This window comes from Alphaproteobacteria bacterium (genome assembly GCA_019635875.1).
Classification (GTDB): domain Bacteria; phylum Pseudomonadota; class Alphaproteobacteria; order Reyranellales; family Reyranellaceae; genus JAFAZJ01.
In genome coordinates this window covers 105,648-161,494 of record JAHBYP010000005.1, presented here as the reverse complement: position 1 = coordinate 161,494, position 55,847 = coordinate 105,648, and the positions used below count along the sequence as shown (strand labels likewise).

Here is a 55,847-nt window from a genome sequence, read left to right as displayed (position 1 = left end):
CGCGGGCCCGATCCCGCCGTCGGGCTGCTGCTTCCGCACCCGCTGCCCGCATGCGGTGGAGTGTTGCGCCGCCGAGGTGCCAGCCCTGCGTCCCATCGCGCCCGGCTGTGCGGTAGCCTGCCACTTCCCGCTGACCAAAGTTGGCTAAAGCTGTCATCCCGAGCGTAGCGAGGGATGACAGAGTCCTTGGGAGCTGATCGTCATGTCCGCCACCACCGACTCGCTGCCCACCGCGACGCGCGTCGCCGATCCCGGCATCCGCGCGCTGTACCGGCAGGAGAATCGCTGGCAGGCCTGGCTCGACGTCGAGGCGGCTCTGGCGCGCGCGCAGGCCGAGCTCGGCATCGTGCCCAAGGACGCGGCCGAAACCATCGCCGCCAAGGCGAAGTTCGAGCTGATGGACCGTGCGCGCATCGACGAGGGCTTCCGCCGCACCGGCCACACCCTGGTGCCGCTGGTGTGGGAGCTGGGCCGCGTGGTCGGCGAGCCGCATGGCGGCTGGGTGCATTGGGGCGCCACGACGCAGAACATCACCCAGACCGGCGACCTGCTGGTGCTGCGCCAGGCGCACGCGATCTTCCTGAAGCAGCTCGGCGAGATCCTGGCCGCCATGGCCGATCTCGCGGAGCGCACCGCCGACATGCCGATGGCCGGCCGCACGCATGGCCAGCACGCCGTGCCGGCGACCTTCGGCTACAAGGTCGCGGTCTGGATCGACGAGCTGCTGCGCCATGTCGAGCGCCTGCAGCAGGCCGCACCGCGCCTGTTCGTCGCCATGCTCGGCGGCGGCGCCGGCACCTTCGCCTCGCTGGGCCGGATGGGGCCGCCGGTGCAGCAAGGCATCGGCCGCCAGCTCGGCTTCGGCTCGATGACCGTGCCCTCGCGCGCGCTGGGCGACCACCTCGCCGAGAACGTCTGCATCCTAGGCCTGCTGGCGGCGACGTCAGGCAAGATCGGGCGCGAGATCTACACGCTGATGAAGACCGAGTTCGGCGAGGTCGAGGAGCCGGTGCCGCCGGGCACGGTGGGCAGCTCGACCATGCCGCAGAAGCGCAATCCCAAGCTCTGCCAGGACGTGATCGCCGCTGCGGCCGAGATCCGCGCCATGGTGCCGCTGGCGCTCGAGGCGATGACCACCGAGCACGAGGCCGATCGCACCACCAGCCTGATGATGGACAGCGCCGAGGCGCGCGCCTGCATCGCCACGGGGGACATGCTGGGCCGGCTGGGCGAGATCATGCGCGGGTTGCGCGTCGATCCCAGGCGCATGCGATCGAACCTCGATCTCGGCGGCGGGCTGATCATGGCCGAGGCGGTGATGCTCGAGCTGGGCGGCGCGATCGGCCGACAGCACGCCCATGACGTGGTCTACGATGCAGCGCAAGCGTCTTTCGTCGAGGGCAGGTCGTTCTCCGACCTGCTCGCTGCCGACCAGCGGCTGACCGCGCACATGGATCGCGCGGCGATCGACAGGCTGCTCGATCCGACGGCCTATACCGGCCTGTGCGCCGACATGGCGCGAGAGGCTGCGGTGCGCGCACGGGACGCGGCGGCAAAGCTGAAGTAGGGGAGGACACGCATGGAACTCAAGGGCACGGTCGCCGTCGTCACCGGCGGCAATGGCGGGCTGGGGCAGCGCATCTGCCACGCGCTCGCCGCGCAGGGCTGTCACATCGCCGTGGTCTATGCGCAGAGCAGGGACCAGGCGGAAGGCGTGGCGCGCGACCTGGAGCGCCACCAGGTCAGCGCCGCGACGTTCCAGTGCGACGTGACGAAGCGCGAGCAGGTGCAGGCGCTGGTCGACGGCGTGGTCAAGCGCTTCGGCCGGCTCGACATCCTGATCAACGACGCCGCCTACAACAAGTCGATCAAGTTCCAGGATCTCGACGGCCTGACCTACGAGGAATGGAACAAGATCCTCGACATCAACCTCACCGGCCCGATGCTGCTGACCAAGGCCGTGGCGCCGGTCATGAAGCGCCAGGGCAGTGGCCGCATCGTCAACATCTCCTCGGTGGCCGGGCTGGGCCCGACCGGCTCGTCGATCGCCTATGCCGTGTCGAAGGCCGGGCTGATCCATCTCACCAAGTGCATGGCGGTGGCGCTGGCGCCGGAAGTGCTGGTGAACTGCGTCGCGCCCGGCCTGCTGGAGGGCACGCGCGCCACGGCGAATCTGCGGCCCGAGGTGATCGAGACCGGCCGCAAGGCCTCGCTGCTGGGCAAGGCCGCCGACAAGGACGATTGCGCCGACCAGGTCGTCACCATGTGCCGCACCAACACCATGACCGGCCAGACCCTGGTGATCGATTCGGGCCGCACCTTCCATTGATCGCACCCGCCGCTCAGGCGGCATCGTCCGGATCGTCGGGGACCAGCAACAGCGGGGTGCGCAACGTCGACATCAGGCGGCCGAGCGCGCTCACGTCGGCCAGCAGCGGGCTTTGCAGGCTGACCAGGAGCAGCCGCGCGCCGCCAATCCGCGCGGCGATGGGGGCGTCCGACACCACGGCGTGCGAGACGCGGGTGCCCATGGCGGCGGCGAGCGAGGCGGCGAAGCGCGCCAGTGAATCGCGCGGACCCGGCAGACGGTCGATCGTGACCAGACCGCCGTGGTGCCGCGCGGGGTGCTCGGGCACCAGCATGACGCCGCCCTGCCGAGGGGCGAATTGCCTGGCCGTCGCGACGAGCTCGGCGAGCGACAGTCCCAGGCGGTCGAGCCTGAACACCAGTATGTCTCCCGTCGAACTCTCGTCCGCCGGCGGCCGGCGAGGCACTTGGCCGCGCAAGGTCTCGAACGTCCAGGAAAGGCTGGATCGCTCGGCGGCGGCGGCGACGAGTTGCCGGCACAGGCGCGCCTCGCGCCGCAGCGCTGCGTCGAGCTGCGCTTCGCTGACGTCCAGCTCGCCGCCCGAGAAGCCGATCACGGTCGGGAACGGCAGCGTGCAGGCGGCGATCGAGGCCTCGTGCATGACGAAGCAGGTCGTCAGCTCGGTGTCCATGGCGGCGGCGAGGTCGAGCGACACCTGGAGCTCGGCTTCGACGTCCTGGCGCGTGCTGACGTGCAGGACAAGCCTTCGCCTGGCGTGCGATCGCTCAGGTGGCGTCGGCATCGGATTCGACTCCCGCCCGGCCGATGCCGAACCTGCGGCGCGACGCGGCGAATGCCCGCAGCCGGGCCTCGACGCGGCCGTTCACGCTGTCCGCCGGGAAGTGGCCCGCGTCGTCGCGAGCGCCGGCGGCGAGCCCGGTCAGGATCTCGATGCCCTGGTCGATGGTCGCGACCGGCGTCACCGAGAAGCGGCCCTGGGAACAGGCCTCGACGACATCCTCGCGCAGCATCAGGTGCTTGACGTTGGCCAGCGGGATCAGGACTCCCTGCGCGCCGCTCAGCCCGCGCTGCACGCAGATGTCGAAGAAGCCCTCGATCTTCTCGTTGACGCCGCCGATCGCCTGGACCTCGCCGAACTGGTTGACCGAGCCGGTGACGGCGAAGGACTGGCGGATCGGCACCTCGGCGAGCGCCGAGAGCAGCGCGTACAGCTCGGCCGACGAGGCGCTGTCGCCGTCGATGCCGCCGTAGGATTGCTCGAAGACGAGACTCGCGTGCAGCGACACCGGCACGTCGGGCGCGTAGCGCGCGGCGAGGAATCCCGAGAGGATCAGAACGCCTTTCGAATGCAGCGGGCCGCCGAGCGCGACCTCGCGCTCGATGTCGATGAGCTTGCCCGATCCGAGCCTTGTGCGCGCCGTGATGCGGGTGGGACGGCCGAAGCTCTGCGCGCCGATCTGGCTGACCGAAAGCCCGTTGATCTGGCCGACCGCCGCACCATCGGTGGCGACTAGGACGATGTCGCGGGTGATCGATTCGCGCACGCGCAGGCCGATGCGCTCCGACCGTCGCCGGCGCTCGGCGACGGCGCGCGCGACATCGTCGGCGCCGATGCGCTCGTGCCCGGCCTCGCCGGCCCAATGGTCGGCTTCGCGCAGGATGTCGGCGACCACGCCGATGCGAAGCGACAGCTTTTCCGCATCCTCGGCCAGGCGCGACGCTTCATCGACCATGCGTGCAAGGCCGGCGTCGTCGATTGGCCGCAGCTTCTCGCGACCGGTCAGCGCCTCGATCGCCCGCGCATAGAGCCGGGTGTTGTCCGCGGTGCGATCGAACTCGTCGTCGAAGTCGACCTCGACCTTGAACAGCTCGATGAAGTCGGGATCGGCCGCCATCAGCGTGTAGTAGAGCCAGCGATCGCCGATCAGGACGATCTTCGCGTCGAGCGGGATCGGATCGGGATCGAGCGAGATCGTCGACACCAGGCTGACCTGCTCGGCCATGGACTTGACGGTGATCAGCCCGCTCTTGAGCGAGCGCTTCAGCGCCGCCCAGCTGAGGGGCTGGGACAGAATCTCGCGCGCGTCGAGGATCAGGTAGCCGCCATTGGCGCGGTGCAGCGCCCCGGGACGGATCAGGGTGAAATCGGTGAGCAGCGCACCCATTTGCGAGATGTGCTCGATGCGCCCGATCACGTTGTGGTAGGTCGGGTCCGGCTCGAGGACGACTGGAGAGCCGGCGCCGCCATCGCCGTCGCCGACCATGACGTTGACGCGGTACCGTTTGAGCCTGGGGTTGCCAGGCGTACCGAAGTTGCGCGCCTGGGCCGGGGCGTTCGGGGTGGCCTCTCCCGTCTCCAGGAAGATCTCGAGATTGGCGACGAGGTCATTGGCCGCGGCGTCGAGGAACGCCTGGATCGTGGGGATGTGGCCCAGCGCCTCGGCGACCTCGCGCATCTCGACGGCGACCGTCGCGCCGGCCATTTCCCTGTTGAGCTGGCGGACCTGGTCGCGATGCGCCTTCTCGCTGGCGGGCATGCGCATGAGAATGCCCTTGAGCTGCTCCTGCAGCGCCTTGATGTCGGTCTGGATCCGCTCGCGCTCGGCGTCGGGCAGCGCGTTGAACTCCTCGGGCTTGATGGCCTCGCCTCCGCGGACCGGCGCGAAGGCGAAGCCGACCGGAGTCTTCATCACGGTGACGGACTTGGCGCGACCGGCCTCGTTCAGCGCCGAGAACGCCTGCTCCTGGGCTTCCTCGAACTCCTGGTCGATGGCGCCGCGACGCGCCTTGTATTCGTCGGAGTCGAACAGTGCCGGGATGGCGATCGAGAGATCGGCGATGAGGGTGTCCATCTCTGCCCGGAACCGCACTGCGGTTCCGGGTGGCAGGCGAAGCGCCTGCGGCTTCTCCGGCACCTCGAAATTGTTGACGTACACCCAGTCGTCGGGCCGCTTCTCGGCCTGTGCGCGCCGGGTGAGGAAGGCGCGGATCGATGCCAATCGCCCGGTGCCCTGCAGCCCCATGGCGTAGAGGTTGAAGCCGCGTTTGCGGATCGCGCTGCCGAAGCCGATCGCGTCGGTCGCCCGCGATTGCCCGATCAGCTCGTCGCCGACCGGTGTTCCGCGCAAGTCTTCGCGCAGTGTCGTCGGATCGGTGACGCGCCGCAGCAGGGGCGCCGGCAGCGGTCTCGCCGCATCCTTGGGGCCGAAGGTCATGCGGGACGCCACGCGTGATGGTGTATCGTCATGCGCATGAGCATAGTCTCCCGCCGTCGCCTGTGCCACGCGCCCGGTTCGCGGACGGAGGCGGGAGCAACGCGGGGCCGACATGTCGCCTTCCGAGACGGCGCACGGAGCGCGAGAGCAATGGGCGAGCCGTACCGGCTTCATGCTGGCGACCATCGGCGGCGCGGTCGGCCTGGGCAATATCTGGCGGTTCTCCTACGTCGCCGGCGAGAATGGCGGCGCGGCGTTCCTGCTCGTCTATGTCGTCTTCGTGGCACTGATCGGCGTGCCGCTGGTCATCGCCGAGCTGTCGATCGGACGCCACGCCCGTGCCGATGCGGTCGCCGCCTTCGGCTCGGCGCAAGGGTCGGAGCGCTGGCGCCTCGTCGGCTGGCTCGGTGTACTCGCCGCGACGCTCATGCTCAGCTACTACGCCGTGATCGCGGGCTGGGCGCTGAAGTACTTCGCCGGCGCCGCGACCGGCGGGCTGTGGCGCGTGACGGGGGCCGAGTTCGGCGGCTATTTCCGCAGAGTCATCTCCGATCTCGGTCAGCCGGTGGCCTGGCAGGCGGCGACGCTGCTGATCGCGATGTTCATCGTGGTCGGCGGCGTCCAGGCCGGCATCGAACGCGTGAACCGGCTGCTGGTACCGTTCCTGGCGATCATCATCGTCGTGCTCGCCGGCTACGCGCTCAGCCTGCCTGGCTCGGCCGCCGGCGTGCGGTTCCTGTTCGCCCCGGACTGGACGGCGCTTGGCGAGCCGAAGGTCTATGCCGCCGCGCTCGGCCAGGCGTTCTTCTCCCTCGGGCTCGGCGTGGCGTTCTTCGTCACCTATGGCAGCTACATGCCGCGGACGTTTCCGTTGTCGGCTTCCGCCGGGGTCATCGCGGTCGGTGATACGCTGTTCGCGATCGTCGCCGGTCTGGCGATCTTTCCTGCCGTGTTTGCCCTGCAGGGCAATGCCGCCGCGGGGCCAGAGCTCGCCTTCATCACGCTGCCGCGGGTATTCGTCGAGATGCCGGCGGGAACCATCGTCGGCATCGTCTTCTTCGGCCTGCTCGCCATGGCCGCGGTCACCTCGATGGTGGCGCTGCTCGAGATTCCGGTGGCGTCCCTCGTGCATCGCCTTGGCTGGCCGCGCTGGCGGGCAACGGCGGTGATGGGTGCGTTTGTGTTCGTCATCGGCCTGCCGTCGGCCATGAGCTACGGCACGCTGGCCGAACTGCGCATCGGTTCGCGCGCCATCCTCGACGCGATCGACCAGGGCGTATCGGTCTTTCTGCTGCCGGCGGTGGGCATCGGTACGGCGCTGTTCGCCGGCTGGCGGCTGGACAAGGCGCTGGTCCTCGCCCAGGCGGATCTTGGCGCCAGCCGGCTCGGCATCGTCTGGCTGTGGCTGGTCCGGCTGGTCGTGCCCGTCATGACGCTTGCCATCCTGCTGCAGTCGGTGGGCGCGCTGTGAAGCCTGGTCGGATCCGCACCTACTCCGGCACGCCGACCGATTGCTGGGCCGAGAGATAGCGCTCGAGAACCTCGTCGGACGTGAACAGGCGCAGCGCGCGCATCTCGCCGATCGTCGTCTTCTGCACGGCGTCGCGCCGGCGCGTGACTTCGCGCGCTTCGTCGAGCCGTCCGGCCGACGCCAGGTTCGCGGCCAGCAGGCGATGCGACGTGCCGTGGCGGGGATTGTGCTGCACCGATTTGCGTGCCCAGTTCGCGCCTTCCTCGAAGCGCCCGAGCGCAAAGCAGGACGCCGCCAAGCCCTGCAACCACATGTAGAGCAGAGTGTCGAACGGGCTGAGGCCGAGCGCGCGGGTGAGCTCGGCGATGGCCGCTTCGAAACTGCCGGTCATGCTGTCGATGATCCCCAACGTACCCCATGCGAAGGCCGAACTCGGGTTCAGGCGCACGGCCTCGCGGGCATGCAGGTGCGCTTGATCGGCGTCGCGCAGCACGCCGATCAGGGCGTAGCCGTAGGCTGACTGGGCGAAGGCGTCGGCACCATCCAGCTCGACGGCGCGGCGTGCCATGCTGACCGCCTCGACGGCGATTTCCATCCCCGCGCCGGCCGGCGCCGCAAAAACCAGGCTGAGGGCGAGAGCCGCGTGCACCGGCGCTCGCGTCGGATCGAGGCTGATCGAGCGGCGCAGCAGATCGATGGCCTTGGGAATGTCATCGCGCGTGCCGGCCCATAGATGCGGGAGGGCGCGCAAGTACAGATCGTACGCCGACAGACTGGCCGGCGGCTTGCGCCGCGCCCGCTCGATCTCCGCGCCGCGGACCGCCGGGTCGACCACGGCGGCGACGGTGCGGCTGATGTCGTCCTGCAGGTCGAAGACGTCGGCCATGTCGCGATCGTAGCGATCAGACCAGACCTGCACGCCGCTTGCCGCGTCGGTCAGCTCGGCCGACACGCGGATGCGATTACCCGCCTTGCGCATGCTGCCGCCCAGCACGTAACGGACGCCGAGCTGCTCGGCGATCCGTCGCAGATCCAGGCCTTTGCCCTTGAAGGCAAAGCTCGATCCCCGTGAGATCACCGTGAGCTCGTGGAAGCGCGACAGAGCCGCGATGATGTCCTCGGTGATGCCGTCGGCGAAGTACTCCTGGTCGGCGTCTCCACTCATGTTCACGAACGGCAGAACGGCGAGCGACGGCGCTTCGCGCACACCCGGGACGGGCGCCGCCGCCCGCGGATTGTGCCAGTCGTCCGCATCCCACTCGACCCGGAAGGCGCTGACGGGCCGCGCGATGTTCTTCAGCGCCAGATCGCCGAGGCTGCGGAACGTCGCCTTCAGCCGCCCCGCGACCGTGTTGTGCACGTCGCCCGACACGACGATGCCCCCGGCCGGCGCCTCGCCCTCGAGCCGGGCCGCGATGTTCACGCCGTCGCCGTACAGATCGTCGCCGTCGACGATCAGGTCACCGAGATGCACGCCGATGCGAAAGACGATCGCGTGGTCCGTCGGTCGGTCGCGATTGGCCTCGAGCGTCGCCTGCTGGATCGCGATGGCGGCACCGACCGCCTCGACGGCGCTGGCGAATTCTGCCAGCACGCCATCGCCCGTCAGCTTGACCAGGCGGCCACTGTAGTGCGCCAGGGCCGGCTCCAGGATGTCGCCACGATGCATCCGAAGGCGCGCCAGCGTCCCGTCCTCGTCCCGGCCCATCAGGCGGGAGTAGGCGACAACGTCGGCGGCCAGGATCGCCGCCAGTCTTCGCTGTTCACGGCCCAGGGGAAGCGTCCCACCTTGCTGTATCGGATCGTATGAGGCGTGACTGGCCCGGGCAATCCCTTCGCTCGCGTCGACCGAGCCTTTACCGCGCCCCTCGCGCCTTCAGCTCGTCGCTCGGGCGGATGTCGGGCGCGCGGCCGTAGACAGCGACGGCGAAGATCAGCACCACCGCCATGAAGCCGAACAGGCTGCGGTAGGCGAGCTCGCTACGCGTGCCGTCGGCCAGCGGCGCAAAGCCGCCGAGGATGACCCCCGACAGCGTCTGCATGCAGGCGACGCCCAGCATGACGCAGGTGTTCATGGTCGCCATGCCGCGGCCGATCAGGCGGTCGGGGAAGAGGGCGCGGCCATGCGTCATCACCATGGTGCTGGACGCGCTGACGAAGCCCATGGCGATGATGCCGCCGGCGATCAGCCAGGCGGGCGGGCCCTGCAACAGCGCGAACACGGCAAGGATGGCGGCGATCACCAGCGTGCCCGATATGGCGATCCATTTGCGCGTGTCGAAGACGCGGTCGAGCGGCGAGAAGGTCATCATGCCGAGCTGGTAGGCGATCACCGCGATCAGCAGCACGTTGCCGGACTCGATGATCGAATAGCCGTGCACCTCGCGCAGGAACGGCCCGCCCCACAGGCCCTGGACGGTGAAGGTGCAGGCGTAGTTGCAGAAGTTCAGCACCAGGATGAAGGGCAGGTTGCGGCTGCGCAGCACCTCCAGCAGGCCGCGCAGCATCTCGACGCCGGACTCCGTCCTGCGCGCGAGGAAGGGATGGCCCGGCGGCGCGTCGCGCACCACCAGCCAGACCGCGATCAGCGCCAGCGCGCTGAAGCCCACCATGACGCCGAACACGCCGCGCCAGCCGATCTGCTCGGTGCCCCAGGCCAGCGGCGTGGTGGCGATCAGATTGCCGATCAGGCCGATCGACAGCACCATGCCTGACAGGGTCGAGAACCAGTCGGGCGGAAACCAGCGTGCGATGACGATCATGCTGCCGATCAGCATGCAGCCGAAGCCGGCGCCCATCAGCGTGCGACCGGTCAGCAGCACCGGCCAGCTTGTCGCCGCCGTGAAGATCGCGGCGCCGAGCACCGCGAGCATCAGGAGCGCGCTGATCGTGCGCCGCGGGCCGTAGCGGTCGAACAGGAAGCCGGCCGGGATCTGCATCGCCGAGAAGCCGAAGAAGAACGCGCCGGTCAGCGCACCCAGCGCCTCCGGCCCGATCCGCAGATCGCGCATCAGGTCGAGCCCGATGGTGACGTTGGCAGCGCGGAAGAAGTGGCTGGCCACGTAGGCGGTCGCAAGCGTCGCGACGATCAGCAGGCCTTGACGCCGCAGGGCGGCCGTCATGCGGGTACGCGTGTCATGCGGCGCCGAGCATAGGCACGACGGCGCCGATGGCAAGCAACGACAGCCGCGCCGGAGCGTTCGCCGTCAGGAGGTTTCGTCATGCAAACACAGCTGCTCCACGAGGACGAGGGCCAGAGGACCTTCGCGCTGATCTTCGAGACCGGCGACGAGCTCTTGAAGAACGTGCAGGATTTCGCGCGGCGCGAATCCGTGACGGCGGCGCAGTTCTCGGCGATCGGCGCCTTCAGCGACGTCGTGCTGGCCTATTTCGACTGGAAAACGAAGCAGTACCAGCGCCGCAAGGTGGCCGAGCAGGTCGAGGTCGCCTCGCTCACCGGCGATGTCGCGCTTGGCCCCGACGGCAAGCCGGCAATCCACATCCACGCCGTGCTCGGCCGGCACGACCTCAGTGCGCTCGCCGGCCATCTCGTCGAGGCGCATGTGCGGCCCACGCTCGAGCTGGTGGTGACCGAGCAGCCGGCGCATCTGTGCAAGCGCCACGATCCCGAAAGCGGCCTGACGCTGATCCGCGTGCCGCCGGCGGAGCGCCGCTGACCCTTCTGTCGGATCTCTTCTGGGAGCGCCGGCGTCCCCCGGCATCTTCATGAGTTGTCACCGGCGAGATGGTTTGGTGACTGTCTTCGGGCCGCGTCGCTCCAGCGACGCTCATGATGCGTCGCTGGAGCGACGCGGCCCGAACGCCTTGAATGACGCTGCCTGGTCGGGGCGCGCCACTGGAGTGGCGCGCCCCCAGCCTCTTGAGGGCCATACACGATCGCCCTGCTCACAAGGGGAGGGCTATGTGTTGTTGCCGGCGAACCAAGATCGAGCCAGCACACGCTGACCTCGGACATGTTTCTTGTTGGCCGGCGGGACGTCGGCGCTCCCGGTGACAGTCAAGCGAGATCAGGGAAATCCTCTTCCCAGAACTCGTGCGCGCCGCGTTGCCTGGCCGCGACGCGCCCGGCTTCGGTGGTGCGCAGCTCGACGCGGCGGATCTTGCCCGAGATGGTCTTCGGCAGATCGGCGAACTCGATGCGCCGGATGCGCTTGAACGGCGAGAGGTTGGCGCGGGCGTGGCGGAAGAGGGCGAGCGCCGTGTCGCGGTCCGGCTGGTGGCCGGCGGCGAGCACGATGACGGCCTTGGGCACTGCCAGCCGGCGCGGGTCGGGCGAGGGCACGATCGCCGCCTCGACCACGGCGGGATGCTCGATCATCACGCTCTCGAGCTCGAACGGGCTGATGCGGTAGTCCGAGGATTTGAAGACGTCGTCGGCGCGTCCGACATAGGTGAGGTAGCCGTCTTCGTCGCGCACCGCGACGTCGCCGGTGCGATAGACCTCGCCGTCGAGGCCGGCGATGCGGCCATCGTCGGTCTGGTAGCCCTGCATCAGGCCCAGCGGCCGACCGCTGAGCGGCAGGCTGATCTCGGCTTCCTGCTGCTCGTTGCCATCGGGATCGCACAGCCTGATGGTGTAGCCGGGGAGCGGGCGGCCCATCGAGCCGGGCTTCACGCGCTGGCCCGGGCTGTTGCCGATCTGCGCCGAGGTCTCGGTCTGGCCGTAGCCGTCGCGGATGGTCAGACCCCAGGCCTGCTGCACGCGCTCGATGACTTCGGGGTTCAGCGGCTCGCCGGCGCCGATCAGTTCGGTGAGGCTGGTCTTCCACGCCGCGAGGTCTTCCTGTACCAGCACGCGCCACACCGTGGGCGGCGCGCAGAAGGTGGTGACCTTGCAGCGCACCATCGTGTCGAGCAGTGGCCTGGCGGCGAAGCGCGGCTGGTTGAACAGGAACACCGTGGCGCCGGCGTTCCACGGTGCGAAGAAGCAGCTCCAGGCGTGCTTGGCCCAACCCGGCGAGGAGATGTTGAGATGGATATCGCCCGGACGCAGGCCGAGCCAGTACATGGTCGAGAGATGGCCGACCGGATAGCTCTGGTGGCTGTGCAGCACCAGCTTGGGCTTGCTGGTCGTGCCTGAGGTGAAATAGAGCAACAGCGGATCGGTGGCCTTGGTCTCGCCATCGGGCGTGAACTCCGCGGACGCGTTGTCCGCCGCGTCATACGACTCCCAACCTGCGGCCGCGCCGCCAACGACGATGCGCGAGTATTCGCCAGGCAGCGCGTCGAACTTGGCCGTGTTCTCGGCGCTGGTGATGACATGGCGCACGCGGCCGCGCGCGAAGCGGTCGGCGAGATCGTTGTGGGTCAGCAGCGTAGTGGCGGGAATGATCACGGCGCCCAGCTTCATCGCCGCCAGCATGCACTCCCACAGCGGCGCGATGTTGCCCAGCATCAGCAGGACGCGATCGCCGCGCTTGACGCCCCTTGAGCGCAGGAAGTTCGCAACGCGGTTGGAGCGTTGCGACAGCTCGGCGAAGGACAGCTTCGTCTCCGAGCCGGCCTCGTCGACGATCCACAGCGCCGGCTGCTCATTGCTGCGCGCCATCGCGTCGAAATGATCGAGCGCCCAATTGAAGCGGTCGAGACGCGGCCAGCGGAAACCGCGACGGGCCGCGTCGTAGTCCGTCCGGTGCTCGAGCAGAAAGTCCCGCGCTGCGAGAAAGGCCGCCTGCGACATCACTCATCCCTCCGTTGGGTCGCAGAATAACACTCCTCTGTCATCCTGAGCGAAGCGAAGGATCCAGTGCTTCGCTGCGCTCAGGACGACAGCGGTGTTATGCTCCGGCCCGAGTTCGGGAGAGAACGCCATGGCCCTGATCAATTTCTGCACCTGCGCGATGATGCCGGAGACCGGCTCCGGTTCGGGTGCGGCGACGAAGCCCAGGCGGCGCGAGGTCGTGGTCAACGGCAGGCGGGTCAGGACCATCGACGTGCACGCCCATTGCTGCGTGCCCAAGGCGATGGCGGTGATCAATCATCCCCTCGAAGCGCCCGGCCTGCTGATGGACGACACCGGCACGCGCATCGCGGCGATGGACGCGCAGGGCATCGATGTCGAGGTGCTGAGCATCAACCCGTTCTGGTACCGCGCCGGCAGGGACGAGGCGGCCGAGCTGATCCGCATCCAGAACGAGACCCTGGTCGAGTTCTGCGCCGCCAACCCCGACCGCTTCCATGCCTTCGCCACGGCGGCTCTGCAGTACCCGGATCTCGCCGCCGAGCAGGTCGAGCACGCGGTCAAGACGCTGGGCTTTCGCGGCGTCGGCGTGGCCGGCAGCGTCGCCGGGGAGGAGCTGGCCAATCCGCGCTTCCATCCGTTCTGGAAGAAGTGCGAGGAGCTCGGCGTGCTGGTCTTCATGCATCCGCTGGGCACGCGCGAGCTGGAGCCCAGCGGCCGTCTTGCCGGCAGTGGGCTGCTCACCAACACCATCGGCAATCCGCTGGAAACCACGATCGCGCTGTCGCACCTGATCTTCGAGGGCACGCTCGATCGCTTTCCCGGCCTGAAGATCTGCGCCGCGCACGGCGGCGGCTTCCTGCCGTCCTACGCCAACCGCTCCGACGCAGTGATCCGCACCTTCCCCAACCGCGTCGGGAAGCTGCCGAAGAAGCCGCCGACGGCCTACCTCAAGGACGGCCAGCTGTTCTTCGACACGATCGTCTTCACGCCGGAGGCGCTGCGCCATCTGATCGCCGAGACCGGGCCCGGGCAGATCATGATCGGCACCGACTATCCCTTCCCGTGGACCAGTACCGAGATCGATCTCGTGCTTTCGACGCCCGATCTGAACGACGAGCAACGCGTCGCCATCCTCGGCGGCACGGCGGCCAGGCTGCTGGGCATCGCCTGACATGACCGACTGCACCGCGCTGCCCGTTATCGACTTCGCCGGTGCCGACGAGGACAGCCTGGCGCGCCAGCTCGACGCCGCCTTCTGCGACATCGGCTTCTGCTATTTCCGCGGCATCGGCGTCGATCCGTTGCTGGTCGATGGCGTCTTCGAAGCGTCGAGGCGCTTCCACGCCCAGCCGCGCGCCGACAAGGACGCCATCGCCATGAACCGCTTCCATCGCGGCTACATGGCGCCCAGGACATCGGTGATCCAGACCTCGACCGTGGCCAGGGTGACGCGGCCCAACGATTCCGAATCGTTCATGCTGATGCACGAGGTGGCGCCGGACGATCCGCGGTATGGCCGGCCGCTCGACGGGCCCAATCTGTGGCCCGACCTGCCGGGTTTCCGCGAGCCGGTCGAGGCCTATGAGCGCGCCATGCATGCATTCTGCCTGCTGCTGCTGCGACCGCTCGCCCTGGCGCTGGGCCTGCCGCGCGACTGGTTCGCGCCGCATTTCGTTCAGCCCACGACCTTCCTGCGTCTGCTGCACTATCCGCCCCATGCCGCGGATGCGCCCGACGACGCCTATGGCTCGGCGCCGCACACCGACTACGGCTTCATCACCATCCTCTGCCAGGACGCGCAGGGCGGGCTGGAGGTACGCCGGCGCGATGGCACCTGGCTTGCGGCCAGCCCGATCCCCGGAACCTGGGTCGTCAACGTCGCCGACATGCTGGCGCGCTGGACCAACGGCCGCTGGCTGTCGACGCCGCATCGCGTGAAGAACCTCTCCGGCGGCGACCGCTATTCCTGCCCGTACTTCTTCGACATGGCGATGGACAGCGTCGTCGAGGTGTTGCCGACCTGCGCCGCGCGGCAGACACCACCGGCGCCGGTGCGCTACGGCGACTACCTGATCGAACGCCTCGACAAGAACTACGCCTATCGCCAGCAGCCGCAGCCGGCCGGGTGAGGGACTGAATCAGGGCTGTCATCCCGAGCGCAGCGAGGGACCAAGGGCCGGCCTGCATCCCACGCTGCGCTCGCGATGACAGATGCGACCGATCGATCGGATCACGCTTCAGCGCAGCCCGTATGTCGCCAGCTCCTCAGCGACGTCCGCCTTGATCGCGCGTGCGGCGGCGAAGTCGGCGGCGGCACCGGTGGCGTCGCCCTTGCGCTGCCGGGCAATGCCGCGGCCATGCAGCGCGGCGGCGAGGCGCGGCAGGAAGCGCAGCGCGGTGTCGAAATCGGTGATCGCCGCGTCGAGGCGGCCGGCCAGCAGATGCACGCGGGCGCGGCTGTTGTAGCCGAAGGCGATGTGCGGGCTGCGCGCCACCATCTCGTTGCAGTCGACCATCGCCTGCTCGAGACGGTCCAGCCGCGCCTGCGCGTTGCAGCGGCCGTTCCAGGCCGGCGAGAAATTGGCGTCGATGGCGATCGCGGTGCCGTAATCCTCGATTGCGCGCTCGACTCGTCCGGCTGTGGCATGGGCATCGCCGCGCCAGGTCAGTGACAAAGGATCGCCCGGCTTCAGCCGCAGCGCGGCGTCGTAGTCCTCGATCGCGCGCGCATGATCGCCCTTTGCGGCATGGGCATGGGCGCGCTTGTGATGCGCTTCGACCAGCCTCTGCTTGCTCACGTCGCCTCGGCCGATGACCGCCGAGCAGGCGGCGATGACGACATCAGCGGCCTCGCGGCCGGCGCAGCTTCGCCAGTCGTCGTCGCCGGCCTGCGCCAGTGCGGCCAGCGGCGCGCCCAGCAGCGCCAGCGCGGCGGCGAAGAGCTTCGGCATGGTGGCCTCCTGCGATCCGTTCACAGTGCCCACCGAACTGTTACCATGGAGCGGCAGGGCAGCAACGGTGATCCGATGAAAGTCTTCGTATTCGACCTGCTCGCCTATGACGAGAACCTCGACCACATCAAGACCGGCGCCGAGCTGCCCTATCCGCTGAGCCGGCGGCACTTCAAGGCCGATGTCGCGGTCAAGACCTACGCCGAGCATCTGCAGGCGTGGGAGGAGATGGACCGGCTGGGCTATGACGGTGTCGGCTTTAACGAGCATCATTGCTCGCCCTACGGGCTGATGAACTCGCCCAACCTGATGGCGGCCGCCGCGGCGCAGCGCACCACCAGGCTCAAGCTCCTGATCTACGGCAACCTGCTGCCGCTGCACGAGCCGCTGCGGCTGGCGGAGGAGCTGGCGATGCTGGACTGCATGTCCAACGGCCGCCTGATCTCGGGCTTCGCGCGCGGCATCCCCCGCGAGTACCAGGTGCACAACGTGCCTCTCAGTGAGTCGCGCGAGCGCTTCGAGGAGGCCTTCGACATCGTCACCCGCGCCTGGAGCGAGGACGTCTTCACCTACGAGGGCAAGTACTGGTCTTACAGGGACGTGGCGATCTGGCCGCGGCCGATCCAGCGGCCGAGACCGCCGATCATGATTCCGATCGTCGGCAGCAAGGAATCGATCGAGTTCGCGGCGAAGCACGACATCGGCATCACGCCCGGCCTGGCCGGCGGGGGCTTGCGCGACGACATCATCCGGCACTACGCCAGGAGCCTCGCCGCGTCAGGCCATCGCATCTCGCCCAACCATCTGTCGCTGGCGCTCAACGCCTATGTCGCGGACTCCAAGGCGCAGGCGGTGAGGGAGGTCGGGCCCTACCACCTCTATTTCAACCGCACGCTGTTCAGCCACGGCAGCTTCACCGAGACGGCGGCGCAGCGCGAGGCCGGCTATGTCAGCCAGACCTCGACCGACTACGTGCGGCCCGAGAACCAGCGCGCCGCAGCCCTGCTGCGCGAGGATTTCCGTGGGCTCACGCAGGAAGCCTTCGCGCGCCAGGCCGAGAACCTGCCCTACGGCACGCCGAAGGAAGTCGCCGAACGCATCATCGCCGCCGCCGACACTGCCGGCGCCAACATGGTGCAGATCGGGCTCAACCGCGGCGCCATGCCCCACGAGATGTTCATCGAGCAGATCCGCCGCTTCGCGCGCGACGTGCTGCCGATCCTGCAGGCGCACGAGGTCGCGCGCGTGCCGGCGGCGGAACAGTTGACGGCCTGAGTTTCTTTTTTTCCACCATGCCTAGTTTGAGAGAATTGGCCCGGGCGATATGTTTGGTGTCCACGGGCCCTGTCATTACTAACACACTGTGATATGATCACGTTGATTGTTCATTTCTCCGGGCGGACGTAGCCACTGGAGCGATGCATGGAACCCTACGAACTCCAGTTCAAACCACCCTTGATCGACTCCGAGGGCAAGGTCGAGTTTCCGCTCCATCCGAAGACCGGCGTTCCCACGCCGGAAGGGATTGCGATCCGCACAGATGGTCAAGCCCTGGGGAATCATCTCAGTTGGGGCAAAAGGGCGGTTGAGTGGGCGACCCGGCACATCTTTTTCGCCAGCAACAGGCGCCTAGACAGTCTGATGACGTCAGGCGGATCGTATTATTGCGTGGCGGCAGTGAGGGCTACGTGGATGGGTACCCACGGCGAAATGCTGGAGAGAATGAGGAAGAAGGCTAGAGTTGCAATGGCGGTGGGTTGCGGCAACTGCGATGAGCAATCGACGGTTGCGTTCCTCTGGCTGTACGATTGGTGGATCAATAAGACCGATACCGAAGGTACGTCGACCTTGGCTTGGATGCAGATCGCGAACGGAGACCATCTGTTCGTGTTGATGGGATACGAGCCCGGAAAGGCTGCAGTGGACAAGGAATGGGGGCCGCGCGCCGTCGTGGTGGATCCGTGGAACGAAAAGTCTTATGCCGCTTCCTCCATTCGTAATGTCCGGTGGAACTCGTCAGGCGAGGTGTACTCCCCCCTTTTTCAGGTGACCAAGAATGCTCCCAAAGTCCGGTAGACTGGCTTGACGCACGTGCCGGCGGCGGAGGAGGAAACGGCCTGACTTTCCCTCACCCCGCGTGTGCGGGAAGGAGCATCAGAGCTCCTCCCAGAACTGCAGCATCGGCTGGGTGAACGCATCCGGCAGGTCCTCGGGGAGGAACAGACGGCCCTCCGGCACCTCGACGACGCGGCGCGCGCCGGGAATGGTGTCCTTCAGCCAGTAGGCCCATGTCCTGTCGAAGAAGATGTCCTTCAGGCCCCAAATGATCAGAGTCGGTACCTGCAGCCGCTTGAGCTGCCGGTGCACCGCGACCGTGTGCTTGCAGTCGAAGCCCAGCCAGTAGCGGTTGAAGGCGTCCAGGCGCTGCGGCGTCGACAGCAGCGGCTGCAGATAGCAGCGGATCGCCTCGTCGGTGAGCTGGTGCGGATCGTGGTAGCTGCGAAACAGCGGCGCCGACTGGCCCGCGAGGTAACGCGCGCGGGCGCCTGCGGGATCGTCGAGGAAGGACTGGAAGATCGGCGCCAGCGCGTTCTGGCGCGCCAGCTCCATGATCGGCAGCACCTGGTGCGGCGGCCAGCCGTCGTGCACGTCGCAATTGCTGAGCGTCAGCGAGGTCAGGCGATGCGGATGATGCGCGGCGAAGATCTGCGCGATGGCGCCGCCGCTGTCGTTGCTCACTAGGTCGACCGTCTCGACGCCCAGCGCGTCGAGCACCTCCGCCAGCATCCGCGCCTGAGCGGTGAAGTCGACCGCCTGCGTCGGCGCGATCTCGCTGTAGCCCAGGCCCATCAGGTCGATGGCGACGCAGCGGCGACGTTCCTGCACGCGCGCGATGACGTGGCGCCAGTGATAGCCGTTGAGTGGTACGCCATGCACGAACAGCGTCACCGGCCCCTGGCCGCGCTCGATATAGGCGATGCGGCCCGATCTCACTTCGGCGAATTTGCGGCCGGCGTGGAAGCTTGCGATGTCCATGGTGATGATCCTCTGGCTTCCCGTCATCCCAAGCGCTGCGAGGGATCCACGGCTGGGCCTGGATCCCTCGCCGCGCTCGGGATGACAGGGTGGCTGTGACTGAGCGCGAAGACGTCTGTGACCATGCCGGTGGCGGTGCGCTGGCCGACGCCGATGTGCAGGGTGCGGTTGAGATCGGCGAGGCGTGCCGCGCCGGTCTCGAAGAGGATGGCGGTGCGGAAGTAGTAGGCGTCGGGCGACACGTCCTCGCCGCCGCGGATGCGCGCGGCGACGGCGTCGGCGGCGACGAACAGGCCGTTGGCGCGCAGGTAGATCAGCTCGTCCGACGTGGTGAGCAGCGCGAATCGGATGTCGAGCTCGGCGGCGCCGTCGCGGCGGGTCAGCACCCAGTCGCCACCGCCCGGCAGCACGCTGCCGTTGAGCGACGGGCCTTCGAAGGTGCCATGCGCGGCATGCAGCAGGCGCCGCGCGCCGAGAGGGCCCTCGGCGATGACGCGCGGCGCATCGAAGCGCACGGCGATGCGCAGCCTGAAATCGAGGGCGGGAACGCGGACCAAGCGACCTCCACGAGAGCGGAGGTCAGGCTAGGGCACGACGCTCCCGTCGCGCTGTCATGATCGTGCGGACTTCCCCACGCCGCAGCGAAGTCGGCGTGCAGCCGAAGAAGCGGCGGAAGCGCTGGGTGAAATGGCTGTGGCTCGAGAAGCCGGCGTCGAGCGCGATGCTGGTCAGATCGTCGCCGCCGTCGAGAAGCGCATCGAGCGCCCAGGCCAGGCGCTCGTGCTGCACATAGTCGTGCAGCGAGGTGCCGACCATGGCGCGAAAGACGTGGCAGAGATGGAACGGCGAGAGGTGCGCGATCTGAGCCAGGCCGTTGACGCTCCATTTTCGTGCCGGCGCCACCGCCACCGCCTCCTTGACGCGCTCGATCGCGCGCAGGCGGCTGATCTGGGTGGCGTGGCGCGCTGGTGCTACTCGGGGCTCCAGCGCACCGAGCGCGAGGTCGAGCAGCTCGAGCCCCGCGGTCTCGATCTCGAAGGCGTCGGCCTCGCCGTTCTTGAGCCGCCGCAGCAGCAGGTTGCGACGCATCATCGCCGCGGCCGGCAGCAGCCCGCTCGAGGCCGGGCGATCGGCGAGGCGGTCGGGTGCCAGCGCCTCGCCGAAGCGCAACACCAGCGCGCGGTCGCCGATGCCGCCGGGAAAGCCCAGCCGATAGGGCGTCTCGGCGGCGACGAAGACGGCATGGCTCGGCGTGCCGATCGCCTCGCGGTCCGGCGCATCGAGCTTGGAGAAGACGCCGGCATAGGGCAGCACCACGACGTTGCGGCTCTGCCATTCGATGCCGCTCACCGCATCTGATGTCGGACGCGTGTCGATCAGGCCGATCTGCAGCGTCTCGGCCTCGAACAGGGTGGTGCGGGTGATGTTCACGGTGGACCAGAATCCCTTATCCTTGGCCTCGGCTCGCCACCAAGAGTACCGAGCCGCCTGAGCACTACTCAGTTCACAATTTGGCGTACGCGGCAACCGCGACAATCAAACGCTACCGACAATCCGAGGCTCCTCTCTTCGACTCCTGATCTCCATCTCGACGAGAAGAAGTTGCGGGCGGTGGTCGAGACCGCGACTCCGGTTGCCAGTTCAGAAGCCGATTGCCGGCTTGGCGATCATCAGCCAGATGATCGCCATCACGGCGGCGAAGGCGGGGAAGCCGCTCCAGAACCAGGCGCGGAACAGGCGGTGGTAGGAGAGCGGCAGGGCGCCGCCGCGCCAAGCCGCCTCGCGCGCGAGGTCGCGCATGCGCATCTGCATCCACACAACCGGCAGCCAGAAGGCGCCGGTCACGACATAGAGGATCAGCGACAGCACGATCCAGCCTTCGTCGAACGGAATGCCGAGCTGGTCCATCAGCAGCAAGCCGGTGACCGGCTGCACGACGACGGCGCTGGCGGTGAACACGAAGTCGGCGATCACCACCATGCGCGCCACCGCCGCCACCGTACGCGGCTCGCCGGTGCGGTGCGCCAGCAGCATGAAGAAGGCGATGCCGGCGCCGGTGCCCAGCAGCACCGCGGCGCCGACGATGTGCAGGTACTTGAGCGCGAGGTAGAGCGTCATCGGTCCTCGACGATCGCCAGCGCGGCGAGATGCAGGGCGACGATGGGGATGATCTTCAGCAGCGCGCCCATCGGGTCGGCCCACAGGCGCGGCAGCAGCCAGGTGCCGAGCGCGGCGTAGCCCAGGGTGACGGCGAGCGCGGCGCAGAGGCCCAGGCGCGCGCTGCGGCGGAAGGCGATGGCGATGCCCACCGCCATGTCGGCGAGCGCGCCGCCGGCGACGGCGAGCATCGCCGGCGTGGGCGCCAGGCCCGCCGCCTCCATCATCGCCAGCCCGGCGCGCCAGCCCGGACCGAGGCAGATCACGCCGGTGGCGAACCAGAAGACGGCCAGCGCGGCGATCAGCACCGGCTTGACGAAGAACAGCCGCGCGAACCAGCGCTCCTGCACCGAGGCCGGCCGCGCGGCGAAGAACGCCGAGGGGCCGCGCAGTGCGAGGCCCGCTGATGCTTCGACCAGCGCGGCACGGCGCAGCTCGCGGCCGGCCGTCGTGCGCATCGCCGGCCGCCAGCCGAGCAGCGCGGCGGCGTCGCCCAGCCTGAACAGCAGCGCGCCGAGTCCCGCACCCAATGGCAGCACGCGGGCCGGCGGCCAGCGCATCCAGCGGCGGAAGCCCGCGACCAGCTCCTCGAAGCGCCAGGTCTCGGGCCCGGCCAGGTCGAGCGTGACGCGCGCGACCGTGCCCGGATCGATGAAGCGCTCAATGACGGACAGCAGATCGTCGAGCAGCACCGGCTGCAACGGCGGCATGCCCTTCACCACCGGCACGACCGGCAGGGCGGCGAGCCCGCGCAGCAAGGCGCTGCCGCCATAGGCGGCGTCGCCGATCACGACCGACGGGCGCAGGATCACCCAGTCGAGGCCGCGCTGGCGCAGGTCGAGATCGGCCTCGTGCTTGGTGCGCGCGAACTCCGTGTCGTCCGCGCGCCCGACGCCGATGGCGGAGACCTGGATCACGCGGCGCACACCGGCGGCCTCGCAGGCGTCGAACAGCGCGGCGGGGGCGTCGCGCTGCACGTGCGAGACGCGCTCGCCCGGCGCGTCCTGCAGCAGGCCGGCGCAGTTGATCACCGCGTCGACGCCCTGGAGATGGGCGCTCCAGGCGGCGGCGTCGGTCATCGCGGCGAGATCCATCGCGACGTGCTCGATCGGCGCCGGCGGCTTGCGACGCGACACGCCACGCACCGCGATGCCCGCCGCGAGCAGCCGCTGCGCCAGCGCCGAGCCGATGAAGCCCGTGACGCCCAGGATCAGGACACGCGATGCCATGCCGGCAGTGTAGCCCCGCGTGCTGGGCGATCGCATACGGCGAACTCCATGCCTTCCCCCGGAGGGGGAAGGTGCCCGAAGGGCGGAAGGGGGATGTCGAAGACGGACACCTGATGTGTTGAGGCATCCCCCATCCGGCGCTGCGCGCCACCTTCCCCCTCCGGGGGAAGGAAAAGCCGATCGCGCTGCAATGCGCGGGCAGAGGAGGATCTGCTCTACTCCAGCTTCACGTTGGCCGAACGGATCACCGCGCGCCAGCGGGCTTCCTCCTCCTTGAAGAACGCGGCGGTGTCGGCGCTGGAGCGGCCGACCGGCTCGGCGCCCTGCAGCAGGAACCTGTCGCGCAGTTCAGGTGCGGCGAGCGCGGCGGCGACCGCTTTGTTGGTGGCCTGGATGATCCCGTCCGGCGTGCCCGGTGGTGCCACGAGCGCGAACCAGGCGGTGGCGACGAGGTCAGGCAGCCCGATCTCGACGGCGCTGGGCACGTCGGTCGCTACCGGGCTGCGCGTGCGACTGGTGACGGCAAGGAACTTCAGCTGCTTGCTCTGCCGGAAGCGCAGCGCGCCGGCGATGTTGCCGAGATAGATGTCGACGCGGCCGGCGACGAGGTCGACCAACGCGGGTCCCTCGCCGCGGTAGGGTACGTGCTGCATGGTGAAGCCGGCCATGGTGGCCAGCATCTCGGCCGAGAGGTGCGAGGTCGAGCCGTTGCCCTGCGAAGCGTATTGCAGCTTGCCCGGGTTGGCCTTGCCATAGGCGATCAGCTCGGCGGCGGTGTCGGCCTGAAGCCCGATCTTGGCGGAGATCACGTTGGGAACCTGGGCCAGCACGGTGATCGGCACGAACTTCGCCCAGTCGTAGGGCAGCGCCTTGTAGAGGTTGTGGTTGATGGTGAGCGGTCCGGGCGCGCTGCAGAACAGCGTGTAGCCGTCGGGATCGGCGCGGAAGACGATGTCGGCGCCGACATTGCCGCCGGCGCCCGCCTTGTTGTCGATCACCACCGGCTGGTTCCACGAAGCCGACAGCTTCTCGGCGACGATGCGGCAGAGCGTGTCGTTGGAGCCGCCGGGCGGGAAGGGCACGACGATGCGCACCTGCTTCTGTGGCCAGGCCCCCTGTGCGAAGGCGGGCGCAGGCGCGAGCAGAAGAGCCGCGAGCAGAACGCGCACCAGTGTCCTCATTGGTGCGTTACCTCCCTGTCTTCGTTGGGCGCACACTACTCTACTGTCATTCCGAGCGCAGCGAGGAATGACAAGATCGAGGGAGAACGGCCATGCGGTTCCAGAACAAGGTGGCGCTGATCACGGCGGCGGCCAACGGCATCGGCCGCGCCACGGCGAGCATCATGGTGCGCGAGGGCGCCACCGTGGTCGCCGTCGACAACAACCAGGCCAGGCTCGACGAGGCGGTGCCGGCGCTGACGCAGGATGCCGGCCGCAACGGCAGGGTCGACGGCCGGTTGGTCGACGCGCTCAGCCAGGAGCAGGTCGACGCGCTCATTGCCGATGTCGAGCGCGCGCATGGCCGCATCGACATCCTGGTCAACGCGGTGGGCGGCAGCACGGTGATCGAGCGGCCGACCGCGACCACCGAGCAGCTCACGCTTGCCGAGTGGCAGAGGCTGATCGCCTTCAACCTCGACGGCACGTTCCTGGTGACGCACGCGGTGATCCCGGTGATGAAGCGCCAGCGCGGCGGCAAGATCGTCAACCTCGCCTCGATCGCCGGCCGGGGCCTGAGCTTCAACAGCTCCAGCGCCTACGCGGCGGCCAAGGGCGGCATCATCGCCTTCACCCGCAAGCTGGCCCACGAACTGGGCCCCGACGGCATCAACGTCAACGCCATCGCGCCTTCGGTCACGCTCACCGAGCGCATCCGCCCGCACTGGGAGAAGCGCTCGCAGGCCGCCCAGGCCGAGGAGATCGAGCGTACGCCCCTGCGCCGCGTCGCCGAGGCGGTCGACCAGGCCAACGTGATCTGCTTCCTCGCCTCGTGCGACGCCGACTTCGTCACCGGCATCACAATCGACGTGACGGGTGGCGTATAGGACCCCTCGCGCGTGCGGACGGTCCGTGTTACATTCTCGCTATGAGTGTGTAGCTCATTCGATCATTGGGGGGTCGGGGGAGCAGTGGGGTGATTCAACGCAGCGAAGAGCAGCGGTTTCGCGCTGTCATAGAGACTGCCGTCGACGGAGTGATCCTGATCGACGCCGCCGGCCTGATCCTGGTGTTCAACCCGGCCTGCGAGCGGCTGTTCGGCTATCGCGCCGACGAGGTGATCGGCCGCAACGTGAAGCTCTTGATGCCGGCGCCCTATCGTGACGAGCACGACGCCTACATCGCCAACTACAAGCGTACCGGCATTGCCAAGATCATCGGCATCGGCCGCGAGGTGGTGGGCCGGCGCAAGGACGGCACGACCTTCCCCATGGGCCTGTCGGTCGGCGAGACCGGCGACGAGCGCGGCCCGTCGGGCTTCGTCGGCATCATCCGCGACCTCAGCGAGATGGAGCGCACGCAGCGAGCGGCGCTGGCCAGCGCCGCGCGGCTCAAGGCGGTGATCGACACCGCCGTCGACGGCGTCATCCTGATCGACGGGAAGGGCACGGTGCTGATGCTCAATCCCGCCTGCGAGCGGCTGTTCGGCTACGACGCCCAGGAGGTGATCGGCCGCAACGTGAAGGTCCTGATGCCCGAGCCCTATCGCTCGGAGCACGACGCCTATTTGCGCAACTACCGCGAGACCGGCCAGGCGCAGATCATCGGCATCGGCCGCGAGGTGGTGGGAAGGCGCAAGGACGGCACGACCTTCCCGATGGATCTGTCGGTCGGTGAGGTGAAGGAGGAGGGCGGCGGCTCGTCCTTCGTCGGCATCATCCACGACCTGAGCGACCGCAAGCGCACCGAGGAGCAGCTCGTCCAGGCGCAGAAGATGGAGACCGTCGGCCAGCTCTCCGGCGGCCTGGCGCACGACTTCAACAACCTGCTGACCGTGATCGTCGGCAACGCCGACACGCTGTCGGAGGCGCTCAAGGCGCGACCCGATCTGCGCGAGCTCGCCGAGATGATCGCCGGCGCCGCCGAGCGCGGCGCGGAGCTCACCAACCGACTGCTGGCCTTCAGCCGCCGCCAGGTGCTGCAGCCGGTGGCCTTCGAGCCCAACGCGCTGGTCGGGAGCATGGCGCGCCTGATCCGCCGCACCCTGCGCGAGGACATCGAGGTGACGACGGCGCTGGCACCGGCGCTGCCGCAGGCCTTCGCCGATCGCGCGCAGCTCGAATCGGCGATGCTCAACCTCGCGATCAACGCCCAGGACGCGATGCCCGACGGCGGCCAGCTCACCATCACCACGGCGCTGGCCGAGCTCGACGAGGCCTACCTGCAGGACCATCCCGAGGTGCGGGCCGACACCTACGTGGTGATCGCCGTCACCGACAACGGCCAGGGCATGTCGCCCGAGGTGCGCGACCACGCCTTTGAGCCGTTCTTCACCACCAAGGAGGTCGGCAAGGGCAGCGGCCTGGGGCTCAGCATGGTCTACGGCTTCGTCAAGCAGTCCAACGGCCATGTCAGCATCTACAGCGAGGTCGGGCTGGGCACGACGATCCGGCTCTATTTGCCGATGGATCCTGCCGCGCGCGCCGTCACCGCCGCCCAGCCGCCGGCGACCGAAGCCGTCGAGCGCGGCCGCGAGCGGGTGCTGGTCGTCGAGGACGACCCGCATGTGCGCGCCTATGCGATCTCCTGCCTGCAGAGCCTGGGCTACCACGTCACTTCGGCCGAGAGCGGGCGCGAGGCGGAGCGCCTGCTGATGCAGGGCGCGGCCATCGACCTGGTGTTCAGCGATGTGGTGATGCCCGGCGGCATGAGCGGCTGGGACCTCGCCCAGCGCGCCCGTGCGCTGCGGCCCGGCATGAAGGTGCTGCTGACCTCGGGCCATCCGCTGGAGACGCTGCACACCCACAGCCGCGCCGTGTCCAGCGAGTCGATCCTCAACAAGCCCTACCGCAAGGCCGAGCTCGCCCGCCGCATCCGCGCCGTGCTCGAAGCGCCGTGAGCAACGGCTCGCCCTTATCCATCAATGTCATCCCGAGCGCAGCGAGGGATCCAGGATGTCGCCTGAATCCCTCGCTGCGCTCGGGATGACAGATGTGCCCACGGACCCTCACGCCGCCTGTCTCCGACACAGGCACGAGGCGCGCACCGGCACCTCGGCGCGGGCCAGCGCCAGGTCGAGCCGCGCCTTGATCAGCGGCGCCTCGACGGCATCGCCGCGGCGCGTCAGGCATTCGTGCAGGCCGTGCAGGCTCCAGACGTTGTCGGGATGCTGGCAGGCGCGGCTGAGCGTGCCGTCGAAGCCGAGGTCGGAGCGATAGACCGCCTCGGCCTCGGCGAGATGACCCTGCTCGAGCAGCAGCGCGCCCAGCGCGTGGCGCGCCGGCTGCATCCAGCCCCACGGCTCGTCGTAGGGCAGCGCGTCGTCGAGCTCGACCGAGCGGCGCAGATGCGCGAAGGCCAGATCGAAATTGCCGCGACGATACTCCAGCTCGCCGATCAGCATCTCGTCGGCGATCGCCAGCAGGTCGATCACCCGGTTGTTGTGCACGCGCCGGGTCTCGGGCACGCGTGCGCAGGCGGCGCGGAAGGCGGTGCGCATCTTCTCGGCCTCGGCGATCTCGCCCAGCACCGAATGGGCGATGCCCTTGGCGTAGAGCATCATCGCCGTGGTCGAGCAGTACAGCGCCGGGTCCTTCGGCATCTCCTGGGCGATGATCTCGCGCCACTTGCCGAAGCGGATCAGCACGTGCTGCTTCATCGACAGGTAGCCCTCGATGAAATCGGCCATCGGCGGCGAAGGGATGCGCAGCAGATCCTCGGGCGTGGTGTCGATCAGCTCCTGCGCCGCTTCGATCGCCGGCGTGTACTGGCCGAGGAACATCGCGCCGTAGATCACGAAGTGATGGTCGTGCGTGCGATAGAGCGAATAGACGTTCATCGCGCCGTCGCGCGCCAGGTACTTGCGGTCGACCGCGACGGCCTTCTGGTTGTAGACCACGACGTCGCGGTAGTTGCCGCACAGCACGTCGATATGCGTGGGCATGTGCACGAGGTGGCCGGCATCGGGCACGAGTTCGCGCAGCCGATCGCCGGCCCGCAGCGCGCGCTGCGGGAAGGGCGACATCTCCATCAGGTGGACGTAGAGGTGCAGCAGGCCGGGATGGTTCCAAGACAGGGGCGCGTCGCGGAACAGGCCCTCGAGAAGCTCGACCGCCTCGGCCGTGCCGGCATCCTTGGCGACGCCGCCCGTCGTGAGATCCCACATCTGCCACGGCGTCTCGTTCATGATCGACTCGGCGAACACCGAGGCGACGTCGAGATCGCCGCGGAAGGTTGCGTAGACCTTGCGCATCTCCACGGTGAAAGCCTTGTCCCAGGCCGACTGATCCTCGATCGCCTCGCGCTGCGGATAGCGCTGCGGCAGCGCCCTGATCAGTGCCTGCTCGACCGGCGTCGCACCCGGCGCCGCCGTCAGCGCGCGCTGCATGGCGTCGTAGGCCGTGGCCAGCGCCTGCGCCTTGCCCTGGGGATCGTAGAGGTGCCAGGGCAGGTTGTAGTTGGGGCCGGCGGCATAGGCGACGCCCCAATGCGCCATGGCGCAATCCGGATCGTGCTGCAGCGCCAGGCCGAAGCACTTGATCGCCTCGGCATGGTTGAAGCCGAACAGCCAGTTCAGTCCGCGATCGAACCACACCTGCGCCTGCGGCGATCGCGTCGTGACAGGCCGGGAGTAGGTGCCGAGATCGTAGTAGTCGTCCATGTCGTTCTCCCCGAGTCCTTTGCAAGCCTAGTGCAAGTCCATCCACGTAACTCCACTGTCATTCCGAGCGCAGCGAGGAATTCAGTGGAGAAGCCTGGCAAAGTGACTTGATCTGCGCGGATGCGTTCCAGCAGCTTCGATGGTCTCTCATCCTCCGTGGCCTTTACTGGGAGCGCCGGCGTCCTACGCGGTGCTCACGACGACAGTCCGGCGTTTGTCACAGTCAAAGAAGTGCCCGCCAATTGTGGGGTATTTCACTCCGTGGTAAAATCGTACGAACGTCCGAAGAACGGACGAAAGCGGAGGAAATCATGCTTTCTGTGTCCGATAATGAGCTTCTGACGCGCGTTGGACCAGGCACGCCGATGGGCAACCTGATGCGCGAATACTGGATTCCGGCCTGCCTGTCGTCGGAGCTGAAGTCCGACGGCGAGCCGATGCGCCTGTTGCTGCTCGGTGAGCAGCTCATCGCCTTCCGCGACACCGATGGCCGCGTCGGCATCATGGAGCATCGTTGCCCGCATCGCTGCGCATCGCTGTTCTTCGGACGCAACGAAGAAGGCGGGCTGCGCTGCGTCTACCACGGCTGGAAGTTCGACGTCGAAGGCAACTGCCTGGACATGCCCAACGTGCCGCCGGCGCAGGACTTCAAGGACCGCATCAAGGCCAAGGCCTACAAGGTCGTGGAGAAGAACGGCATCGTCTGGACATACATGGGCAAGCGCCAGTCGGCGCCGCCGCCGATGTACAGCATCGAGATCCTGGCGCTCTCCGACGAGGAGCGCTTCACCCGCGTGCACCAGCGCGAGTGCAACTGGTTCCAGTCGCTCGAAGGTGACATCGACACCTCGCATTTCGGCTTCCTGCATATCGGCGGGCTGAAGATGGAGGACGTCGATCCCAAGACCATCCACAAATGGGGCGTCGGCGATCGCGCGCCCGACTACAAGTCGACCGAGACCGAGTGGGGCACGATGTACGCCGCCTACCGTCCGGCCGAGCCCGGCTCCTACTATTACCGCTTCGCCCACTTCCTCTTCCCGTTCATCACCTTCACGCCCAACGGCTCGTTCGAGGACCAGATCGCCTGCACCTTCAACGTGCCGATGGATGACACGCACACGATGACCTACAATCTGGCCTGGAAGAAGAAGACCAGGCCGCTGGAGACGCTCGCCAACGGCGACTGGATCCCGGGCCTCGCGCCGGATGCGAAGTACCTGCCCAACACCACCGACTGGTACGGGCGCCATCGCCTGGAGGCGCGGCGCGACAACGACTATTTCATTGATCGCGAGATGCAGAAGCACGTGAACTACACGGGCATCCAGGGCATCGGCCGGCAGGACCAGGCGGCGGTGGAGTGCATGGGCGAGATCGTCGATCGCTCGCTCGAGCATCTGGCGCCCTCGGACCGCATGATCATGATCACGCGGCGCCGGCTGATCGCCGCGGCCGAGGCGCTGCGCGACAAGGGTGAGGCTCCGGCCACCGTCGACAATCCCGACCTCTGTCGCCGCGCGCGCGGCGGTGCTTTCGTGGCGCCGGCCAGCAAGGACTGGCTCGCCGCCTACGCCGATCACCTGCAGACCGCGGACAGCCCGCTCGGCCTGCTCAACCGCCTGCCGATGGCCGCAGAGTAGAGCACGTCTACCTTCCCCCGGAGGGGGAAGGTGTCCGAAGGGCGAATGGGGGATGTCGAAGACGAACACAGGAGTCGTTGAGGCATCCCCCATCCGTCGCTCCGCGCCACCTTCCCCCTCCGGGGGAAGGTAAGGGAATCGAATGACCGTCGCCGTCCAGCTGCCCACCTCAACCCCCGTGCTGCCGCGCGGCCTGTGGCGTTGGGGACGGCCGCTGGGCATGACGGCGCTGGTGCTGATTCTCGGCTTCCTGTCGCTCTATCCGATGGCGATGCTGCTCTACGGCAGCCTGCATTCGGCGCCGCCGGGCGTCGCCGGTGAGTTCAATCTCGACGGCTACATCGGGCTGCTGACGGCGCGCAACGCGCAGATCCTGCTCGACACCGTCCTGCTGTCCTTCGTCAAGACGATCCTCGCCGTGGCGCTCGCCATCCTGCTGGCGTGGATCGTGGCGCGCACAGACACGCCGGCGCGCGGCACGCTCGAGATCCTGATCACCCTGCCGTTCTTCATCCCGCCGATCCTGACGGCGACGGCGTGGGCGATGCTGGGCAACGCCCAGGTCGGCACCATCAACCTCGCCTGGCGCTGGCTGAGCGGCTCCGACAGCACGCTGGTCGACGTCTATTCCTGGGGCGGCGTCGTCTGGCACATGATGCAGTATTCGACGCCCTTCATGTTCCTGTTCATCGTCGACGCCTTCCGCGCCATGGATCCGGCGCTCGAGGAATCGAGCCGCATGTCGGGCGCGAGCCGCTGGCAGACCTTCTGGCGCATCACCTTCGGCCTGATGCTGCCGGTGACGACCAGCGCCTTCATCCTGAGCTTCATCCGCGGCATCGAGTCCTTCGAATCGCCGGTGTTCTTCGGCACCCCCGCCGGCATCACCGTGATCACGACGGAGATCTATGACGCCATCACCCAACGCGCGCAGCCTGACTACCAGTCGGCCACGGCGCTTTCCTTCGCCGCGCTCGGGCTGATGTTCCTGCTGCTGCTGGGGCAGAGCCGGCTGCTCGGCGGGCGCAGCTTCGCCACCGTCACCGGCAAGGGCTATGCGCCCAACGTCACGCGGCTGGGCTGGATGCGCTGGGTGACCTTCGGCATCTGCGTGCTGTTCTTCCTGCTGACCGTGGCGCTGCCGGTCGGCCAGCTGATCCTCAGCTCGTTCTTCCGGTTCTTCGGCTTCTACCAGGCCGACATGCTCACCTTCGACCACTACCGCAGCGTCTGGGGCAACGAGACCTTCTGGCGCGCCATGGGCAACACCCTGCTGCTGGGCTTCCTCGGCGCCACCGCGACCATGACCCTGGGCGGCATCGTCGCCTATGTCACCACGCGCACGAAGTGGCGCGGCAGAAGGCTGATCGACGCGCTGGCCTGGCTGCCGTGGATGATGCCGGGCATGGTGCTGGGCATCGGCTTCCTGTGGGGCTTCGCCACGCTGCCGCACGGCATCCCGATCTACGGCACCCTGCTGGCGCTGCTGCTGGCCTATGTCGCGCTGGGCACGCCGATCGCCGTCCGGGTGACCTCGGCGGCCTACCAGCAGATCGCCACCGACATCGAGGAATGCTCGCGCGTGCACGGCGCGAACTGGTGGCAGACGCTCGGGCGCATCCTCGTGGCGCTCGCCTGGCCGGCCTTCGCCGTCGGCTGGGTGCTGATCTTCTTCGGCATCATGCGCGAGCTTTCCGCCTCGATCCTGCTCTACGCGCCGGGCACCGAGGTGCTCTCGGTGGTGATGCTGAAGATGTGGGTCGGCGGCAAGCCGGAGGAGGTCAGCGTCATCGGCCTGGTGATGCTGGTGATGGTCGTGGTGTTCCGCTGGGTTCAGCTCAAGGTGATCAAGAAGCGCATCAGTACGCTCTAGCTGTCGTCCCGAGCGCAGCGAGGGATGGCAACGCAACACAGGGAGGTTGGGGCCATGTTGAGAAGACACGTTCTGGCAGGACTGGCCGCCGGCGCGGCGCTCTCGCGCACCGCGCAGGCGCAGGCCGACGACTGGAAGAAGGTCGAGGATGCGGGACGCAAGGAAGGCAAGCTGGTGCTCTACACCGCTTCCGTGGGCAACCCGTTCCTCAAGCAGACCACCGATTCCTTCACGAAGAAGTACGGCATCGCCATCGAGAAGCTGGAAGCGCGCGCCAGCGAAGTGCGCGAGCGCGTGCGGGTCGAGCAGTCCGCCGGCCGCTTCCTCGGCGACATCCATCACAACGGCAGCACGACGACCTGGCTGATGCAGCGCGACGGCAACTTCCAGCCGCGCGGCGACATCCCCAACACGAAGAACATCGTCGCGCCCTTCGTCGCCGACGAGATCAAGATCCCGTGCGAGGTCATCAGTTACGCGCTGATGGTCAACCGCAACATGGTGAAGCCGGCCGACGAGCCGAAGAGCTGGAAGGACATCCTCGACCCCAAATGGGCCGGCAAGATCCTCAGCGACGACTACCGCGCGCTGGGCGGCGGCGCGGTCTTCTTCGTGGTGATGCAGAACACCTTCGGCCGGGAGTTCCACGAGAAGCTGGCGGCGCAGAAGCCGGTCTTCTCGCGCGACCTCCAGAACTCGGAGCGCCGGGTGGCGCGCGGCGAATACCCGCTCTACCTGCCGTTCTCGCTGCAGAACCTCAACAACCTCAAGGGCCTGCCGATCAAGCCCATCGTGCCGGCGGAGGGCCGTCCCTGGGTGCGCTTCGATCTTACCATCCTGAAGAACGCGCCGCGCCCCAACGCCGCGCGGCTGTTCATGAACCACTACCTCGAGCCCGAGCAGCAGCTGGTCTACGCCAATGCCGGCTACGCCCCGGTGATCGGCGGCGTGGTCGAGAAGACCCTGCCGGAGATCCGCACGCTGCTGGCGACCCCGGCGATGGGTACCACCGATCCGCCGAAGCAGGACGCGATGCTGGCGCTGGCCAAGGAGATCTACAAGTAACGTGCCCGGCGTCGCCCTCCATCACGTCTCCCGGCACTTCGCGGAAGTGAAGGCCGTCGACAACATCGAACTCGCCGTCGATCACGGTGAGTTCGTCACCCTGCTCGGGCCCTCGGGCTGCGGCAAGACCACGACCCTGCGCATGATCGCCGGGCTGGAGCGCAACGACACCGGGACCATCGTCATCGGCGATCGCATCGTCAGCGACGCCGCGGCGGGGCTCTTCGTGCCGCCGGACCAGCGCAAGCTCGGCATGGTGTTCCAGTCCTACGCCATCTGGCCGCACATGACGGTGTTCGACAACGTCGCCTATCCGCTGAGCGTGCGCCGCGTGCCCAAGGACGAGATCAGGCAGCGCGTGGCCAAGTCGCTGGCGCTGGTCGAGATGGAGCGCTTCGCCGACCGGCCGGCGCCGGCCCTGTCGGGCGGCCAGCAGCAGCGCGTGGCCATCGCGCGCGCGCTGATCTTCGAGCCCGAGGTGCTGCTGCTCGACGAGCCGCTCAGCAACCTCGACGCCCGCCTGCGCACGCAGATGGGTGAGGAGTTCCGCGCGCTGCAGCGGCGCCTGAAGATCACCACGATCTACGTCACCCACGACCAGGAGGAGGCGATGGCGCTTTCCGACCGCGTCGTGGTGATGCAGCGCGGCCTGGTGCTGCAAAGCGGCGCGCCGGAAGCGGTCTACCGCCGGCCGGCCAGCGCCGAGGTCGCGGCGTTCTTCGGCACGCCCAACCTGATCGAGGCCACGGTGCGCGCCAGCCGGCCCAACGGCGAGGGCCACGTGCTGTCGATCGAGGCGCCACTGGGCGCGGGCGAATGCCGCGCATCCGGCTCGTTCCACGCCGGCGACAAGGTGCTGGTCATGGTGCGGCCGGAAGACGTGGCATTGGCCCAGCCGGGCACGGCGGTGCGCGAGGGGCAGTTCGCCTGGTCGGGCCGGGTGATCGACGGCGTCTTCCGCGGACCGCGCCGTTCGCTCACCGTGGAGACGGCCGACAAGCGCTTCCACGTCGAATGCCCGGCGACGCGGGCGATGGCGGTGGGCGAACCGGTGACCCTGCTGGTCGACGCCGACAATGCCTGGGCGTTGCCCGCCACTTCGTCGTCCTGAGCGCAGCGAAGGACCTTGCGGTGGGGGCAACCTTCACAGCACTTTGACCTGGCCGCGATACCGCGAGGTCCTTCGCTGCGCTCAGGACGACGGGGATATGATGGCAAAGCTACGCGCGGCGGATGCGCAGAAGCGGGCGGAAAGCGGCTTCGGGCCGGACTTCCTCGAGGCCTTCGCGCGCGGCCTGCGGGTCATCGAGGCCTTCGGTCGGGAAAAGCGCCAGATGACCTTGAGCGACGTGGCGCGCGCCACCGACCTGCCCAAGCCCAGCGTGCGCCGCGTGCTCTACACGCTCACCTGCCTGGGCATGGCGCAAAGCGATGGCCGCACCTTCCGGCTCACGCCGCGCGTGATGGAGCTGGCCTCGGCCTATCTCGGCTCCAACATGGTCTCGACCGTGGTGCAGCCGGCCTGCGAGCGCATCAGCGACCGCACCGAACAATCCTGCTTCGCCGCCGTGCTCGACGGCCAGGACATCATGATGATCGCCCATTCGCTGCACGGCCGCCCCGACATCCTGGCGCCGACCATCGGCCTGCGCCGTCCCGCCTTCAACACCGCCGCCGGCCGCGCGCTTCTGAGCCAGCTGACCGACGCCGCGCTCGATCGCTGGCTCGAGCATCTCGAGCCCAAGGCGATGACCGAGTTCACGGTCACCGACCGGGCCGCGCTGCGCCACGAGATCCTGCACATCCGCCGGCAGGGCTACGCCATGACCGCGCAGGAGATGCGCCGCGGCTACCACGCCATCGCCGTGCCGCTGCGCCGCTACGACGGCGTTACCATCGCCGCGGTGAGCGTGGCGGCCTGGGTCGAGGATTCCTCGACCGACAGCTTCGTCGAGAAGTACATCGACGTGCTGCGCGAGGAGACCGAGGCGCTGGCGCCGCAGCTGTTGTAGGGGCAGGGCGACGGCTTCGGCTGCGCCACGCGCCCGCGTCTCCAGGATTGCGCCGGCGCGGCGGAAGGGCGTGTTCAGCAGGCGGCGCGGTCGGACGGCGGCCAGGCGGCCTCGATCATCGTCCGCGCCAGCGCATCGAAGGCGTTCTGCCAGGCGGCCGCCACCTCGGGCGTGAACCGGTCGCCCAGCGTGCGCTCGAGCGCCGCCATCAGCGCCGCGCCGACCGCCTCGTAGTGCGCCGGCTGCACGCCATAGGTCACGTGCCGGCGGCCGAGATCGGCCACCATCGGAACCAGCACGTCGTGGTCGTGCAGCCGCGCGACGATCGAGCCCATCATGCTCATCAGCTTCGTGCCCTGCTCAGAGAGATCGGCGGGGAACAGGGAGCGGGTCTGCGGCGCGATTTCGAAGAGGTGATCGTAGAACAGCGCCGCCGTCTCCTGCGCCATGCGCGAGACATGCCAGTAGCTGCCGCGCACTATGTCGATATCGTCGTTCTGGAGTCGCATCGGGCCGCTCCACCGCATGCAGGGCGCGACACAGCCTAGCATACGCCATTCCAGTCAGTCGCCCGGCAGGAAGACTGCGGCGAAGGATTCGCGCAGCCAGGCCATGGTCACCTGGATGCGTGCGGTCTGGATGGTGTCGGGATGGGCGTGCAGGTGAAGCGCGCGCACGAGGTCGGGCGCGCCGGCATTCACCCGCACCAAAGCGGGATCGCCCTCGGCCAGGCACATCGGCAGCAGCCCCTTGCCGAGGCCGTTGCGGATGCCCGCGCGCAGCACGGAGGAATCCGTCGCGGTCAGGCGCAGCGCCTGGCCCGGCTTGCGCTCGCGCTCGATCCAGCGGATCGGCGCACGGCGCGGCGCCTCGTCGTCCCAGAACGACACCCAGGGCAGCCCGGCCGGATCGACGCCGGTCGGCGCATAGATGGCATAGGGCACGTCGCCGAGCTTGACGGCGAATTCCGACTCGCGCGGGGTCATCTCGAACCACAGCGCGACGGCGGCCTCGCCGCGGCCCAGGCTGCGCGGATTGGGTCCGCCGATGGTGCGCAGGTCGAGCCGCGGATGCGCCGCCAGCAGCGCCGGCACGGCGCGCTCGACCAGCCGCGTCATGGTCCAGGCGTTGCCGATCAGGCGCACCAGCCCGACCGCGCCCTGACCGGCATTGGCGACCTCCTCGCTCAGCCGGATGGCGCGCGATTCCATCTCGAGCGCGCGGGCGATCACCACCTCCCCGGCCGGGGTCGGCGCGTAGCCGGTCTTGGAACGAGCGAAGAGGATGGCACCGAGATCGGCTTCCAGCGCCGATATGCGACGGCCCGCGGTCGACTGGTCGATGCCCAGCAGCGTGGCGGCGGCCGTCAGCGAGCCCGACCGGCTGACGGCCAGCAGCACCTTCAGATCGTCCCAGTTCAACGACATGGATCTCGCCCCTTGCCGCAACGCTGCATCAGCCGCCTGCACGGATGCAAGAGCGCATTCGCTGGGTGCGGGCCTGCGGGTTCCATTTCAGGGACGGCGCGATCATTAGGAGAGACCGGCCACGCGGACGCGGGCCGCTGTTTCCTGCAACGCCAATACAGGGAGAAACTCCATGCCAATCTATCCCGATCTCGACGACCTGGGCGTCGATGGGCAAGCCGGGGAGTCCGGTTCGCTCGACCCCGAGTACAAGTACGTGAACGTCAGGCGCATCAGCCTGTCGGAGGAGGGCGAGGACTCGCTCGTGGCCGACACGCCGGACGGCGGCACCGGCGAGATGCAAACCAGGGATTCCTCCACCGCGACGCTGGTGGCGGACGATCCGGTGCTCGATCCGGATGCCGCCGGGCCGTCGGGCACCGGCAAGACGCTCTCGGCGAACGTGCTCGCTTCGGCCACCGACGCCGGGTCGTCCGACCTGACGACCGATGGGGTGGAGCAGGCAGGGCTGACCCCGGCGGACGGCCCGCCCACTTCCGCGGCGCCGGCGGGCGAGATCGAGATTTTCAACTTCCACTGGGGTTCTGCCACGACCGCGTCGACGGACGACGGCGGCTTCAACGGGCAGCTCGAGATCAGCAGCTTCAGCTTTGGCGCTCCCCCGTCGGGTGGCGGGCCGCATGTGAAGGTGCTGGATGGCGGCGACGGGCGCACCAGCGAGCCGTCGTCGGGCTTCGAGGACGTCATCGACTGGGCGTACGCCGACACCAGCGTCCGTGTGCCGGTCAAGTTCTATATCGACGCCGGCAACATCAACGACGGCTTGTCCAGCACCCTTGCGGGCGACGTGGTCCAGCCGGGCATCCCCGACAGCATCATGCCCGAGAGCGCGCTGCTGCCGTGGGACTACATCCTCTAGCCCGGCGCACCTGACTCGAGCCGACCTGCACTGTCTATGTCGAGGGCAGCTTCATCGTTCAGCCGATAGCGCGCGATCGCCTTGTCGCGGTCGCGCGCGTTCCATGCTGATATCCGCCCCGACACGGGAGGAGCAGGCACCCATGCGCATCACCGACGCCCAGATCCATACCTGGGGCACCGGGCTGCCCAGCAACATGTCGCATCGCCAGGTGACGCACTACACGCCGCAGGAGGCGATCGCCGAGATGGATGAGGGCGGCATCGATGCCGCGATCATCCACACGGTGGGCTGGGATCCGGACAACGACGCGATGGCATCCCGGGCGGTGCGGGACTATCCCGGCCGCTTCGCAATCATGAGCTCGCTGCCGCTCGACAAGCCCGCCGAGTCGCGGTCCAGGATCGCGCGCTGGCGCGAGCAGCCGGGCATGCTGGGCCTGCGCTGGACCTTCCTGCACGAGCCGGTGCGACAGTGGCTGGCCGACGGCTCGCTCGACTGGCTGTGGTCGGAGGCCGAGAGGGCAGGCGTGCCCGTCGCCATGCTGTGCACCGACTCGCTGCCCGATATCGGGCGCATCGCCGAGCGCTTCCCGGGGCTGAAGCTCACCATCGACCATCTCGGCGGCCGCGGCGGCATGACGACGCTCAAGGACCACGAAGCGATGGAGCACATGCCGCGACTGCTGGCGCTGGCGAAGCACCCCAACATCGCCGTCAAGGCGACCGGCGCGCCGGGCTACTCGGCCGAAGCCTATCCGTTCCCGATCATGCAGGGCTACCTGAAGCAGATCTTCGACGCCTTCGGGCCACAGCGCATGTTCTGGGGCACCGACATCACCAAGATGCCGTGCTCGTGGCGGCAATGCGTGACCATGCTGAGCGAGGTGCCGTGGCTCAACGACAACGACCGGCGCCTGATCTTCGGCGATGCGATCCGGGCGTGGTGGGGGTGGAAGTAGGAGGGAGGGACGACGCCATGCAGAACACCAAGGGCAAACCTGTCGCCGTGGTGATCGGCGCCACGTCGAAGTGGCAGTCGGACGGGCGCAATACGAAGCTGATCCACGGCAAGGCGCTCGACGACAGCGCGTTGCCGGTGGGCGTGCGCTGGGGTGTGGGCGGCGCGATCGCGCAGAAATTCGCGGCCGAGGGCTTCTTCACCGTGCTGACCACACGTTCCAGCGCCAACGCCGCGGCGCTCGATGCGGCGATCAGGGAGCAGGGCGGGCAGAGCATGATCGTCGAGCTCGACCTGTCGTCGCAGGACTCGGTGAGCCGGGCCTTCGCCGCTGTCCGCGCCGAGGCGGGCGATCCGGAGGTCGTGGTCTACAACGCCGGCTATCTCGAGGGCCGCGATCTGCCGCCGGAGAAGGAGCTGCTCGAGCACATCCCGGTGGAGATGTTCGACACCGCCCAGCACATCGCCTCGCGCGGGCCCTTCCTGGTCGCCAGGGAGGTGCTGCCCGCCATGCGGCGGAAGAACGCCGGCTCGTTCTTCTTCTCCAACAATGCGAGCTCGCTGCGCGGGCGCAAGCGCATGACCGGCCAGTCGCTGTACTATCCGCGGGTGATGATGCGCACGCTCGCGCAGGTGCTGACCGAGGAGTATTCCGAGCACGGCGTGCACGTCGCCAACATCGTCATCGACGGCACCATCGATTCGCCCGGCACGCGCGCCATGCCGCGGCTGCAGAACCGGCCCGACCTGATCATCAATCCGGTGAAGATCGCCGAGGCCTTCTGGTACCTGCACACCCAGGACCGCTCGTGCTGGACGCACGAGCTGCAGCTCACGCCGTTCTCGACCAGGCCGAGCTATTGAAGGCTAGCGCGACGCGCGCAATATCAGACTCACCCTGTCATCCCGAGCGCAGCGAGGGATCCAGGCAGCTTCCCTGGATCCCTCGCTGCGCTCGGGATGACAGGTGGGTCCGATTGACCGCTCGATGCTCTAGTCTAGTGCCTCGGCAGCGCCGCCGCCCGCCGGCGTCGGCGCGGCGGGCGAACCTCGGTGGCCGGCACGCGCGGCACCGACGGCGCGACGGCCTCTTCGCGCATCTCGAGCAGCGGCTCGCGCAGGAAATCGTGGCCGCGCGGCGTGAGCCGCCATCCCCGGGGCGTCTCGTCGATCAGCTCGTAGACCGACAGCCAGTAGCGGCTGACCGGGGCGACGGTTCCCTGGCCTGAGGCTAGCGAACGCAGGGCGGCCAGGTCGTCGGCCGTGAGGCGGGGCGTGCGTGACATGGCGGGACAACGCGCCACGGCGCGCAAGGTGCCGCGTCGCCGCCCGATTCTCCGCCGGCGCTCAGCCCGCCAGCAGCCAGACCAGGCCACCGAAGCCGCCCAGCGCCGCAGCCAGGATGGCGGCGCCGATCAGGCTGGCGACGATCAGGTTCTTGCGGCGGATGACGTCGGGCGTGGTGGACTGGCTCACGATTCGTCCCGCGACTCCTTGCCGGGCCGGTCGCGGTGCTCATCGATGCGGCCGGCCGTCGGATCGTCCGGCGAGCGCTTGTCCTGACGCTTGTCGCCCTTGCCGGGCAGCTGCTCGACCGGCGGATCGTTGCGGTACTCGTCCTCGTGCGCCGGGGGCGGCCGTCTGGTGCGCCTATCCTGCATGGGCTGTCTCCGTGGGGGGAACGGCAGTATCTAGAACGGCCGGGCGGGCCCCGCGTTGCCTCGACGGGCGGAGGCGTCCGGAAACGACGGCGACAATCGGGCCGGATGCCGTCAAAGTATCGGCGCCTCGGGCGGATCGCAGGGGCTTCTCACGCCGCGACGATACGACGAGGACGATGACTCCCAGCTTCAGCACCAGGGAATCGCCGGGCATGCGCAAGACCTGCGCGCGGCCCGTGGTGCTGAACTGCGATCGCGTCTATGCCGGCGCCGCGCTGACGTGCCTGACGTCGCTCTATCTCAACGCGCCGGCGCTGAACTTCGACACGAGCTGGTTCACGCGCGCGGACGACAGGGGCGCCGGCACACCTGAAATCCTGGCCGCGATCGACCGGCTGGCCGACACGTTCAACCGCCGCATCGAGCTGATCACGGTCGACGACCGGCGATTCGAAGGCCTCGCCCGGCCGCGACTGGAGTATCTCGGCACGGTCACCTACGACAGGCTCCTGATCGCCGATCTGATCGAGGCCGATTCGTTCCTGTATCTCGACAGCGACACCATCGTGCAGGCCGATATCGAGCCGCTCCTGGCGCTGGAGCTGGGCGAGCGGCTGGTTGCCGGCGCCGCCGATGGAGCCGGCGACTGGCTCGACCGAGAGCGTGGCCGGCTCGGCCTGGCTGCGGACGAACCCGTGCTCAACGGCGGCGTCATGATCGTCAATGCCCATGGCTGGCGCCGCGAGCGGGCGCTCGAGAAGCTGCTGGCGTGGCACGACGCCAATGCCGAGCGGATGGAGCTGGCCGACCAGGACCTGGTCAACGCGGTGTTCGCGGGCCGCAAGCACGTCCTCGACCGCCGGTGGAACGTGCTGCTGCACGCGCTGTCGGCCGAAGACTGCGAGCGCTTCGAGGCCGGGGCGTTTCGCGGCATCTTTCACTATTCCGGGCCGGCCAAGCCGTGGCTTGAGGCGACACCCGCGCCGGTGCGCGCCCTCTACGAGACCTACGCGGCGGTCAGCCCGATGCGAATGCCGATGCCGTAGAGGCCCGGCGGCGCGGCAGCGTCGAATTGCCGCCCTGCCGGCAGCCCGTCTCTTTCAGAGAGAAAAGCTTCTTCCACACTACCGCACACTGCATCTGCCCGTGCGTCCGGCGGCGATGACCGGCGCGCTGCTTTCGTCGGTCGCAGGGAGCGGGATTTGCCCATCCCAACGCGTGTAATCGCCACTTTCGGACGCAATTCGTGAAGTGCCGGGACTCTATCTCAGGTTGAACATGTTCCTGCCACATGTTTCTGAATGGTCGCTCACACGATTAGCGGGGAGGGTGTCGCGGGGTGAAAGCTCACTAATCAATTCAGTGATCTGTTTACAGTCAAATTGATGGATGAATATGAACTAACACTTCATATGCGATTAAGTGATCGTTGATTTAACTCAATAATCTTCTGAATTCTACTTCAAGTTCTATCTCATCTCGCATGAAAAATCATTTGTGTATATATCCAATGGATCACGTTAGATTCATTTCGTTTCAAGCATGCATTTCGAGTTTCGACTCACCGCATCGGGTTGGGTCAGGGCAGCGGGACCCCCACAGGTAGAGGAGGGGGTTCCGGCGGTGGATCGAAGACCGGTTCAGGGATGATGGGGGAAATTATGCTGAGCACAGTGTTGCAGCGCCTCAATCGGGCGGCCATCGGGCTGCCTGCGGGTGCCTTTGTGGCCTCGCTCGACGAGAGCCTAAATTGTCTGACCCTGCATGTCAGGGCCGGAATCGACATGGAAGCGGCGCGCCGGGATGCACGGAGGGCGCTCAGTCTGGCCGGCGTGGAGACGGCTGTGCAGGTTCAATCGCACACGCTGCGGTCCGTGGCGTCGCCGCGTTCGATCGAGCACTGGCTGAAGATGTTCGCCACCGGCACCGTGGTCTTCGATCCGACGCTGGTGGCCCAGCGCGCCCAGGCGCTGCTCGATGCCGCCAGGGCATGCCGGCGGGAGCTCGGCAAGCGGGTCACCGGTGTCTATTTCCATCCCGGCCAGCGGGTGATGTACGTCGTGATCCCCTCGGCCACGGATCAGGCCGGCGCTCTCGAGTGTCAGCGGCGCCTGCTCGGCTCGATCGGGAAGGGCGGACCCTTCGCCCTGCGGGTCACATCGAAGGTGCCGCGCGGCGACCTGACGGCTGTCGACTCGGCGTCGGCGCCCTTGCACCGCCGGCTGGCGCACTTCATCCGCCGTGCCATGGTGCCGGGCGCGGTCGCCGTGGCGCTGGCCTCGCTGGCGGTTCCGGCGGCGGCCAACACCGCGCATCGCGCGTCGAGCCCGCTCGACGTCGCGGTCGGCGCGACGAAGAACGGTCCGACCGACCGCTATGGCATGCTTCGGGGCCTGTCGGTGTTCTCCGACGGCCAGAGCCTGTCCGGCAATGGCACGTTCGCGACGGCCGGCCTGGCAAGCTTCTTTGGCGAGGAGAGCAAGCCGTCGGCCAACCCGATCATCCGCCTCGCGCAGGTGCGGCGACCCACGGTCATCATTCGCGACGCGGATCCGAACAGCCCGGATACCGCCGGCGACGTCACCGGCGCGGGCGCGGGCGACGGCCCGGCCACGGCCGGATCCTGAGCGACGTCCGAATCCCAGGGGTGGCGGGCGGCCGAAGCCGAAACGCAGGTTGAGCATTCTTCGGCGATTCCTGCCTATTGCCTGCCACTCCTGTCGAGCACCGTGATATTCTATTCATAGGGCAATCCGAGGTCTGGCTGGCGGGCCGAGGCCCTGCATGGTTGAAGTCATGGGCTCGCCATTTCCGGGTACGTTCTGCGCGCTTCCCTTCAAGCACGTCCGCGCTGGCAGCGAAGGCACCGTCCGCCCGCGCTGTGTGACCTCTTCGACCTCGAGCCGGTCGAGGGCGAGACGGTGACGCGCCCTGAGCCGATGGCGGTAGATGGCTTCGAACGGACCGGCGAGACGCCCGGCGTCAGGGGCGACACGCGCAGCAGGTCGGCGCGCGAGCGCGCATGCGCATGAGTCCAGCATGACGCGGGTCCTGATCGCCGGCGAGTTCGGCGCACCGCCGGAGCTGTTGCGCGATGCGCTGAGCATCGGCCGGGCGCTCGCCGATCGCGATTGCGACGTCAGCTATGCCATCGGCGACCCGGTATCGCTCGTCGATTTCGCCGGCGCCTGGGTTCCCGGCGATCTCCTTCAGGCGCCACTGCCGCGCGATGCGCTGCAACGCGCGGCGAAGCGCCCGCCCGTCGACGGCTTTGCCGACGCGATGGCCACCAACGGCTTCGACGACAGTAAGGGGCTGATGACGCTGGTCGACGTCTGGATGCGCCTGATCGACAGCGTGAAGCCCGACGTCATCTACGCCTTTGGCGCCCCGATCGTCTGGATGCTCGGCCCATCGGTCGCGCGCACCGTCGCGCTCGGTCACGGCTGCTGCCTGCCGCCGATACTGGGCGATTCGTTCCCGCGTTTGTCGGCGGACTCGACACCGATCGCCTCGGACGAGACGCTGCTCGCCAACGCCAACGCAGCGCTCGTGCGGGCCGGCCGCGCCGAGCTTGGCGCGCTGTCGGACGTTCTCGGGCGCTGCCATCAGGTGCTGTACGGCGTGCCGGCTTTCGATCCCTACCTGAAGCTGCGCCGCACCGGCTCGGCCGGGCTGCTGGGCGGCGCCGTGGCGCCAAGCCCGGTCGAGGGGGCGCCGGCGCTGGCGGCCTTCCTCGATGTCGCGTGCCCCGGCGTGGAGACGATGGTCCTCGCCCTGGCCGGCGGTGTTCCGGGCGCGGCCGTCGACGTCTTCGTCCATGGCGGCACGACCGGCATGCGGCGCTTCCTCGAGCAGCATCCGAAGGCGACGGTCTGGGACGAGCACGCCGCGCTCCTCGAGCACGCGCGTCATGCCAGCGCGATCATCCATCACGGCGAGCACGACGTTGCCCAGCGCGCGCTCCTGCTCGGCCGTCCGCAGCTGCATGTGCCGTGGACCCGCGAACAGAAGGCGCTCAACGCGAGCACGAGCAGGATGGGGTTTCAGTGGACCCGGACGCCGAACGTCTCGGTGGACGAATTCGCCAGCACCTTCCGGGCGATCGTCAAGGACGGCGCTCCGCTCGCCGCCGCGCAGCGTCAGGCGCGACAGCTGGCGAAGGACGCCCTGCCCGACGCGCTGCCCGCGATCCTCGAGGCGGGCGGGCTGGCAGCCGCCTAGCGCGGCCCTCGGGCAGCCTTGCTCGTCAGCCGTTCCTGTACAGTCGCTTGCCCTTGATGATCCACCTCAGTCGCTCGAGCCTGCGGTGGATGCCAGGCTCCGGGCTGAGCATGCAGGCCCTCAGCATCGACCAGAACGAGGCCCGGCCCAGCCAGTAGAGGTTGGTCGTCCGCCACTCGTTGCGGTCGATGTCGACGTCGAAGCGGATGCCCAGCCGGTCCATGAGCTGGCGCATCGCGAACATGCGCCATTCGATGCGGCGCACGTCGCTCTCGCGGATCTCCCTGGAGCGGTACAGGTAGCGGGTGCGGCCGGCGGCGTAGAGATTGGACCCGTGCAGCAGCCGCAAGGTCAGGGCATCCGGTTCGGAGGCGACCTCGGACGTCACGACGCAGTAATCGGCGATGATGGTGTCGGCGCCCTCACGGACCGCGTAGGTCGGGATCGGGATCGCCTTCTGGATGTGCGCCGTGCGCAGCACAAGGACGGAGGTGATGGGACTCCACCAGGTTCCGCCCGAATTCAGGTAGGTGCGCCGGTAGTCGCCGCTGATCAGCGGGACTGGCTGAGGCGGGCCGACCTCCTTGCCATGCGGGTCGATGTTCTGGAAGCGGTGATAGAGCAGCGCGGCGCGCGGATGCCTGGCCGCCATGGCGACCATGCGCTCGACCTTGTCCGGCAGCCAGCAATCGTCGGCGTCGAGCAGCATGATGAGCTCGCCCCGCGCCAGGGGAATGCCGACATTGAAGGCGTGCCCCTGGCCGCCGTTCTCCGTGCGCACCCAGCGCACCCTGTGGCCGTACTGCGCGGCCAGCGCCGGGGTGAAATCGGTCGAGCCGTCGTCGACGAGGATGATCTCGATGTTCGGATAGGTCTGGTTGATGACGCTGTTGATCGCGAACGGGAGATAGCGCGCGTAGTTGTATGAATTGATCAGCGCGGTGACGAGAGGACGATCGGTCGGCATCTATTGGCGTCGGCGAAGGCCGCGAAACGGAAGAACTCCATCTGGGCGAGTCTATGCCGGCGATCGGCCGAATGAAAGCGCCCCCGGCCGCCTGACGGCCGGGGGCGAAAGGCTCACTGCCCGATGTGCTCGCGCTCGCGCTCGCTGCCGCTCGCGCTGAGGGATGCGAACAATCCCTGTCGCGACGGCGCCGAGCGCCGCGCGCAGATCGGCTCCGCGGCCGCCGCGGTCATGTTCAGCTTCTCGGCCATGACGCCGCAGGCGATGCGGGCGATGTTCGGCATCGAACCCGTCACCGGCACACGCGGGTCGTACAGCGTGGCGAGGACGACCTCGTCGATCTCCGTCAGGTGCGCCTGATTGACGTACCGGTAGCTCAGGACGGAGTAGGCGGTCTCGGGGTGCGACCGCAGGCCGAAGCCGTGCAGGATCTCGTGATTGATGCAGCGCGTCAGCCGGGCGGCGTTCGTCAGGTTCACGTGCACCTCGACCGTGGCCATGCGACCCCAGTCGTCCCAGTCGACGGCCGACAGGCAGGGGGTCCTGCCATTCGACTCGCGAGTGCTGGCCTTGATCAGGAAGTTGCGGCGTGGATCGCTGACGGCGACGCGCTCGACGTTGACCCGGGTGAAGGCGGCCAGGGTGCGGACCATGTTCTCGGCTTCACCCGCGACGCGCTCGAGGCCCGGGGTGTCGGCGATGGCCAGGTAGATCGTGCCGGTCCAGCGGGCCAGCTCCTGGGCGCGCGAGCCGTTGACCCGCATCGCGCTCTCGTCGAAGGCGCGCACCAACTCCTCGAGCCGGCGGCTCTGATCAGGTGCATCCGTGGCGTGGGTTACCGGGATGATCGCACTGACCGCCAGACCGGCAGCCAGCACGCCCGCCGAAATATGGCGGACAAAATAATTCTTCATATCCTATCCAATGACTGAGAAAATGAATTTGAAATAAGATACGTAATATCAAAACTGTATCACTCATCATAAATGCAATCAATTACGAATGTTCCCCAACCGCATGGAATTAGTCCGTTTTGGTGAAGGCTACTGCAAAAGCATAAAACCAGCGGCAGAACAAAGCATAAGGGGCTCTTCCTCGCGGCGTGCGGGGTCAGCGTCGACGCATCTCCAACCTGATCGTCATGACCGCCGCCTCCACCGTCGATCGCCCAGCGAATCCACCAGTTCAGGGGATTGCGCCTATCGCCAACGGCGTGCCGAACCCGGCCGGCTTGCAACCACGAAGCAATCCGCTAGACTTGTCGCAGGACCAGTGCAGTCCCAGGGGGGCAAAGTTGGGGAAGCGCGGGGTTGAGTCGGCATCGACTGCGCTGAAGAGTGCGGTCGTCGTGGTCGTTCTGGGTGCTGGCATGCTTGGCTCGGGCGGGCCGGCATCGGCGCAGCGGATTGGCGGTCATGTGGTTTCGGTTGGTGGGTCGGTGACCATCTCGGCACCCCCGACAGTGAGTCCGGTCACCATATCGGGCACCATCGCGACCGGCGGCACCATCACGTTGAACGCCGGCGGCAGCCTCGGTATCCCCGGCACCATCTCGATCACCTCTGGTGCGTCGGGCGGTGGCAGCCAGCGGGTGATGGTCCTGGCTGCTCCTCCTCCGCCTACGATTCCGCCCCCGTCCGCCGTCACGACGGCGACAGTCCGGCCTGTCGGCCGCGCGCCATCGCCCGTCGTCAATCCCGCCCTTGGCCTTGTGCCCATCGATCAGCGCGCCATCACCGTGCGCGAGGGCGGCCTTGTCGGCCTCGCCGGCCCGTCGTCGGGCATGAGCGGTGCGATCATCGCCACCCTGGACAAGCTCACCATCGGCGGCGCCGATGCATTGACCGTCGATCTCGCCGGCGATGGCCTGCTCAGGCTGCAGGTCGCGCGGCCTGTGGTCGACGTCCATGGCAAGCCGTTGTCGCCCGCAGGGGGCACCGCGACACTCAGCGCGCGTACGGCGCGCGACGTGGTCGATGGCGTGACCAACGCCCAGGGCCGCGCGGCCGCCCACAGCGTCGCCAACGAAGGCGGCGTGATCGTCTTCGGCGGCGCGCCGCCCGAATAATAGAAGTCCCGCGGTCAATCGGCGGCGCGCGACGGGGCGGAGGAGGTCGGCCGCCGCTCGATGCTCGCGCCGGCACGCGCCAGGCCGTCGAACACGACGCCGGCCACCTCGGCGGCATCGACGCGCCTGCCGCGCTGCCATTCGCAGAACAGCCCGGCGAGCTCGGGCGCGACGGCGTCGGCGAAGGCCCGTGGCGCGAGGCTGGTCTCACCGCCCGCGCGCCGCAACGCCTCGTACGCCGCCAGCGCCTCGGCCTGCGGATCCGGCGACAGGCGCGAGCCCATCCTCAGGATCACTTCGACCAGGATGACGATGCGGAAATGCTCGATGAAGGCCGCGCGATCCATCGGGCTGTCCTCTCCTTCAGCATGGATGTTCGCTATTTGTTCTATAGAGGCGGCCCTCACGTCAAGGGTCAGGCGTCGAAGCTCAGCAGCCGCGCGGCGTAGTTGACCTCGTGCAGCAGGCCCTTGTTCGACCAGGTCCGCTTGATCGCGGCGCCGCTGGTCTCGCTCAGCACGTCGACAAGCGTGCCCTTGTAGAGGCTGATCTTCTTGATGTCGGGATTGAACCCCAACGTGCCGCTGTGCCCGGTCTTGGCGTAGTTCATCTTCTCGTTGCGCTTGTAATGGATCGAGCACGCGCTGCCGCCATAGTCGGGGGCGTACTCGACATAGGTGCCGTCGCGCGGCGCGACGATTGACGTGTCGAAGCCGCGTACAGGGCCGTGCCAGCCGCCGTTCAAAGTGCCGGCCACCTGGGTCATCTCGGCCTGCCACGCTGCCTGCTTGTTGTTGCTGTTGGCGTAGCGGACATCGTGGTTGCAGCTGCCGTACAGCGCGGCGATCGGGCCGGCGCCGCGCCCGCCGATGAAGTTGTTGAAGGCGTTGTAGGCGGTGGTCAGCTGGGCCGGCTGGGTGGTGTCGATGTGCAGCCCGAACATGCTGTTGTTGGTCAGCACCACGATGCCCATGCAGACCAGGAGGTGGGGGAACCCGACCAGGTCGTTGGCCTCGCCGACTTCCAGCTCGTTCAGGTAGACAGCCATCGCCTTTCTCCCCCTGTGCGTGTGGACCATGCCGCCGATGTCAGCCGGCGGCAATGCTAAACTACTGTCCAAACTGGTGCAAATTTCTCCTTTACATTCAGAGATATGTGAGCGATTATTGATTTATATTGTCGCGGTCATATTCTGGGCCAAATTGATGAGACGTCGGAACACCAAGGCGCTGCCGCTGCAGTTCCATGATCCGGCCTTCGCCGATTTCAAGGTCGAGGCCATCGCCGAGCAGGATGTTCTGTCGGGCGATCCGATCGCGCGCCGCGCGCCGCTCGAGCAGGCCGGCGACGGCACCCAGGTCGGCCTGCGCGACTATTCCACCGGCCGTTTCCGCCGCCACTACGAGGCCGACGAGGTGGTGCATGTCGTCGAAGGCACCGGCGGCGTGATCGACGAGAACCATCGCGTCTGGACCCTGCGGCCGGGCGATACGCTGACCTTCCGCCAGGGCACCGAGGCGCTGTGGCAGATCCCGGAATACCTGCGGCTGCTGGCAATCACCTGTCCCGCCCGCAGGCCGCCGGTGGCGCGCCGCGTCCTGCAGGCGATGGGCACCGCCAGCGTCGCGGTCGCCGGCCTCACCCTGATCGGCGTGACGACGGTCGCCACCGTCGCGGCATCGATGATCGGCAGCTGAACCTCACCACGATCTGCGCAGCAGCTCGGAGAGGTTGCCGGTTTCGACCGCCTCGACCCGAAAGGCCCAGCCGGTATAGTCGGCTTGCGTGATCTGCGAGACCTTCAGCACAGAGAGCTGGAAGTTGACCGCCACGCCCTTGCCCGCGACGCGCTCCACGGAGCCGCGGTTGAACTTCAGCTCGATCGCGCCGCTGCCGACCGATTCGACCTTCACCGGCACGCCGAGCGAGGCCGCGGTGCCGAACTCGAAGCGCGCTTCGTCGGCGCGCAGCAGCTGGCTGACCAGGACGAGCTTGTAGATGTCGGGCTGCTTCAGGGCGGCGTGCAGGTAAAGGCTGTTCTCGACCTCGCCCCGGTTCTCGTTGGTGATCGTGCTGTTGAGGTAGTCGGCCAGGAAGCCGGCCGGATTGGCGAGCGGCTCGGTGCGGTAGTTGATGTAGGTGATCTTGAGGTTGCGCTCGACCGCGGCCCGGGCCTCGGCCGTCGCCAGGCCGGAATAGCTGCCGCTCGCCTTCAGGCCGAATCCCCTGATGTTGCCGGCTTCGCGCCGGGCGCCGGATTCCTGGCGCGCCAACGCGGTGGGTTCGACGGGAATGGTCATCAGCTTGGTGAGCGTGTCGTTGTCGCGGTTCCAGACATAGAGCTCGCCCAGCGTGCGCGCGCCGCTGTTGATGTAGCCCGTCGAGGTCCAGGCGTTGCTCAGGTCGACCGTGTAGACCGGATCGCAGGCACTCGCGCCCAGGGCAAGGCAGGCCAATCCCAGCTGCAGGATCCTCATGATGGCGTCCCACGCGACGAGCCGCGCGCCTTCGCGGCGGCGTGCGAGCCTAACGCAGGCGGGCGGGGCGAGGACAGTGACCAATCGCCGGACGCGGCGTGATCATTGATCACGCCGCCACTTGGGCGATCGGCAGTCGGTGTTGATCACCAGCGTGCCCGGCTGGCGCGCCCCGAAAGCGAGATGCGTGAGCTCGTGCGTGTCGCTGGTCGCGATCACCTGGTGATTTCCGACATCGTCTCGAAGCGCAGTTCCATCGTCAGGGGCTCGTTGATGTACGCGGTGAAGCGGGCGATCTTCACGCGCTGCATCGTGACCCGCCGGTTCGGCTGGAACACCGTGACCGAGCTGAAGACCGTGCCCTTGTCGGCTGCGTCCCGGATTTCCTGGCGCTGGGGGGTGGCCTTGCGGTCCGCTTCGGTCTTCACGATCGGATCCGCCATGTGGACGAAGGCGTCGCGCACGCTGCGTACCCAAAGCCGGCGCATATGTCCGGGATAGCCCCTGCCGTCCGCACCTTTGCCGTCCTGTCCCAGCTTGAAGTCACGGACCTCGAACCGGGGCGGCCACTTTCCCAGCGGCGGGTTGAACATGATGTACGTTGCCATCGGTGTCCCCACCAATGTGACGGAAGGCAAACGCAACCGGGCTATTGTACCAAACATTTTGCAGGCGCGCTCACGGTGGCAGCGCCAGCGCGGCGAAGCGGTTGAGCCGGCGGATGCTGTCGATCGTCAGCGGCAGCAGGCGGCGCTCGAAGGGCACGAAGCCGCGGCGGCGGGCATGGGCCAGGCTGTCGAGCAGCACGAAGAGCTCGGCGCGACGGGCGGTGGCGTAGGCGCGAGTCGCGGGGGCGATGGTCGATGGGGCGACGGTCGGGCGGGCGTCCGGCGCGCGCATCGCTCAGACGGGGTCGACCGGCACACAGCCGATCTCGACGCGCTCCACGTCAAGCGGCAGACGCACGCGCGCGCGCAGCCGGGAGGCTTCGCTGGCGGCCTGCAGCAGCAGTTGGGTCAGCCGGCTGGCGGCCTCCTTGTCGGCGTCGTCGGCGAATTCGCTGCGCGCCGGCGCGATCGCCCACAGCGTCTCGATCATGCGCTCCAGCGCAGCGAGGCTGGCGGTCAGCGCCGCCCTGGTGGTTTCGCGCATGGCATCGGCTCCGCCGCCCGGAGGGAGAAGGGGCGGGACATCGGGGTCCCGGGCGTGGGAGGCATTGCCCGGGACCCCTGTCCCCTCTGCCGGCGGCGCTTACAAGGAGGGGTGCCACCGGCGCAAAGGGATATTCTAAAAAATGGAAAAATAAGTCAACCTTAATTTTCTCAAAAGGGAAATATGGAGATTGGCCTGGCGGCAAACCCTTGCTGTTTTCGCGGTTCTTGAAGGCTCAACGAACGAGCGAGATGAACTCCTCGAACTTGCCGGCGGCGCTGCGGCCCAGCTCGGGCGGGAAGGCGAGGTTGAAGTGGAAGCCGTCGCCGAACTTGCGGCGCGCCCAGTCGAGCACATGGGCGATCTCGACCTCGGCCAGCGGGCGCCGGGCGGCCAGGCGCAGCTCGATGCGGTCGGGCGCGGTCTGCGCGAACTGGTAGTGGCGGATCGGCGCCAGCGACAGCAGCGCGCCGATGTCGCCGGCCGACAGCAGCGGCCAGCGCTCCGAACCGTCGGGCAGGCGCAGCATGTTCTGGCGCCGGCCGAGGATGGCCTCGATCGCCGGCAGGCCGCGGCCGCAGGCGCAGGGTCCGCTCGCGGTGCGCGCGTAGTCGCCCAGGTCGTAGCGCAGCAGCGGCATGGCGAGGTTGTGCAGCGGCGTGACGATCACGCGGCCAATGGCGCCGGGCGGCGCCGGTACGCCCTCCTCGTCGAGGATCTCGATCAGCGCGCTCTCGGCCTGCAGGTGATAGCGCTCGTGTCCCGCCGCGCCGTCGGGACACTGGAAGGCGAGGTAGCCGCATTCGCGCGTCGAGTAGGTGTCGACCACCGGCACGCCCCAGCGTTCGCGGCAGAAGTCGCGCAGGCCCGGCGCCAGGACCTCGGAGATGGTCAGCACCTGCCTGAGCCGCCCGGGCCGGAAGTCGCCCGCCGCGCGCAGCAGGCGGTCGAGCAGCGTGGGATGGGTCAGCAGGTAGTCGGGCGATTCGCGCTCGAGCCATTCGAGCTGCTGCTCGATCGGCGTGGCGATGTTGAGGCTGACGCAGGGGCCGGTGCGGAAGATGTCGCCGGTCGAGAAGCCCCAGCTGTCGTAGCGCTTGCCCTCGGGCCACAGCGCCTTGCCCTTGTCGGAATAGCGGATCACCGCGAGCTTCGCCGAAAGATCGCGGCCGTGCCAGAGATGCTCGCGCACCGTGAAGGCGCTCCACAGCAGCTCCCACATTTCCGAATGCACGGCGCGGATCGGCTGGCCGGTCGAGCCCGACGTGAAGGTCTCCGACAGATCGCCGTGGCCCTCGGGCATGCTCGGGCTGAGCAGCGCGTCGCCGGCCTCCTGGATCTGCCGGCGCGTGAGCGGCGGCAGCATGTGCCAGCGCGTCCAGAACGCCTCGCCCTCGGGCGCCTCGATCAGCCCGCGCAGCCGGCCGCGCCAGAACGGCACGTGTGAATCGGCATGCGCCAGCAGGCGGCGCAGCTGCGCCTGCTGAGCCTGGCGCAGGCGTTCGGGCGGCCACCACTGGCTGCGCTCGAGCTGGTACAGGAAGGACAGGCTGGCCATGCCGCGGCCCGAGACGGCGGCGGGGAAGGCGATGTCGGGCAGCGCGCTGGCGAAGGGCGGATCGATCATGCGTGCGCGCCATCCTGCGCGGCGAAATGTGGCCACAGAACGGCCCCGGGCGACGTGCACGTTTTGGCCATATTCGGCGACCAGTCTGCTGGCCAGGATCGGGCGAGAGGCGTCATGTCGATCAAGAGAAAAGCCGGACTGCTGGTCGGCGTCATCGGCGCGACAGCGACCTTGGCCACCACCGCCGAGGGCGGCGAAGGCGGGGAGCGCGGCCGCGGCAAGAAATGGCGGCCGCACTACCATGTCGTGGTGCCGGCCGCGCCGGTCTATGTCTTGCCGCCGCGTGCCTATCACGCGCCGCCGCCGATGTACTACGCGCCGCCACCGCCGGCGTACTACGCCCCGCCGCCGGTGCGCTACGCGCCGCAACCGATCTACCCGGGCCTGGGCAGCGTGCATTTCGGCGTCACGGTGCCGTTGCGCTGAGGCGCAGGCTTTCCTGTCATTCCGGGCGCAGCGAGGAATCCGGCGGAAACGCCTGGCTTCCTCGCTGCGCCCGGAACGACAAGGTGGTCCGTCCCCGTCAGCGGAAGAAGACCAGCGTCACCAGGATGAACAGCGGCAGCAGGCAGACGACCGACCAGCCCATGTAGCCGAAGAAGCTCGGCATGCGGATGCCGCCATCCTCGATCACCGCCTTGACCATGAAGTTGGGCGCGTTGCCGATATAGCTCATGGCGCCCATGAAGACCGCGCCGCAGGAGATCGCGGTCAGCGTTCCCGCGAGCGCCTCCATCAGCCGCCCGGCGTCGCCGCCGGCGAGGTTGAAGAACACCAGATAGGTCGGCGCGTTGTCGAGGAAGGCCGACAGGATTCCGGTCATCCAGAAATACCACGCGTTGATCGGCGTGCCGTCGGCGCCGCTGACCATGGCGACCAGCGGCGCCATCGCGCCGCCGGTGCCGGCCTTGAGGATGGCGATGGCGGGGATGATGGTGAGGAAGATGCCGGCGAACAGCTTGGCGACCTCGAGGATCGGCGCCCAGGTGAAGCCGTTGTTGGCGCGCGCCGCCCGCGACGTCAGCTTGATCGAGGCGGCGGTGATGAGCAGCAGTGCCGCGTCGCGCACCAAGTTCTGCAACTCGACGTCGACATGGTAGATCGTGAACGTCACGCCGGGCTTCCACGTGCCGCTGAACAGCACGAGGCCGACGATCGCCATCAGCAGCACGATGTTGATGCCGCCCTGCATCCGCACCGGCGAGTCCGGCGTCGGGTCGACCGGCAGGTGGCCCTCCTTGCGGTACCAGTAGCTGTCGAGCGCGTAGAACGCGCCGAGCAGGATGACGCTGCACAGCAGCATCGGCGCCAGCAGGTGGGTGGTCGGCCAGAAGAACGACACGCCCTTGAGGAAGCCCAGCAGCAGCGGCGGATCGCCCAGCGGGGTCAGCGCACCGCCGATATTGGCGACCAGGAAGATGAAGAAGACGAAGACGTGCGTCTTGTGCCTGCGATCGTCGTTGGCACGCATCAGCGGGCGGATCAGCAGCATCGCCGCCCCGGTGGTGCCCATCCAGCTCGCCAGCATGGTGCCCGCCGCCAGGAGCGCCGTGTTCATCGACGGCGAGCCGTGCAGGTTGCCGGTGATGCAGATGCCGCCGGTCACCGTGAACAGCGCCAGCAGCAGGATGATGAACGGCAGGTACTCGAGCAGCGCGGTATGCGCGACCTCGTAGGCGGCGACCGGCAGGCCGTGCATGGAGGCGAAGGGCACGATCAGGGCGAGCGCCCAGCCGGCGGAGATCTTGCCGTAGTGGTGGTGCCAGAATTGCGGCGCCAGCAGCGGCATCAGCGCGATCGACAGCAGGATGCCGCAGAACGGCAGGATCCAGACCAGGCCAAGCTTCGCGCCGTCGACATGCGGCGCGTTGCCGGCGGCCAGCGCCGGCGTGGCGCCGAGGGCGACGAGAGCGCCGGCGAGGGCGACGACGAGATGGATCAGGCGAATTCGCGCCGTCATGAATACTCCTGCTGGTTCACATCCGCCGGCCGGCGCGTCGCGCGCGCCGGCCGGCCGTTCTGGTACCCGGGATGGCAAATGCCCATTACAGCCCCACTGTCATCCCTCACTGACAGTCGGTGCTAGCCCGGTTCCTTGAGGAAGCGGCGGTTCCGCTCGCGCAGCTCTGCGTCGGCCTCGCCGTAGAGGAAGGGAAGGTACACGAAGCGCTCGCCCCGTGTGACATCCGTCGCCTCGTGCAGCAGCGAGCAGGAGAAGACGATCGCGCCGCCCGTCGGCGGGCGGTAGGTGCGCTGGCCGAACTCGGGGAAGCGCAGGTCGCCGCCCTCGTATTCCTCGGCGTTGAGGTTGAGCGACACCGCGAAGCGGCGATGCGCCGTGCCCCTGGTCGTGTTGTCGCGATGCGGGCGGAAGAAGCCGCCGCTCTCGGCGCCGTAGCGCGCGACGATGTGGCGCTCGATGCGGGTGGCGGCGAACTGGAACGAGCGGGCGATCTCCGGCGCCAGCCGGTTGTGGATGCGGAACATCGCCGCCTTGAGCAGGCCCTCGTCCTGGATCGCGCAGTCGCTGCGCCGCTTGAAGCCATGGTCGAGGACGCCGACCGTCAGCCCGTCCTTCTCGCGCATGAAGCCGGAATCCTGCCCGCCGCGCTGGCGGTAGTGCTCGATGAGCGCGCGGCAGAGCGCCGGCTCGAAGACGCGCTCGACCAGCAGGACCGGCGCGTGGTTGGCATCGGCCGACGCGGCATGATGCAGGTGCAGGCGGCGCAGCTCGGCGAGGATCGGCGCCAGGCAGGGCCGGCGCTCCTTGAGCTCGACGATCTGCAGGAAGCGGAAATTGCGGTCCAGCACGAAGATCCGTGGCGCGACCCGCGTGCGCTCGCCGGGCTGCGGCGCGCAGAGCCCATAGGCGGCCGCCGCCTTGCGCTCGTAGTCCATGAAATAGCGGATGCCGGGCGTCTGCTGGCGGATGCCGAGGCTTTCGAGCTGCGCCGGGTCGGACACGGCGAAGAACAGCGACGCCTGCTCGTCATCGAGCGCGTCGCGCAGCACGCGCAGCTCGGCCATCAGGCCCTTCATGGCCTCGCTCGCCGGCGCGCCGGGGAAGACGAGAATCGTGCTGCGGCCGGCGGCGGCGTGGAAATGGAACTCGGGATTGCTCGGCGTCGGGAGGACGAAGTCGGCGGCGCGCTCGCCGATCGCGGGTTGGCGTGACATGTCGGGGACCCGATGGGATCTCAGGGCGGGCTGGCGAAAAGGCGGCCCCCGTCCGGGGACGGGGGCCAGGTTGCGGATCGCCGTACTGTATGCGGAGCAGCGGCCGCGGGCGACTGCGGGCGCGCCGTACGCCTGGCGATCCGGGTCGGTGTGCTGTTGAGGGCTCGTCTCATGCGGGCTCGTCCGGCCGATCCGGCATGCGGGCGAGCGCGCGCGCGGCCCGAGGCTGTCGGCGAGATGGCGATGATGGGGACGCGGGTCGCCCGCCCGTCCGCGCGGGACGACCGGGCCGGGCGTCGGTCAGGCTGGCGGAGGGGCCCGCGGCCGATGGGCGGTGCCGGCGACCGACGAGGCGACGGTCTGGCGCTCGTATCCGCGGGCCGCGCGGGCGGCCGGGATCGCCCAGTCATGCGAGAATCGCTGACGCTCGACGAAGAAGTCCTTGCCGCCGCTGGTCGTGCGCACCAGGCGCGCCCGCGACGGCTGCTTGCCGACGCTGGCCTTGGCTATGCCGATCGGCGTGCCGAAGGACGCCCGGTCGAGCAGCGGATCCGGCACGGATCGCGCATTGCGGAAGTCCTCGGTCAGGAACAGATGAAGCAGCGCGCCGACGATGAAGGCCGCCAGCGCGACGCACGACCTCATGGCGCGGGCACGCTGGCTTTCAGTCATCGGCCGAAGGC

The 55,847-nt window shown here is 68.2% G+C and carries 53 protein-coding genes; 24 read left to right on the top strand and 29 right to left on the bottom strand.

Annotation, left to right across the window (positions count from 1 at the left end; all coding sequences use genetic code 11):
- The first annotated feature begins 202 nt into the window (after window positions 1–202).
- Entirely contained in the window at window positions 203–1,567 is a 1,365-nt protein-coding gene (locus tag KF889_18815) for an adenylosuccinate lyase family protein (GenBank protein ID MBX3501498.1), read from the top strand.
- Window positions 1,568–1,579: 12 nt separating this feature from the next.
- The gene (locus KF889_18810; protein MBX3501497.1) at window positions 1,580–2,329 is read left to right on the top strand and encodes an SDR family oxidoreductase; all 750 of its coding nucleotides are present in this window, start codon (window positions 1,580–1,582) and stop codon (window positions 2,327–2,329) included.
- Window positions 2,330–2,342: 13 nt separating this feature from the next.
- Here the strand turns inward: KF889_18810 and KF889_18805 are convergent, their stop codons facing one another.
- Both KF889_18805 and KF889_18800 read right to left on the bottom strand, forming a co-directional pair.
- Complete coding sequence (locus KF889_18805) at window positions 2,343–3,110, bottom strand: hypothetical protein (protein MBX3501496.1); 768 nt, start codon at window positions 3,108–3,110, stop codon at window positions 2,343–2,345.
- On the bottom strand, window positions 3,094–5,544 hold the full coding sequence (locus tag KF889_18800) for an AAA family ATPase (protein ID MBX3501495.1): 2,451 nt from the start codon (window positions 5,542–5,544) through the stop codon (window positions 3,094–3,096). The genes KF889_18805 and KF889_18800 overlap by 17 nt, the downstream gene beginning before the upstream one ends.
- 112 nt (window positions 5,545–5,656) lie before the next feature.
- Here KF889_18800 and KF889_18795 point away from each other — a divergent pair, with 112 nt between their 5' ends.
- Window positions 5,657–7,015 (top strand): sodium-dependent transporter, encoded by a 1,359-nt coding sequence (locus KF889_18795; GenBank protein MBX3501494.1) that lies wholly within the window; start codon window positions 5,657–5,659, stop codon window positions 7,013–7,015.
- Between the two features lie 19 nt (window positions 7,016–7,034).
- On the opposite strand, the gene KF889_18790 is transcribed toward KF889_18795, so the two are convergent.
- Entirely contained in the window at window positions 7,035–8,723 is a 1,689-nt protein-coding gene (locus KF889_18790; GenBank protein MBX3501493.1) for an adenylate/guanylate cyclase domain-containing protein, read from the bottom strand.
- Window positions 8,724–8,871: 148 nt separating this feature from the next.
- Window positions 8,872–10,137, bottom strand: a complete 1,266-nt coding sequence (locus KF889_18785) for an MFS transporter (protein MBX3501492.1) — start codon at window positions 10,135–10,137, stop codon at window positions 8,872–8,874.
- 99 nt (window positions 10,138–10,236) lie between these two features.
- On the opposite strand from KF889_18785, the gene KF889_18780 reads away from it, so the two are divergent.
- Window positions 10,237–10,692: a DNA-binding protein gene (locus KF889_18780; GenBank protein MBX3501491.1), complete on the top strand. Its 456-nt coding sequence runs from the start codon at window positions 10,237–10,239 to the stop codon at window positions 10,690–10,692.
- Window positions 10,693–11,033: 341 nt separating this feature from the next.
- Here the strand turns inward: KF889_18780 and KF889_18775 are convergent, their stop codons facing one another.
- Window positions 11,034–12,716, bottom strand: a complete 1,683-nt coding sequence (locus KF889_18775) for an AMP-binding protein (protein ID MBX3501490.1) — start codon at window positions 12,714–12,716, stop codon at window positions 11,034–11,036.
- 130 nt (window positions 12,717–12,846) lie between these two features.
- On the opposite strand from KF889_18775, the gene KF889_18770 reads away from it, so the two are divergent.
- Complete coding sequence (locus tag KF889_18770; protein MBX3501489.1) at window positions 12,847–13,890, top strand: amidohydrolase; 1,044 nt, start codon at window positions 12,847–12,849, stop codon at window positions 13,888–13,890.
- 1 nt (window position 13,891) lies between these two features.
- On the top strand, window positions 13,892–14,848 hold the full coding sequence (locus KF889_18765; protein MBX3501488.1) for an isopenicillin N synthase family oxygenase: 957 nt from the start codon (window positions 13,892–13,894) through the stop codon (window positions 14,846–14,848).
- 108 nt (window positions 14,849–14,956) lie between these two features.
- Here the strand turns inward: KF889_18765 and KF889_18760 are convergent, their stop codons facing one another.
- Window positions 14,957–15,670 carry a tetratricopeptide repeat protein gene (locus KF889_18760; protein ID MBX3501487.1) on the bottom strand — a complete coding sequence of 238 codons (714 nt, stop codon included), beginning with the start codon at window positions 15,668–15,670 and terminating at the stop codon, window positions 14,957–14,959.
- 75 nt (window positions 15,671–15,745) lie between these two features.
- Between KF889_18760 and KF889_18755 the strand changes: the two genes are divergently transcribed.
- Window positions 15,746–16,945: an LLM class flavin-dependent oxidoreductase gene (locus KF889_18755; GenBank protein ID MBX3501486.1), complete on the top strand. Its 1,200-nt coding sequence runs from the start codon at window positions 15,746–15,748 to the stop codon at window positions 16,943–16,945.
- 147 nt (window positions 16,946–17,092) lie between these two features.
- On the top strand, window positions 17,093–17,746 hold the full coding sequence (locus KF889_18750) for a hypothetical protein (protein MBX3501485.1): 654 nt from the start codon (window positions 17,093–17,095) through the stop codon (window positions 17,744–17,746).
- 78 nt (window positions 17,747–17,824) lie between these two features.
- Here the strand turns inward: KF889_18750 and KF889_18745 are convergent, their stop codons facing one another.
- From KF889_18745 to KF889_18720, 6 genes are all read right to left on the bottom strand, one after another.
- Complete coding sequence (locus KF889_18745; GenBank protein MBX3501484.1) at window positions 17,825–18,706, bottom strand: alpha/beta hydrolase; 882 nt, start codon at window positions 18,704–18,706, stop codon at window positions 17,825–17,827.
- A 23-nt stretch (window positions 18,707–18,729) separates the two neighbouring features.
- Window positions 18,730–19,263, bottom strand: coding sequence for a DUF3237 domain-containing protein (locus KF889_18740; protein MBX3501483.1), 534 nt, complete (start codon window positions 19,261–19,263; stop codon window positions 18,730–18,732).
- 22 nt (window positions 19,264–19,285) lie between these two features.
- A complete protein-coding gene (locus KF889_18735; GenBank protein ID MBX3501482.1) occupies window positions 19,286–20,137 on the bottom strand; it encodes a helix-turn-helix transcriptional regulator in 852 nt (283 codons plus the stop codon).
- Between the two features lie 210 nt (window positions 20,138–20,347).
- Entirely contained in the window at window positions 20,348–20,824 is a 477-nt protein-coding gene (locus tag KF889_18730) for a DUF2269 domain-containing protein (protein MBX3501481.1), read from the bottom strand.
- Window positions 20,821–22,092: an SDR family oxidoreductase gene (locus tag KF889_18725; protein MBX3501480.1), complete on the bottom strand. Its 1,272-nt coding sequence runs from the start codon at window positions 22,090–22,092 to the stop codon at window positions 20,821–20,823. The genes KF889_18730 and KF889_18725 overlap by 4 nt, the downstream gene beginning before the upstream one ends.
- A 215-nt stretch (window positions 22,093–22,307) precedes the next feature.
- Window positions 22,308–23,273 carry a tripartite tricarboxylate transporter substrate binding protein gene (locus tag KF889_18720; GenBank protein ID MBX3501479.1) on the bottom strand — a complete coding sequence of 322 codons (966 nt, stop codon included), beginning with the start codon at window positions 23,271–23,273 and terminating at the stop codon, window positions 22,308–22,310.
- Window positions 23,274–23,365: 92 nt separating this feature from the next.
- Here KF889_18720 and KF889_18715 point away from each other — a divergent pair, with 92 nt between their 5' ends.
- Together KF889_18715 and KF889_18710 are read left to right on the top strand one after the other, a co-directional pair.
- Window positions 23,366–24,139: an SDR family oxidoreductase gene (locus KF889_18715; GenBank protein ID MBX3501478.1), complete on the top strand. Its 774-nt coding sequence runs from the start codon at window positions 23,366–23,368 to the stop codon at window positions 24,137–24,139.
- A gap of 65 nt (window positions 24,140–24,204) precedes the next feature.
- Window positions 24,205–26,151 carry a PAS domain S-box protein gene (locus KF889_18710; GenBank protein ID MBX3501477.1) on the top strand — a complete coding sequence of 649 codons (1,947 nt, stop codon included), beginning with the start codon at window positions 24,205–24,207 and terminating at the stop codon, window positions 26,149–26,151.
- Between the two features lie 108 nt (window positions 26,152–26,259).
- Here KF889_18710 and KF889_18705 read toward each other — a convergent pair whose 3' ends face one another.
- Window positions 26,260–27,912, bottom strand: coding sequence for a tetratricopeptide repeat protein (locus KF889_18705; GenBank protein ID MBX3501476.1), 1,653 nt, complete (start codon window positions 27,910–27,912; stop codon window positions 26,260–26,262).
- A 311-nt stretch (window positions 27,913–28,223) separates the two neighbouring features.
- Here KF889_18705 and KF889_18700 point away from each other — a divergent pair, with 311 nt between their 5' ends.
- The 5 genes from KF889_18700 (at window position 28,224) to KF889_18680 (ending at window position 34,505) form a co-directional block, all read left to right on the top strand.
- Complete coding sequence (locus KF889_18700; protein ID MBX3501475.1) at window positions 28,224–29,555, top strand: Rieske 2Fe-2S domain-containing protein; 1,332 nt, start codon at window positions 28,224–28,226, stop codon at window positions 29,553–29,555.
- 142 nt (window positions 29,556–29,697) lie between these two features.
- The gene (locus KF889_18695) at window positions 29,698–31,428 is read left to right on the top strand and encodes an iron ABC transporter permease (GenBank protein ID MBX3501474.1); all 1,731 of its coding nucleotides are present in this window, start codon (window positions 29,698–29,700) and stop codon (window positions 31,426–31,428) included.
- A gap of 54 nt (window positions 31,429–31,482) precedes the next feature.
- On the top strand, window positions 31,483–32,493 hold the full coding sequence (locus tag KF889_18690; protein ID MBX3501473.1) for an extracellular solute-binding protein: 1,011 nt from the start codon (window positions 31,483–31,485) through the stop codon (window positions 32,491–32,493).
- A 1-nt stretch (window position 32,494) separates the two neighbouring features.
- Window positions 32,495–33,604 carry an ABC transporter ATP-binding protein gene (locus tag KF889_18685; protein ID MBX3501472.1) on the top strand — a complete coding sequence of 370 codons (1,110 nt, stop codon included), beginning with the start codon at window positions 32,495–32,497 and terminating at the stop codon, window positions 33,602–33,604.
- 100 nt (window positions 33,605–33,704) lie between these two features.
- Complete coding sequence (locus KF889_18680) at window positions 33,705–34,505, top strand: helix-turn-helix domain-containing protein (GenBank protein ID MBX3501471.1); 801 nt, start codon at window positions 33,705–33,707, stop codon at window positions 34,503–34,505.
- A 74-nt stretch (window positions 34,506–34,579) separates the two neighbouring features.
- Here the strand turns inward: KF889_18680 and KF889_18675 are convergent, their stop codons facing one another.
- Window positions 34,580–35,014, bottom strand: coding sequence for a hemin receptor (locus KF889_18675; protein MBX3501470.1), 435 nt, complete (start codon window positions 35,012–35,014; stop codon window positions 34,580–34,582).
- 54 nt (window positions 35,015–35,068) lie between these two features.
- Window positions 35,069–35,932, bottom strand: coding sequence for a LysR family transcriptional regulator (locus KF889_18670; protein MBX3501469.1), 864 nt, complete (start codon window positions 35,930–35,932; stop codon window positions 35,069–35,071).
- A 172-nt stretch (window positions 35,933–36,104) separates the two neighbouring features.
- Between KF889_18670 and KF889_18665 the strand changes: the two genes are divergently transcribed.
- From KF889_18665 to KF889_18655, 3 genes are all read left to right on the top strand, one after another.
- Window positions 36,105–36,851: a hypothetical protein gene (locus KF889_18665; protein MBX3501468.1), complete on the top strand. Its 747-nt coding sequence runs from the start codon at window positions 36,105–36,107 to the stop codon at window positions 36,849–36,851.
- Window positions 36,852–36,993: 142 nt separating this feature from the next.
- Window positions 36,994–37,812: an amidohydrolase gene (locus KF889_18660; GenBank protein MBX3501467.1), complete on the top strand. Its 819-nt coding sequence runs from the start codon at window positions 36,994–36,996 to the stop codon at window positions 37,810–37,812.
- A gap of 17 nt (window positions 37,813–37,829) precedes the next feature.
- Window positions 37,830–38,675: an SDR family oxidoreductase gene (locus KF889_18655; GenBank protein MBX3501466.1), complete on the top strand. Its 846-nt coding sequence runs from the start codon at window positions 37,830–37,832 to the stop codon at window positions 38,673–38,675.
- A gap of 134 nt (window positions 38,676–38,809) precedes the next feature.
- Here the strand turns inward: KF889_18655 and KF889_18650 are convergent, their stop codons facing one another.
- Window positions 38,810–39,097, bottom strand: a complete 288-nt coding sequence (locus KF889_18650; protein MBX3501465.1) for a hypothetical protein — start codon at window positions 39,095–39,097, stop codon at window positions 38,810–38,812.
- 186 nt (window positions 39,098–39,283) lie between these two features.
- On the bottom strand, window positions 39,284–39,472 hold the full coding sequence (locus KF889_18645) for a hypothetical protein (protein MBX3501464.1): 189 nt from the start codon (window positions 39,470–39,472) through the stop codon (window positions 39,284–39,286).
- 212 nt (window positions 39,473–39,684) lie between these two features.
- Between KF889_18645 and KF889_18640 the strand changes: the two genes are divergently transcribed.
- From KF889_18640 to KF889_18630, 3 genes are all read left to right on the top strand, one after another.
- Window positions 39,685–40,518: a glycosyltransferase family 8 protein gene (locus KF889_18640; GenBank protein ID MBX3501463.1), complete on the top strand. Its 834-nt coding sequence runs from the start codon at window positions 39,685–39,687 to the stop codon at window positions 40,516–40,518.
- Between the two features lie 615 nt (window positions 40,519–41,133).
- Window positions 41,134–42,099, top strand: coding sequence for a hypothetical protein (locus KF889_18635; protein ID MBX3501462.1), 966 nt, complete (start codon window positions 41,134–41,136; stop codon window positions 42,097–42,099).
- A 460-nt stretch (window positions 42,100–42,559) separates the two neighbouring features.
- Complete coding sequence (locus tag KF889_18630) at window positions 42,560–43,696, top strand: hypothetical protein (GenBank protein MBX3501461.1); 1,137 nt, start codon at window positions 42,560–42,562, stop codon at window positions 43,694–43,696.
- A gap of 25 nt (window positions 43,697–43,721) precedes the next feature.
- On the opposite strand, the gene KF889_18625 is transcribed toward KF889_18630, so the two are convergent.
- Window positions 43,722–44,663, bottom strand: a complete 942-nt coding sequence (locus KF889_18625; protein MBX3501460.1) for a glycosyltransferase family 2 protein — start codon at window positions 44,661–44,663, stop codon at window positions 43,722–43,724.
- A 113-nt stretch (window positions 44,664–44,776) separates the two neighbouring features.
- The gene (locus KF889_18620; GenBank protein MBX3501459.1) at window positions 44,777–45,577 is read right to left on the bottom strand and encodes a hypothetical protein; all 801 of its coding nucleotides are present in this window, start codon (window positions 45,575–45,577) and stop codon (window positions 44,777–44,779) included.
- Between the two features lie 548 nt (window positions 45,578–46,125).
- On the opposite strand from KF889_18620, the gene KF889_18615 reads away from it, so the two are divergent.
- Window positions 46,126–46,731, top strand: coding sequence for a hypothetical protein (locus tag KF889_18615; GenBank protein MBX3501458.1), 606 nt, complete (start codon window positions 46,126–46,128; stop codon window positions 46,729–46,731).
- Window positions 46,732–46,745: 14 nt separating this feature from the next.
- Here the strand turns inward: KF889_18615 and KF889_18610 are convergent, their stop codons facing one another.
- Both KF889_18610 and KF889_18605 read right to left on the bottom strand, forming a co-directional pair.
- On the bottom strand, window positions 46,746–47,078 hold the full coding sequence (locus KF889_18610) for a hypothetical protein (protein ID MBX3501457.1): 333 nt from the start codon (window positions 47,076–47,078) through the stop codon (window positions 46,746–46,748).
- A gap of 68 nt (window positions 47,079–47,146) precedes the next feature.
- A complete protein-coding gene (locus KF889_18605) occupies window positions 47,147–47,779 on the bottom strand; it encodes a hypothetical protein (GenBank protein ID MBX3501456.1) in 633 nt (210 codons plus the stop codon).
- A gap of 157 nt (window positions 47,780–47,936) precedes the next feature.
- On the opposite strand from KF889_18605, the gene KF889_18600 reads away from it, so the two are divergent.
- Window positions 47,937–48,428 (top strand): DUF861 domain-containing protein, encoded by a 492-nt coding sequence (locus KF889_18600; protein MBX3501455.1) that lies wholly within the window; start codon window positions 47,937–47,939, stop codon window positions 48,426–48,428.
- Between the two features lie 3 nt (window positions 48,429–48,431).
- On the opposite strand, the gene KF889_18595 is transcribed toward KF889_18600, so the two are convergent.
- The 5 genes from KF889_18595 to KF889_18575 all read right to left on the bottom strand — a co-directional run bounded on the left by KF889_18595 (window position 48,432) and on the right by KF889_18575 (window position 51,987).
- Complete coding sequence (locus tag KF889_18595) at window positions 48,432–49,208, bottom strand: hypothetical protein (GenBank protein MBX3501454.1); 777 nt, start codon at window positions 49,206–49,208, stop codon at window positions 48,432–48,434.
- Between the two features lie 215 nt (window positions 49,209–49,423).
- Window positions 49,424–49,816, bottom strand: coding sequence for a hypothetical protein (locus tag KF889_18590; GenBank protein ID MBX3501453.1), 393 nt, complete (start codon window positions 49,814–49,816; stop codon window positions 49,424–49,426).
- 70 nt (window positions 49,817–49,886) lie between these two features.
- A complete protein-coding gene (locus KF889_18585; protein ID MBX3501452.1) occupies window positions 49,887–50,108 on the bottom strand; it encodes a hypothetical protein in 222 nt (73 codons plus the stop codon).
- A gap of 3 nt (window positions 50,109–50,111) precedes the next feature.
- Window positions 50,112–50,360 (bottom strand): hypothetical protein, encoded by a 249-nt coding sequence (locus KF889_18580; protein ID MBX3501451.1) that lies wholly within the window; start codon window positions 50,358–50,360, stop codon window positions 50,112–50,114.
- A gap of 235 nt (window positions 50,361–50,595) precedes the next feature.
- The gene (locus KF889_18575) at window positions 50,596–51,987 is read right to left on the bottom strand and encodes a phenylacetate--CoA ligase family protein (protein ID MBX3501450.1); all 1,392 of its coding nucleotides are present in this window, start codon (window positions 51,985–51,987) and stop codon (window positions 50,596–50,598) included.
- 114 nt (window positions 51,988–52,101) lie between these two features.
- Here KF889_18575 and KF889_18570 point away from each other — a divergent pair, with 114 nt between their 5' ends.
- On the top strand, window positions 52,102–52,413 hold the full coding sequence (locus KF889_18570; protein ID MBX3501449.1) for a hypothetical protein: 312 nt from the start codon (window positions 52,102–52,104) through the stop codon (window positions 52,411–52,413).
- Window positions 52,414–52,510: 97 nt separating this feature from the next.
- Here the strand turns inward: KF889_18570 and KF889_18565 are convergent, their stop codons facing one another.
- From KF889_18565 to KF889_18555, 3 genes are all read right to left on the bottom strand, one after another.
- Window positions 52,511–53,947, bottom strand: a complete 1,437-nt coding sequence (locus KF889_18565) for a sodium:proton antiporter (protein ID MBX3501448.1) — start codon at window positions 53,945–53,947, stop codon at window positions 52,511–52,513.
- A 122-nt stretch (window positions 53,948–54,069) separates the two neighbouring features.
- Entirely contained in the window at window positions 54,070–55,164 is a 1,095-nt protein-coding gene (locus KF889_18560; protein MBX3501447.1) for a 2OG-Fe(II) oxygenase, read from the bottom strand.
- A gap of 300 nt (window positions 55,165–55,464) precedes the next feature.
- A complete protein-coding gene (locus tag KF889_18555; GenBank protein MBX3501446.1) occupies window positions 55,465–55,809 on the bottom strand; it encodes a hypothetical protein in 345 nt (114 codons plus the stop codon).
- Window positions 55,810–55,847: the final 38 nt, after the last annotated feature.

Excerpts from the sequence above, each read along its gene's own strand:
- KF889_18815 (MBX3501498.1), top strand. The coding sequence starts at position 203 with ATGTCCGCCACCACCGACTCGCTGCCCACCGCGACGCGCGTCGCCGAT.
- KF889_18810 (MBX3501497.1), top strand. The coding sequence starts at position 1,580 with ATGGAACTCAAGGGCACGGTCGCCGTCGTCACCGGCGGCAATGGCGGG.
- KF889_18805 (MBX3501496.1), bottom strand. The coding sequence starts at position 3,110 with ATGCCGACGCCACCTGAGCGATCGCACGCCAGGCGAAGGCTTGTCCTG.
- KF889_18800 (MBX3501495.1), bottom strand. The coding sequence starts at position 5,544 with ATGACCTTCGGCCCCAAGGATGCGGCGAGACCGCTGCCGGCGCCCCTG.
- KF889_18795 (MBX3501494.1), top strand. The coding sequence starts at position 5,657 with ATGTCGCCTTCCGAGACGGCGCACGGAGCGCGAGAGCAATGGGCGAGC.
- KF889_18790 (MBX3501493.1), bottom strand. The coding sequence starts at position 8,723 with ATGGGCCGGGACGAGGACGGGACGCTGGCGCGCCTTCGGATGCATCGT.
- KF889_18785 (MBX3501492.1), bottom strand. The coding sequence starts at position 10,137 with ATGACGGCCGCCCTGCGGCGTCAAGGCCTGCTGATCGTCGCGACGCTT.
- KF889_18780 (MBX3501491.1), top strand. The coding sequence starts at position 10,237 with ATGCAAACACAGCTGCTCCACGAGGACGAGGGCCAGAGGACCTTCGCG.
- KF889_18775 (MBX3501490.1), bottom strand. The coding sequence starts at position 12,716 with ATGTCGCAGGCGGCCTTTCTCGCAGCGCGGGACTTTCTGCTCGAGCAC.
- KF889_18770 (MBX3501489.1), top strand. The coding sequence starts at position 12,847 with ATGGCCCTGATCAATTTCTGCACCTGCGCGATGATGCCGGAGACCGGC.
- KF889_18765 (MBX3501488.1), top strand. The coding sequence starts at position 13,892 with ATGACCGACTGCACCGCGCTGCCCGTTATCGACTTCGCCGGTGCCGAC.
- KF889_18760 (MBX3501487.1), bottom strand. The coding sequence starts at position 15,670 with ATGCCGAAGCTCTTCGCCGCCGCGCTGGCGCTGCTGGGCGCGCCGCTG.
- KF889_18755 (MBX3501486.1), top strand. The coding sequence starts at position 15,746 with ATGAAAGTCTTCGTATTCGACCTGCTCGCCTATGACGAGAACCTCGAC.
- KF889_18750 (MBX3501485.1), top strand. The coding sequence starts at position 17,093 with ATGGAACCCTACGAACTCCAGTTCAAACCACCCTTGATCGACTCCGAG.
- KF889_18745 (MBX3501484.1), bottom strand. The coding sequence starts at position 18,706 with ATGGACATCGCAAGCTTCCACGCCGGCCGCAAATTCGCCGAAGTGAGA.
- KF889_18730 (MBX3501481.1), bottom strand. The coding sequence starts at position 20,824 with ATGACGCTCTACCTCGCGCTCAAGTACCTGCACATCGTCGGCGCCGCG.
- KF889_18725 (MBX3501480.1), bottom strand. The coding sequence starts at position 22,092 with ATGGCATCGCGTGTCCTGATCCTGGGCGTCACGGGCTTCATCGGCTCG.
- KF889_18720 (MBX3501479.1), bottom strand. The coding sequence starts at position 23,273 with ATGAGGACACTGGTGCGCGTTCTGCTCGCGGCTCTTCTGCTCGCGCCT.
- KF889_18715 (MBX3501478.1), top strand. The coding sequence starts at position 23,366 with ATGCGGTTCCAGAACAAGGTGGCGCTGATCACGGCGGCGGCCAACGGC.
- KF889_18705 (MBX3501476.1), bottom strand. The coding sequence starts at position 27,912 with ATGGACGACTACTACGATCTCGGCACCTACTCCCGGCCTGTCACGACG.
- KF889_18700 (MBX3501475.1), top strand. The coding sequence starts at position 28,224 with ATGCTTTCTGTGTCCGATAATGAGCTTCTGACGCGCGTTGGACCAGGC.
- KF889_18695 (MBX3501474.1), top strand. The coding sequence starts at position 29,698 with ATGACCGTCGCCGTCCAGCTGCCCACCTCAACCCCCGTGCTGCCGCGC.
- KF889_18690 (MBX3501473.1), top strand. The coding sequence starts at position 31,483 with ATGTTGAGAAGACACGTTCTGGCAGGACTGGCCGCCGGCGCGGCGCTC.
- KF889_18680 (MBX3501471.1), top strand. The coding sequence starts at position 33,705 with ATGGCAAAGCTACGCGCGGCGGATGCGCAGAAGCGGGCGGAAAGCGGC.
- KF889_18675 (MBX3501470.1), bottom strand. The coding sequence starts at position 35,014 with ATGCGACTCCAGAACGACGATATCGACATAGTGCGCGGCAGCTACTGG.
- KF889_18670 (MBX3501469.1), bottom strand. The coding sequence starts at position 35,932 with ATGTCGTTGAACTGGGACGATCTGAAGGTGCTGCTGGCCGTCAGCCGG.
- KF889_18665 (MBX3501468.1), top strand. The coding sequence starts at position 36,105 with ATGCCAATCTATCCCGATCTCGACGACCTGGGCGTCGATGGGCAAGCC.
- KF889_18660 (MBX3501467.1), top strand. The coding sequence starts at position 36,994 with ATGCGCATCACCGACGCCCAGATCCATACCTGGGGCACCGGGCTGCCC.
- KF889_18655 (MBX3501466.1), top strand. The coding sequence starts at position 37,830 with ATGCAGAACACCAAGGGCAAACCTGTCGCCGTGGTGATCGGCGCCACG.
- KF889_18650 (MBX3501465.1), bottom strand. The coding sequence starts at position 39,097 with ATGTCACGCACGCCCCGCCTCACGGCCGACGACCTGGCCGCCCTGCGT.
- KF889_18645 (MBX3501464.1), bottom strand. The coding sequence starts at position 39,472 with ATGCAGGATAGGCGCACCAGACGGCCGCCCCCGGCGCACGAGGACGAG.
- KF889_18640 (MBX3501463.1), top strand. The coding sequence starts at position 39,685 with ATGCGCAAGACCTGCGCGCGGCCCGTGGTGCTGAACTGCGATCGCGTC.
- KF889_18635 (MBX3501462.1), top strand. The coding sequence starts at position 41,134 with ATGCTGAGCACAGTGTTGCAGCGCCTCAATCGGGCGGCCATCGGGCTG.
- KF889_18625 (MBX3501460.1), bottom strand. The coding sequence starts at position 44,663 with ATGCCGACCGATCGTCCTCTCGTCACCGCGCTGATCAATTCATACAAC.
- KF889_18620 (MBX3501459.1), bottom strand. The coding sequence starts at position 45,577 with ATGAAGAATTATTTTGTCCGCCATATTTCGGCGGGCGTGCTGGCTGCC.
- KF889_18610 (MBX3501457.1), bottom strand. The coding sequence starts at position 47,078 with ATGGATCGCGCGGCCTTCATCGAGCATTTCCGCATCGTCATCCTGGTC.
- KF889_18605 (MBX3501456.1), bottom strand. The coding sequence starts at position 47,779 with ATGGCTGTCTACCTGAACGAGCTGGAAGTCGGCGAGGCCAACGACCTG.
- KF889_18600 (MBX3501455.1), top strand. The coding sequence starts at position 47,937 with ATGAGACGTCGGAACACCAAGGCGCTGCCGCTGCAGTTCCATGATCCG.
- KF889_18595 (MBX3501454.1), bottom strand. The coding sequence starts at position 49,208 with ATGAGGATCCTGCAGCTGGGATTGGCCTGCCTTGCCCTGGGCGCGAGT.
- KF889_18590 (MBX3501453.1), bottom strand. The coding sequence starts at position 49,816 with ATGGCAACGTACATCATGTTCAACCCGCCGCTGGGAAAGTGGCCGCCC.
- KF889_18585 (MBX3501452.1), bottom strand. The coding sequence starts at position 50,108 with ATGCGCGCGCCGGACGCCCGCCCGACCGTCGCCCCATCGACCATCGCC.
- KF889_18580 (MBX3501451.1), bottom strand. The coding sequence starts at position 50,360 with ATGCGCGAAACCACCAGGGCGGCGCTGACCGCCAGCCTCGCTGCGCTG.
- KF889_18575 (MBX3501450.1), bottom strand. The coding sequence starts at position 51,987 with ATGATCGATCCGCCCTTCGCCAGCGCGCTGCCCGACATCGCCTTCCCC.
- KF889_18570 (MBX3501449.1), top strand. The coding sequence starts at position 52,102 with ATGTCGATCAAGAGAAAAGCCGGACTGCTGGTCGGCGTCATCGGCGCG.
- KF889_18565 (MBX3501448.1), bottom strand. The coding sequence starts at position 53,947 with ATGACGGCGCGAATTCGCCTGATCCATCTCGTCGTCGCCCTCGCCGGC.
- KF889_18560 (MBX3501447.1), bottom strand. The coding sequence starts at position 55,164 with ATGTCACGCCAACCCGCGATCGGCGAGCGCGCCGCCGACTTCGTCCTC.
- KF889_18555 (MBX3501446.1), bottom strand. The coding sequence starts at position 55,809 with ATGAGGTCGTGCGTCGCGCTGGCGGCCTTCATCGTCGGCGCGCTGCTT.